The sequence below is a fragment of the Candidatus Methanoperedens nitratireducens genome (assembly GCF_000685155.1).
Taxonomy (GTDB): Archaea; Halobacteriota; Methanosarcinia; order Methanosarcinales; family Methanoperedenaceae; genus Methanoperedens; species Methanoperedens nitratireducens.
In genome coordinates, this window is sequence record NZ_JMIY01000007.1 from 443,381 (window position 1) to 498,206 (window position 54,826).

72 protein-coding genes and 3 riboswitches (1 of these 75 only partly in view) are annotated in these 54,826 nt (G+C 42.9%); of the genes, 45 read left to right on the plus strand and 27 right to left on the minus strand.

Features of this window, described 5'->3' with window-relative positions:
* Positions 1–284: 284 nt before the first annotated feature.
* Positions 285–755 (plus strand): HAD family hydrolase, encoded by a 471-nt coding sequence (locus ANME2D_RS14155; protein ID WP_048092963.1) that lies wholly within the window; start codon positions 285–287, stop codon positions 753–755.
* On the opposite strand, the gene ANME2D_RS18920 is transcribed toward ANME2D_RS14155, so the two are convergent.
* Entirely contained in the window at positions 733–831 is a 99-nt protein-coding gene (locus ANME2D_RS18920) for a hypothetical protein (protein WP_157834138.1), read from the minus strand. The genes ANME2D_RS14155 and ANME2D_RS18920 overlap by 23 nt on opposite strands.
* A gap of 233 nt (positions 832–1,064) precedes the next feature.
* Between ANME2D_RS18920 and ANME2D_RS14160 the strand changes: the two genes are divergently transcribed.
* Complete coding sequence (locus tag ANME2D_RS14160; RefSeq protein ID WP_048092966.1) at positions 1,065–1,613, plus strand: rubrerythrin family protein; 549 nt, start codon at positions 1,065–1,067, stop codon at positions 1,611–1,613.
* 138 nt (positions 1,614–1,751) lie between these two features.
* On the opposite strand, the gene ANME2D_RS14165 is transcribed toward ANME2D_RS14160, so the two are convergent.
* The 5 genes from ANME2D_RS14165 to ANME2D_RS14185 form a co-directional block, all read right to left on the minus strand.
* Complete coding sequence (locus ANME2D_RS14165; protein WP_048092969.1) at positions 1,752–2,084, minus strand: hypothetical protein; 333 nt, start codon at positions 2,082–2,084, stop codon at positions 1,752–1,754.
* A gap of 154 nt (positions 2,085–2,238) precedes the next feature.
* Positions 2,239–2,649, minus strand: coding sequence for a hypothetical protein (locus ANME2D_RS14170; protein ID WP_157834139.1), 411 nt, complete (start codon positions 2,647–2,649; stop codon positions 2,239–2,241).
* 276 nt (positions 2,650–2,925) lie between these two features.
* Positions 2,926–3,001: riboswitch (Fluoride riboswitch) on the minus strand.
* Between the two features lie 127 nt (positions 3,002–3,128).
* Positions 3,129–3,467, minus strand: coding sequence for a HEAT repeat domain-containing protein (locus ANME2D_RS14175; protein WP_048092973.1), 339 nt, complete (start codon positions 3,465–3,467; stop codon positions 3,129–3,131).
* Positions 3,468–3,527: 60 nt separating this feature from the next.
* Entirely contained in the window at positions 3,528–3,944 is a 417-nt protein-coding gene (locus ANME2D_RS14180) for a universal stress protein (protein ID WP_048092976.1), read from the minus strand.
* A 33-nt stretch (positions 3,945–3,977) separates the two neighbouring features.
* A complete protein-coding gene (locus ANME2D_RS14185; RefSeq protein WP_048092978.1) occupies positions 3,978–5,096 on the minus strand; it encodes a cation:proton antiporter in 1,119 nt (372 codons plus the stop codon).
* Positions 5,097–5,253: 157 nt separating this feature from the next.
* Positions 5,254–5,329: riboswitch (Fluoride riboswitch) on the minus strand.
* A gap of 110 nt (positions 5,330–5,439) precedes the next feature.
* Positions 5,440–5,500: riboswitch (Fluoride riboswitch) on the plus strand.
* A gap of 25 nt (positions 5,501–5,525) precedes the next feature.
* Between ANME2D_RS14185 and ANME2D_RS14190 the strand changes: the two genes are divergently transcribed.
* The 8 genes from ANME2D_RS14190 (at position 5,526) to ANME2D_RS14220 (ending at position 9,731) form a co-directional block, all read left to right on the plus strand.
* On the plus strand, positions 5,526–6,353 hold the full coding sequence (locus ANME2D_RS14190) for a prenyltransferase/squalene oxidase repeat-containing protein (protein WP_048092980.1): 828 nt from the start codon (positions 5,526–5,528) through the stop codon (positions 6,351–6,353).
* Positions 6,354–6,364: 11 nt separating this feature from the next.
* On the plus strand, positions 6,365–7,549 hold the full coding sequence (locus ANME2D_RS14195) for an MFS transporter (protein ID WP_048092985.1): 1,185 nt from the start codon (positions 6,365–6,367) through the stop codon (positions 7,547–7,549).
* A gap of 109 nt (positions 7,550–7,658) precedes the next feature.
* Positions 7,659–8,012: a NifB/NifX family molybdenum-iron cluster-binding protein gene (locus tag ANME2D_RS14200; protein ID WP_048092986.1), complete on the plus strand. Its 354-nt coding sequence runs from the start codon at positions 7,659–7,661 to the stop codon at positions 8,010–8,012.
* A gap of 235 nt (positions 8,013–8,247) precedes the next feature.
* Positions 8,248–8,394, plus strand: a complete 147-nt coding sequence (locus tag ANME2D_RS18195; protein WP_157834140.1) for a hypothetical protein — start codon at positions 8,248–8,250, stop codon at positions 8,392–8,394.
* A gap of 2 nt (positions 8,395–8,396) precedes the next feature.
* The gene (locus ANME2D_RS14205) at positions 8,397–8,726 is read left to right on the plus strand and encodes a DsrH/TusB family sulfur metabolism protein (protein ID WP_048092988.1); all 330 of its coding nucleotides are present in this window, start codon (positions 8,397–8,399) and stop codon (positions 8,724–8,726) included.
* A 10-nt stretch (positions 8,727–8,736) separates the two neighbouring features.
* A complete protein-coding gene (locus ANME2D_RS14210; protein WP_048092990.1) occupies positions 8,737–9,117 on the plus strand; it encodes a DsrE/DsrF/TusD sulfur relay family protein in 381 nt (126 codons plus the stop codon).
* 4 nt (positions 9,118–9,121) lie between these two features.
* A complete protein-coding gene (locus ANME2D_RS14215) occupies positions 9,122–9,496 on the plus strand; it encodes a DsrE family protein (RefSeq protein WP_048092992.1) in 375 nt (124 codons plus the stop codon).
* A gap of 1 nt (position 9,497) precedes the next feature.
* Positions 9,498–9,731 carry a sulfurtransferase TusA family protein gene (locus ANME2D_RS14220; RefSeq protein ID WP_048092994.1) on the plus strand — a complete coding sequence of 78 codons (234 nt, stop codon included), beginning with the start codon at positions 9,498–9,500 and terminating at the stop codon, positions 9,729–9,731.
* On the opposite strand, the gene ANME2D_RS14225 is transcribed toward ANME2D_RS14220, so the two are convergent.
* On the minus strand, positions 9,728–9,949 hold the full coding sequence (locus ANME2D_RS14225; RefSeq protein ID WP_048092996.1) for a sulfurtransferase TusA family protein: 222 nt from the start codon (positions 9,947–9,949) through the stop codon (positions 9,728–9,730). The genes ANME2D_RS14220 and ANME2D_RS14225 overlap by 4 nt on opposite strands.
* Positions 9,950–10,063: 114 nt before the next feature.
* Here ANME2D_RS14225 and ANME2D_RS14230 point away from each other — a divergent pair, with 114 nt between their 5' ends.
* The 4 genes from ANME2D_RS14230 (at position 10,064) to ANME2D_RS17525 (ending at position 13,269) form a co-directional block, all read left to right on the plus strand.
* Positions 10,064–10,282: a sulfurtransferase TusA family protein gene (locus tag ANME2D_RS14230; protein WP_048092998.1), complete on the plus strand. Its 219-nt coding sequence runs from the start codon at positions 10,064–10,066 to the stop codon at positions 10,280–10,282.
* A gap of 205 nt (positions 10,283–10,487) precedes the next feature.
* Positions 10,488–10,982: a radical SAM protein gene (locus tag ANME2D_RS14235; protein ID WP_320408824.1), complete on the plus strand. Its 495-nt coding sequence runs from the start codon at positions 10,488–10,490 to the stop codon at positions 10,980–10,982.
* 359 nt (positions 10,983–11,341) lie between these two features.
* Positions 11,342–13,090 (plus strand): transposase, encoded by a 1,749-nt coding sequence (locus tag ANME2D_RS14240; protein ID WP_052368949.1) that lies wholly within the window; start codon positions 11,342–11,344, stop codon positions 13,088–13,090.
* Between the two features lie 41 nt (positions 13,091–13,131).
* Positions 13,132–13,269 (plus strand): nucleotidyltransferase family protein, encoded by a 138-nt coding sequence (locus ANME2D_RS17525; protein ID WP_081810303.1) that lies wholly within the window; start codon positions 13,132–13,134, stop codon positions 13,267–13,269.
* Positions 13,270–13,520: 251 nt separating this feature from the next.
* Here the strand turns inward: ANME2D_RS17525 and ANME2D_RS14245 are convergent, their stop codons facing one another.
* Positions 13,521–13,709, minus strand: a complete 189-nt coding sequence (locus ANME2D_RS14245) for a hypothetical protein (protein WP_048093002.1) — start codon at positions 13,707–13,709, stop codon at positions 13,521–13,523.
* Positions 13,710–13,808: 99 nt separating this feature from the next.
* Here ANME2D_RS14245 and ANME2D_RS18200 point away from each other — a divergent pair, with 99 nt between their 5' ends.
* A complete protein-coding gene (locus ANME2D_RS18200) occupies positions 13,809–13,955 on the plus strand; it encodes an AbrB/MazE/SpoVT family DNA-binding domain-containing protein (RefSeq protein WP_157834141.1) in 147 nt (48 codons plus the stop codon).
* Positions 13,956–14,654: 699 nt separating this feature from the next.
* Here the strand turns inward: ANME2D_RS18200 and mutS are convergent.
* Both mutS and ANME2D_RS14260 read right to left on the minus strand, forming a co-directional pair.
* Complete coding sequence (mutS, locus tag ANME2D_RS14255; RefSeq protein WP_048093005.1) at positions 14,655–17,300, minus strand: DNA mismatch repair protein MutS; 2,646 nt, start codon at positions 17,298–17,300, stop codon at positions 14,655–14,657.
* A 36-nt stretch (positions 17,301–17,336) separates the two neighbouring features.
* Positions 17,337–18,563 carry a patatin-like phospholipase family protein gene (locus tag ANME2D_RS14260; protein ID WP_081810304.1) on the minus strand — a complete coding sequence of 409 codons (1,227 nt, stop codon included), beginning with the start codon at positions 18,561–18,563 and terminating at the stop codon, positions 17,337–17,339.
* Positions 18,564–18,727: 164 nt separating this feature from the next.
* Between ANME2D_RS14260 and ANME2D_RS14265 the strand changes: the two genes are divergently transcribed.
* The 4 genes from ANME2D_RS14265 (at position 18,728) to metG (ending at position 24,467) form a co-directional block, all read left to right on the plus strand.
* Positions 18,728–21,046 carry an oligosaccharyl transferase, archaeosortase A system-associated gene (locus tag ANME2D_RS14265; protein WP_048093014.1) on the plus strand — a complete coding sequence of 773 codons (2,319 nt, stop codon included), beginning with the start codon at positions 18,728–18,730 and terminating at the stop codon, positions 21,044–21,046.
* A gap of 45 nt (positions 21,047–21,091) precedes the next feature.
* Positions 21,092–21,301 carry a DUF5350 domain-containing protein gene (locus ANME2D_RS18205; RefSeq protein ID WP_320408821.1) on the plus strand — a complete coding sequence of 70 codons (210 nt, stop codon included), beginning with the start codon at positions 21,092–21,094 and terminating at the stop codon, positions 21,299–21,301.
* Positions 21,302–21,446: 145 nt separating this feature from the next.
* A complete protein-coding gene (locus tag ANME2D_RS14270; protein WP_048093016.1) occupies positions 21,447–22,445 on the plus strand; it encodes a PH domain-containing protein in 999 nt (332 codons plus the stop codon).
* A 6-nt stretch (positions 22,446–22,451) separates the two neighbouring features.
* Positions 22,452–24,467 carry a methionine--tRNA ligase gene (gene metG, locus ANME2D_RS14275; protein ID WP_048093018.1) on the plus strand — a complete coding sequence of 672 codons (2,016 nt, stop codon included), beginning with the start codon at positions 22,452–22,454 and terminating at the stop codon, positions 24,465–24,467.
* A gap of 471 nt (positions 24,468–24,938) precedes the next feature.
* Here the strand turns inward: metG and ANME2D_RS14280 are convergent, their stop codons facing one another.
* From ANME2D_RS14280 to ANME2D_RS14305, 6 genes are all read right to left on the minus strand, one after another.
* The gene (locus ANME2D_RS14280) at positions 24,939–25,202 is read right to left on the minus strand and encodes a type II toxin-antitoxin system RelE family toxin (protein ID WP_048093021.1); all 264 of its coding nucleotides are present in this window, start codon (positions 25,200–25,202) and stop codon (positions 24,939–24,941) included.
* A gap of 2 nt (positions 25,203–25,204) precedes the next feature.
* Positions 25,205–25,429, minus strand: a complete 225-nt coding sequence (locus tag ANME2D_RS14285; RefSeq protein ID WP_048093023.1) for a hypothetical protein — start codon at positions 25,427–25,429, stop codon at positions 25,205–25,207.
* Positions 25,426–25,764 (minus strand): type II toxin-antitoxin system VapC family toxin, encoded by a 339-nt coding sequence (locus ANME2D_RS14290; RefSeq protein WP_157834142.1) that lies wholly within the window; start codon positions 25,762–25,764, stop codon positions 25,426–25,428. The genes ANME2D_RS14285 and ANME2D_RS14290 overlap by 4 nt, the downstream gene beginning before the upstream one ends.
* A 6-nt stretch (positions 25,765–25,770) precedes the next feature.
* Positions 25,771–25,995 carry a hypothetical protein gene (locus ANME2D_RS14295; RefSeq protein WP_048093027.1) on the minus strand — a complete coding sequence of 75 codons (225 nt, stop codon included), beginning with the start codon at positions 25,993–25,995 and terminating at the stop codon, positions 25,771–25,773.
* Positions 25,996–26,320: 325 nt separating this feature from the next.
* Entirely contained in the window at positions 26,321–26,719 is a 399-nt protein-coding gene (locus tag ANME2D_RS14300) for a type II toxin-antitoxin system VapC family toxin (RefSeq protein WP_048093029.1), read from the minus strand.
* Positions 26,712–26,966 (minus strand): hypothetical protein, encoded by a 255-nt coding sequence (locus tag ANME2D_RS14305; protein ID WP_048093031.1) that lies wholly within the window; start codon positions 26,964–26,966, stop codon positions 26,712–26,714. The genes ANME2D_RS14300 and ANME2D_RS14305 overlap by 8 nt, the downstream gene beginning before the upstream one ends.
* Before the next feature lie 322 nt (positions 26,967–27,288).
* Here ANME2D_RS14305 and ANME2D_RS14310 point away from each other — a divergent pair, with 322 nt between their 5' ends.
* Both ANME2D_RS14310 and ANME2D_RS14315 read left to right on the plus strand, forming a co-directional pair.
* Positions 27,289–27,510: a DUF433 domain-containing protein gene (locus ANME2D_RS14310; RefSeq protein ID WP_048093035.1), complete on the plus strand. Its 222-nt coding sequence runs from the start codon at positions 27,289–27,291 to the stop codon at positions 27,508–27,510.
* Positions 27,507–27,905, plus strand: a complete 399-nt coding sequence (locus ANME2D_RS14315) for a DUF5615 family PIN-like protein (protein ID WP_157834143.1) — start codon at positions 27,507–27,509, stop codon at positions 27,903–27,905. Before ANME2D_RS14310 ends, ANME2D_RS14315 begins: the two co-directional genes overlap by 4 nt.
* Positions 27,906–28,063: 158 nt before the next feature.
* Here ANME2D_RS14315 and ANME2D_RS14320 read toward each other — a convergent pair whose 3' ends face one another.
* Both ANME2D_RS14320 and ANME2D_RS14325 read right to left on the minus strand, forming a co-directional pair.
* Positions 28,064–28,816 (minus strand): nucleotidyl transferase AbiEii/AbiGii toxin family protein, encoded by a 753-nt coding sequence (locus ANME2D_RS14320; RefSeq protein WP_048093038.1) that lies wholly within the window; start codon positions 28,814–28,816, stop codon positions 28,064–28,066.
* On the minus strand, positions 28,806–29,537 hold the full coding sequence (locus ANME2D_RS14325) for a type IV toxin-antitoxin system AbiEi family antitoxin domain-containing protein (RefSeq protein WP_048093039.1): 732 nt from the start codon (positions 29,535–29,537) through the stop codon (positions 28,806–28,808). Before ANME2D_RS14325 ends, ANME2D_RS14320 begins: the two co-directional genes overlap by 11 nt.
* 312 nt (positions 29,538–29,849) lie before the next feature.
* Between ANME2D_RS14325 and ANME2D_RS14330 the strand changes: the two genes are divergently transcribed.
* From ANME2D_RS14330 to ANME2D_RS14380, 12 genes are all read left to right on the plus strand, one after another.
* Entirely contained in the window at positions 29,850–30,059 is a 210-nt protein-coding gene (locus ANME2D_RS14330) for a hypothetical protein (protein WP_048093040.1), read from the plus strand.
* Entirely contained in the window at positions 30,056–30,208 is a 153-nt protein-coding gene (locus ANME2D_RS18210) for a hypothetical protein (RefSeq protein WP_157834144.1), read from the plus strand. The genes ANME2D_RS14330 and ANME2D_RS18210 overlap by 4 nt, the downstream gene beginning before the upstream one ends.
* A gap of 332 nt (positions 30,209–30,540) precedes the next feature.
* A complete protein-coding gene (locus ANME2D_RS14335) occupies positions 30,541–30,831 on the plus strand; it encodes a nucleotidyltransferase family protein (protein ID WP_048093042.1) in 291 nt (96 codons plus the stop codon).
* Positions 30,824–31,168: a HepT-like ribonuclease domain-containing protein gene (locus ANME2D_RS14340; RefSeq protein WP_048093044.1), complete on the plus strand. Its 345-nt coding sequence runs from the start codon at positions 30,824–30,826 to the stop codon at positions 31,166–31,168. The genes ANME2D_RS14335 and ANME2D_RS14340 overlap by 8 nt, the downstream gene beginning before the upstream one ends.
* Positions 31,169–31,485: 317 nt before the next feature.
* The gene (locus tag ANME2D_RS14345) at positions 31,486–31,923 is read left to right on the plus strand and encodes a type IV pilin (RefSeq protein WP_048093047.1); all 438 of its coding nucleotides are present in this window, start codon (positions 31,486–31,488) and stop codon (positions 31,921–31,923) included.
* 150 nt (positions 31,924–32,073) lie between these two features.
* Positions 32,074–33,813: a COG1361 family protein gene (locus ANME2D_RS14350; RefSeq protein ID WP_157834145.1), complete on the plus strand. Its 1,740-nt coding sequence runs from the start codon at positions 32,074–32,076 to the stop codon at positions 33,811–33,813.
* A gap of 111 nt (positions 33,814–33,924) precedes the next feature.
* Positions 33,925–34,185: an antitoxin family protein gene (locus ANME2D_RS14355; protein ID WP_198527440.1), complete on the plus strand. Its 261-nt coding sequence runs from the start codon at positions 33,925–33,927 to the stop codon at positions 34,183–34,185.
* Positions 34,173–34,613, plus strand: coding sequence for a PIN domain-containing protein (locus tag ANME2D_RS17530; protein WP_081810307.1), 441 nt, complete (start codon positions 34,173–34,175; stop codon positions 34,611–34,613). The genes ANME2D_RS14355 and ANME2D_RS17530 overlap by 13 nt, the downstream gene beginning before the upstream one ends.
* A 37-nt stretch (positions 34,614–34,650) precedes the next feature.
* Complete coding sequence (locus ANME2D_RS14365; RefSeq protein WP_048093051.1) at positions 34,651–34,872, plus strand: DUF2283 domain-containing protein; 222 nt, start codon at positions 34,651–34,653, stop codon at positions 34,870–34,872.
* A gap of 128 nt (positions 34,873–35,000) precedes the next feature.
* Positions 35,001–35,282, plus strand: coding sequence for a UPF0175 family protein (locus tag ANME2D_RS14370; RefSeq protein ID WP_048093055.1), 282 nt, complete (start codon positions 35,001–35,003; stop codon positions 35,280–35,282).
* Positions 35,273–35,740, plus strand: a complete 468-nt coding sequence (locus tag ANME2D_RS14375; protein WP_048093056.1) for a DUF3368 domain-containing protein — start codon at positions 35,273–35,275, stop codon at positions 35,738–35,740. The genes ANME2D_RS14370 and ANME2D_RS14375 overlap by 10 nt, the downstream gene beginning before the upstream one ends.
* A gap of 136 nt (positions 35,741–35,876) precedes the next feature.
* Entirely contained in the window at positions 35,877–36,296 is a 420-nt protein-coding gene (locus ANME2D_RS14380) for a hypothetical protein (protein ID WP_048093059.1), read from the plus strand.
* A gap of 212 nt (positions 36,297–36,508) precedes the next feature.
* On the opposite strand, the gene ANME2D_RS14385 is transcribed toward ANME2D_RS14380, so the two are convergent.
* Both ANME2D_RS14385 and ANME2D_RS14390 read right to left on the minus strand, forming a co-directional pair.
* Positions 36,509–37,336 (minus strand): hypothetical protein, encoded by an 828-nt coding sequence (locus ANME2D_RS14385; protein ID WP_048093061.1) that lies wholly within the window; start codon positions 37,334–37,336, stop codon positions 36,509–36,511.
* Positions 37,333–38,283, minus strand: a complete 951-nt coding sequence (locus ANME2D_RS14390) for a radical SAM protein (protein WP_048093063.1) — start codon at positions 38,281–38,283, stop codon at positions 37,333–37,335. The genes ANME2D_RS14385 and ANME2D_RS14390 overlap by 4 nt, the downstream gene beginning before the upstream one ends.
* A 64-nt stretch (positions 38,284–38,347) precedes the next feature.
* Between ANME2D_RS14390 and ANME2D_RS14395 the strand changes: the two genes are divergently transcribed.
* From ANME2D_RS14395 to ANME2D_RS14420, 6 genes are all read left to right on the plus strand, one after another.
* Complete coding sequence (locus tag ANME2D_RS14395; protein WP_048093065.1) at positions 38,348–39,790, plus strand: nitrite/sulfite reductase; 1,443 nt, start codon at positions 38,348–38,350, stop codon at positions 39,788–39,790.
* The gene (locus tag ANME2D_RS14400; RefSeq protein ID WP_048093067.1) at positions 39,774–40,016 is read left to right on the plus strand and encodes a sulfurtransferase TusA family protein; all 243 of its coding nucleotides are present in this window, start codon (positions 39,774–39,776) and stop codon (positions 40,014–40,016) included. The genes ANME2D_RS14395 and ANME2D_RS14400 overlap by 17 nt, the downstream gene beginning before the upstream one ends.
* Before the next feature lie 5 nt (positions 40,017–40,021).
* Positions 40,022–41,011 (plus strand): alanine dehydrogenase, encoded by a 990-nt coding sequence (gene ala, locus ANME2D_RS14405; protein ID WP_048093069.1) that lies wholly within the window; start codon positions 40,022–40,024, stop codon positions 41,009–41,011.
* 67 nt (positions 41,012–41,078) lie between these two features.
* A complete protein-coding gene (locus tag ANME2D_RS14410) occupies positions 41,079–41,288 on the plus strand; it encodes a 4Fe-4S dicluster domain-containing protein (protein ID WP_048093071.1) in 210 nt (69 codons plus the stop codon).
* Positions 41,289–41,348: 60 nt separating this feature from the next.
* Complete coding sequence (locus ANME2D_RS14415) at positions 41,349–42,326, plus strand: radical SAM protein (protein ID WP_081810308.1); 978 nt, start codon at positions 41,349–41,351, stop codon at positions 42,324–42,326.
* An 86-nt stretch (positions 42,327–42,412) separates the two neighbouring features.
* The gene (locus ANME2D_RS14420) at positions 42,413–42,748 is read left to right on the plus strand and encodes a DUF3147 family protein (RefSeq protein ID WP_048093074.1); all 336 of its coding nucleotides are present in this window, start codon (positions 42,413–42,415) and stop codon (positions 42,746–42,748) included.
* A 1,032-nt stretch (positions 42,749–43,780) separates the two neighbouring features.
* Here ANME2D_RS14420 and ANME2D_RS14425 read toward each other — a convergent pair.
* On the minus strand, positions 43,781–45,991 hold the full coding sequence (locus tag ANME2D_RS14425; protein WP_048093076.1) for a beta-propeller domain-containing protein: 2,211 nt from the start codon (positions 45,989–45,991) through the stop codon (positions 43,781–43,783).
* Positions 45,992–46,175: 184 nt separating this feature from the next.
* On the opposite strand from ANME2D_RS14425, the gene ANME2D_RS17535 reads away from it, so the two are divergent.
* The 3 genes from ANME2D_RS17535 (at position 46,176) to ANME2D_RS17100 (ending at position 47,843) form a co-directional block, all read left to right on the plus strand.
* On the plus strand, positions 46,176–46,340 hold the full coding sequence (locus ANME2D_RS17535) for a DUF1059 domain-containing protein (protein ID WP_081810309.1): 165 nt from the start codon (positions 46,176–46,178) through the stop codon (positions 46,338–46,340).
* A 145-nt stretch (positions 46,341–46,485) separates the two neighbouring features.
* The gene (locus ANME2D_RS14430; RefSeq protein ID WP_048093077.1) at positions 46,486–47,112 is read left to right on the plus strand and encodes an endonuclease III domain-containing protein; all 627 of its coding nucleotides are present in this window, start codon (positions 46,486–46,488) and stop codon (positions 47,110–47,112) included.
* A gap of 50 nt (positions 47,113–47,162) precedes the next feature.
* Complete coding sequence (locus ANME2D_RS17100) at positions 47,163–47,843, plus strand: DUF2071 domain-containing protein (protein ID WP_052368950.1); 681 nt, start codon at positions 47,163–47,165, stop codon at positions 47,841–47,843.
* A 53-nt stretch (positions 47,844–47,896) separates the two neighbouring features.
* Here ANME2D_RS17100 and ANME2D_RS14440 read toward each other — a convergent pair whose 3' ends face one another.
* Positions 47,897–48,874, minus strand: a complete 978-nt coding sequence (locus ANME2D_RS14440; RefSeq protein ID WP_048093079.1) for a methanogenesis marker 2 protein — start codon at positions 48,872–48,874, stop codon at positions 47,897–47,899.
* A 104-nt stretch (positions 48,875–48,978) separates the two neighbouring features.
* On the opposite strand from ANME2D_RS14440, the gene ANME2D_RS14445 reads away from it, so the two are divergent.
* Genes ANME2D_RS14445 through ANME2D_RS14455 form a run of 3 tightly spaced genes read left to right on the plus strand, consistent with a single transcriptional unit; the run spans position 48,979 to position 51,000 of the window.
* Complete coding sequence (locus ANME2D_RS14445) at positions 48,979–49,338, plus strand: MarR family winged helix-turn-helix transcriptional regulator (protein ID WP_081810310.1); 360 nt, start codon at positions 48,979–48,981, stop codon at positions 49,336–49,338.
* Complete coding sequence (locus ANME2D_RS14450) at positions 49,335–50,015, plus strand: M48 family metalloprotease (RefSeq protein WP_048093082.1); 681 nt, start codon at positions 49,335–49,337, stop codon at positions 50,013–50,015. The genes ANME2D_RS14445 and ANME2D_RS14450 overlap by 4 nt, the downstream gene beginning before the upstream one ends.
* A 22-nt stretch (positions 50,016–50,037) precedes the next feature.
* Complete coding sequence (locus tag ANME2D_RS14455) at positions 50,038–51,000, plus strand: zinc metalloprotease HtpX (protein WP_048093084.1); 963 nt, start codon at positions 50,038–50,040, stop codon at positions 50,998–51,000.
* A gap of 137 nt (positions 51,001–51,137) precedes the next feature.
* Here ANME2D_RS14455 and ANME2D_RS14460 read toward each other — a convergent pair whose 3' ends face one another.
* The 5 genes from ANME2D_RS14460 to ANME2D_RS17105 all read right to left on the minus strand — a co-directional run.
* Positions 51,138–51,413 carry a hypothetical protein gene (locus ANME2D_RS14460; protein WP_048093087.1) on the minus strand — a complete coding sequence of 92 codons (276 nt, stop codon included), beginning with the start codon at positions 51,411–51,413 and terminating at the stop codon, positions 51,138–51,140.
* Positions 51,414–51,670: 257 nt separating this feature from the next.
* A complete protein-coding gene (locus ANME2D_RS14465; RefSeq protein ID WP_048093090.1) occupies positions 51,671–52,063 on the minus strand; it encodes a MarR family transcriptional regulator in 393 nt (130 codons plus the stop codon).
* Positions 52,064–52,303: 240 nt separating this feature from the next.
* Complete coding sequence (gene groL / locus ANME2D_RS14470) at positions 52,304–53,926, minus strand: chaperonin GroEL (protein ID WP_048093092.1); 1,623 nt, start codon at positions 53,924–53,926, stop codon at positions 52,304–52,306.
* 1 nt (position 53,927) lies between these two features.
* Positions 53,928–54,200 carry a co-chaperone GroES gene (gene groES, locus ANME2D_RS14475; RefSeq protein WP_048093094.1) on the minus strand — a complete coding sequence of 91 codons (273 nt, stop codon included), beginning with the start codon at positions 54,198–54,200 and terminating at the stop codon, positions 53,928–53,930.
* A 168-nt stretch (positions 54,201–54,368) separates the two neighbouring features.
* Positions 54,369–54,826 carry the 3' portion of an ArsR/SmtB family transcription factor gene (locus ANME2D_RS17105; RefSeq protein WP_157834146.1) on the minus strand. Its footprint extends 391 nt past the window's final position, so the window shows 458 of its 849 coding nt (coding positions 392–849); its start codon lies beyond the right edge, outside the window — the gene reads right to left on this strand; it ends in the stop codon at positions 54,369–54,371.

Genomic DNA, 54,826 nt, shown 5'->3' on the forward strand with positions numbered 1-54,826 from the left:
ATGAAATAGTGAAAATCGAGGAATCAGGTAGCGATCTTACAGTGATTATAAGAAAACACTGATTAGATACCGGGCAGTTGAAGACGCGGCTGGAGACCTTCATCGAGATACTGAAATCATCGAAAGCAAAATCAAGGGCTACAGGTTGGTGCACCGAGGTCGTCCGTTAAATTGCCGTTGAGCACGGAAGTTGCCTGTATATTGAAAGAGGAGATTAAATGAACAACGATTGCTTATTTTGCAATACTGCAATAGCATACTGAATTATAGGAGGCTTAATTTTTATGCTTGAAATATATATCCCCGATTTTGGTTCAGTAAAATTAGAGTACCTTGTTTCAGATTTTACTGGAACTCTATCGGTCGATGGCACGCTTCTGCCTAAAGTAAGGGAGAAATTAAACGAAATAGCTCAGTTCCTGAAAATACATATACTGACTGCTGATATCTTTGAAAAAGCATGTACAGAGCTTGAAGGCATTAACTGCAAGATACACATTATTAAAGGCGAAAATCTGGATATTCAGAAAGAGGATTATGTAAAAAATCTGGGTGCTGAAAGAGTTGTTGCCCTGGGCAATGGGATAAACGATAGAAGAATGCTTAAAACCGCAAGGCTTGGAATCGCTGTTACAGAAGGCGAGGGTTGTGCGGTTGATGCGCTGATTGCAGCGGATGTACATGTCAGAAGTGCCAAAGAGGGACTTGATCTTCTGCTTAATCCAAAGAGGTTCAAAGCAACACTGCGATTATAGCGCCAAGGATATGATATGTCTCAGCACCCATACGCAGGGCTTCAGAGTATGTCTTAGCGCCTCTTGGCTGAATCATAAATAGAGCTAAATGTCACATGAGCTATTGTAGCCTAATTCCACACAACTGTTTGATTCAATCGGATTTGTCTATTTTTGAGAGTATGCTTTTTCACAATCACGGGCTTAAATTCGCCGTCGATTTCTCTTGAAATATCGAGAGTTATTTCCCCGAATTGGCTTTTATTATCTTTTTGGTGTGACCGTTATTTATAATATAAATAATTGAGGTTATTGAAGGGAGGTTTTTAAATGAAGAAAATGACAGAACAGCATCTTATCAATGCATTTGGAGGAGAAAGCCAGGCGCATATGAGGTATTTGCATTTTGCAAACCAAGCTGAAAAAGAAAAATTCAATAATGTGGCCCGCTTATTTCGAGCAATTGCTCATGCTGAATATATACATGCAGGAGACCATTACCGGGAGTTAAAACACTTGGATGGGGGATTTGTTGCAAATAGCATGGCAGCTTTTGGTCCGGGTGATTCCAGGAAAAACCTTAAATTAGCCATTGCGGGTGAAACATTTGAAATTGAAGAAATGTATCCTGCATACATGGATGTAGCAAAATTCCAGGGAGAAAAAGGCGCACAGAGAAGTTTTGAATGGTCATACGGCACTGAAAAAATGCATAAGCAGCTTTATGAAAAAGCATTAGATTCAGTTAATTCGGGGAAGGACGTTAAACTCGGTCCTATCCAGGTTTGCGAAGTTTGCGGATATACCTTAGAAGGAGAAGCGCCCGATAAGTGTCCCTTATGCAATGCGTCCAAAGACAAATTTACTGCTTTTAAATAGGTGCTTATATGTGAGTCGATATTATTTAAATAGCAACACACCTGTTATTTTACCTGATAAAGCTCAATAAAACCAGAATCTTTAAGACATAAAAATGCCAAAAGGTATCCTTTGATAGTAGTAAGCTTTTGTCTATTTCTATTTTACTTTACTCTCGCACTCTTTCTTCAGTTCCTGTATTCTCGTATCAAGGTTAAGAAGAAACCGTTCAATTGCCTTTTCTTCGCTTTCTGATTCAAGCTTTCCATAGCCTTTCTGGAAACGTTTCGGTTCCATCTCAATGAGATAAGTCTCAAAAAATATGCATGTTGTGTAAATCTCGTTGTAAATATCTTTCTTCTTTATCGATATACCTAGGTATTTCAGAAAGTTATTTACCTCTTGTCTCAAGTCCCTCACTATCTTCAAGATATCTTCAGACTCACCTTCCAGCTTAAGCCTAGTCTCAAACTGCTCCAGAGCGGCATCCATAGATCCCAGGCGCGATCCGAAGTAATTAACATGTTGAAGTTGAATTTATATCACCTCATTCTTGGGATAGCAAATAAAACAATTCTTTTAAGATAATTTTGCTGATCTTCTCCTTAATTTCTGTTAGTAATAGACAGAAGAACTCATTAGGCTTTTACCTGAGAGCCGAAAGCATATCATTGACCATCCTCAGTAATCCCTGAATCTGAGGCCTCAGGAGTTCCTTATCTTTCTCAGTCAGTGGACCATACGCAGTGAGCCTCTCAGGTCTCAAATCTTCAAGAAGAGTCCATATCTCTATTAATAAGCTATAGACTTCCTTCTCGATAGATTCCTTTCTAGTCCCCAACTCAGCCTCTTCTTTGACTCGCTTGATTTCTTGAAGCATAGATTGCACACCGCTCAATATCCTTGTTGCTTTCATTTGATCGATGTCGTTCACCTTGGAGTAAAAGATGGTATCTCTGGTTCCTCCAGCCCGCTGCAATTCACCGGCTATGTTGCGCAAATCTTTCTCAATTATGAGAAGGCTAGTGCTCAAAGCTCTCTTATGGTTATCGTCCAATGTGGTCACCTATAATCATAATTCGGAAATGAATTATTTTACAACCTCCCCAGAAGGCTGTATTTCAAAGTTCCATGGACTTCCTCCTATAATTTAATCCCCTACTCTAAGCATATGATTTGGTGCCCGGCATGTATATTATTATCCTTGGAAACAACTGCCATTGACGAATAATATGGACTAGTAAATATACCACTTAACTCAATAACCCCTGATAAAAAATTCAAGATTCTCTCGATTGCTATATTCTTGGTTCATTACGGTTCACCTTCTTACTTGAAAATAGAAGTTATCAGTCTCGATCGAGACAATTTAGGCTAATACCAAGGCGAACCTCATCGCCCACATATAATTTTAATGTGCATTCGTGTATATATCTTTAATGCCTGGTTGAGAATATCAAGTAACCCTGTATCACAGTCATACGTAGTCGTAGACGTTTGAAAAAATAACATACTGAGCGAGTAATTCCTTGCTCTTCAATCAGCAGTCATTCTTTCCCTATCGTTACTTCGGTTGCCTTTACCAGTGTCATTACTTATCCTTTCTAATGCCTCCAATGCGCTTTTCCTGACAGGAACCATGTCAAAAACGCTGGCTTGTTCTAATATTGGTATTGCCTTTTTACTACCTATCTTCCCAAGGGCTTCTGCAGCCGCAGCTCTGACATAAATATCTGGATCAGACCTGAGGCTTTCAATTATTTCACCCAGCAGCCAGGCAACTTCTTTTCGCTTTTGAGGCCGAGGATGGGTCTTAAGGGAATTAATTAGTTTTGGTAAATAGACGTTATTGTTTTCCACTCTATCAGCGCCCATATAATAATGAGGTTAAAAGTAAGACCAATATTAGCCTTGCAAACAGGTTTCTTTTGTTCACTACCTTACGATCAATATCGGGCAGGGAGAAAAGTGGCTTATTTTATCTGATACGCTGCCGAGAAAGAAGCGCTTTGTGGTGCTGAGCCCGCGGCTTCCTACGACAATCAAATCGAAATTCTGAGATTTGGCATAATCTACAATTCTATCAGTCGGATGCCCATAAATTATAACAGATTTAATTCCTACTTCGCCTTTTCTCGATTCGATAGCCTTGTTCTGTAACTCCTGGTAGAACTTGCCTTCTTCTTCCTGTACCTCAGCGACCTCGTTTTTGAGGACAGCATAATCAGGTAGCGTTATCACACTTACAAGATGTATTACTGAACCGAATTTTTTTGCGAGTTCAATCGCCGCATCTAATGCCTTTTCAGAGGGTTTGGAACCGTCAAATGCAACCAAGATTTTTTCAAACATTTCATTACACCTCATTTTATTTATTATTTCCATTTACTTGTTTATGATGTTGGTTGGAACGAATCGCTTGGCAATCAGAGTGGGTACAACAGCACTGAGTATCACAGCGGCGATGATTATTGAAAACTGTATATCTGAAAGGTATCCCAACTGACGTCCAAGTGTTGCTGTAATCGATCCAACAGTCAGGCCTGTGCTGAATAGCATAGTGGAAAACATTGGGGCTTCAGGGATACACTTCTTGCAAAGCCAATACACCCCAATGAATTTCGATAAAAGTTTCGCTCCCAGCAATCCAAATACCAGGATGATATTCGCGATAATTGCAGGCAGAGCGATCAACATGCCTGCCCGTATGAAGAAAGCTGGAGCGAGGAGAGAGAATGTCACAGTTCTCATCTTCGAAAGGATTTCTTGATGCTGCTGAATGGTATTCGCAAAAATCAGGCCCAAGACGAAGGCTCCAAACACCGAATGGAGACTAGCCTGATCTGCGAAGAACGAAATTGCGAACAGTATGGCAAGCACGAATCTTAATTCAATCTCAACCGCTTTCCTTCCAAAGTCCCGGACCACCTTCCTTAGCAGGATTGGGACCGTCGGGATAAGCGCGATCATGATTACAACGAAAGCAACGGTGACGAGGTCAAACGAAGTCTGGATAAAGTTAATCCCTAACAGGGTCAGAATATCGTTCACGAACGTTACCGCAATGATGGTTTTCGCAGTCGGAGTCTTGATCAATTCGTATTCCGTGAGAACAGCATAGACCACTGCAACCGACGTAGTAGTCAGGGCAAGGCCTCCGGCCAATTTTGCCTGCCAGCTCCAGTCGGTGAAAACTGTCAGAACGGTGACGATGCCTACAAGAGGAGCCGCGAATGCCATCGTGCCGATTCCAAAGCTTTGTTTTGCCTGTCTTTTAAGAAGAGCGATCTCCACTTCTGCTCCTGCAAGAAATGTCAGAATCAGACCGCCAAACGTACCCAGAAAATCGAGCCAGGGTATGATTCCTATGCCGAGAGCGTTCGCAAGTACCATGCCAGCACCCACCTCAAAGATTGAGGAAGATATCTTCGTTTTTAGTCCTATGATGCCAGCTGCTGTTATCGCTACTGCAATTAATGCTGTTGGATATAGATCTACTGCCATCTAGCATCAACCCATACCAATTTCTTGTGGCGCTTCGTAGAAGTTATTATTTAAATAATAAGGACTGGCAAATATGCCACTCAATCCAATAACCTCCTGGCAAAAATTCAAAAACGTCTGTACTGCTATATTTTGGTTCACTTTGGTTCGCCTCCTTCTTAAAATAGAAGTTATCAGTCTCGAATGAGACAGTTTAGGTAAATACCAAGGCGAACCTCATCGCCAGATTTCCTATTGATGTGCATTCGTGTATATAATTTTAACTTTAATACCTAGTATTGCCTGTTGAGAAAAGCTTAATTTCTTGTAATGCAACTTGAGGCTGTGGTTTCCGTATTCTTGTATAGAAACAGGTGATGGAGTTCACCTTCAACCGCTTGATAGCTGATAACTCCTACCGATCAATGTTATTGGAAGGAAATATCGGCTATGGATGGATGCAAAGAACGGGCTGTCAATTATGTAATGGAACGTAAATGCAAAAAAGGTGGATTTTGCTTTTACAGATTAGAAGAGCCAAATGCTTCAGATACTTATTATGCTTTATCGATCCTATACTTATTAAGTACCAATTTTAAAGACGAGAACACGCTGGCTTATTTAAGAAGTTTACAGAATAATCATGGCTCATATCAAAGTGTTTATTCGGCATTCTACTCGATTAAGAGTTTGTTATTGTTAAATGAAGAACTAAAGTGCGACCCAACACCGTACATAACAAGAAATCTAAGAATTTACAGCGTCGATAATCTGCCAGAGGAAAATACATCGATTTTTGAACCGATGTATTATTTAATCGATTTATGCTTTGCTTTGAAAATTGGGCAATATGACAACTTCAAGAATGATATAACCGATTTCGTTTTAAATTTTCAAAAGGATGATAGAGGTTTTGGCTATACCCGCTCCACACTTATTGAAACTTCTCAGGCATTGGTGATCTTAAACTTGTTGAACTATCCAATAAATATTCTAAAGACAGAACACTTCATTAAAAAATGCGAAAATCCAATTTATGGTTTTGTGAATGTCCCTGACACATCTCCCTCGTTTATTGAACATATTTATGCTGGTGCTATAGCCTCTAATATAATCTCTTACAAACCATGTTATATTAATCAATGCATTGAAATAATAAGAAAGTGTCAGAATAATAATGGAGGCTTTTCAAGAGCAGCAGATGGTGGAATATCTACGCTGGAAAACACATATTATGCTATTCGTTCTTTAAAATTATTATCTGCATTAAAAATATGAGGAGGATATAGATGGAGGCACCTGGAGAAGGTAACAGGTATAATGCAAAAGGAGCTGCACTGAAGTTTGTCATTTTACTTGGTGCGGTGAGCCTCTTTGCGGACACGACATACGAAGGGGCGCGCAGCATCACAGGTCCTTATCTTGCTATTCTTGGGGCAAGTGGAGCCGTCGTGGGAATTGTTGCAGGATTCGGTGAGTTGATCGGGTATGGTCTGCGCCTGGTCTCTGGCTACATAAGTGATAGAACAGGGAAATACTGGACAATAACTCTTTTTGGATACGGGATTAATCTCCTTGCAGTTCCTCTCCTGGCACTGGCAGGGCGGTGGGAAATTGCTTCCCTTCTCATGATTGCAGAGCGAATGGGAAAAGCGGTTCGCACTCCTGCCAGAGACGCTATGCTTTCACATGCTACTGTGAAAATGGGGCGAGGCTGGGGATTCGGCTTGCATGAGGCACTGGATCAGATAGGTGCGATGCTTGGCCCGCTCATTGTAGCTGGGGTTCTTTATTTCAGGGGAGGTTATCAGATGAGCTTTGGTGTCCTGCTTGTACCAGCCCTGCTGGCGCTAAGCGTTCTAGCCGCAGCGCGTCTGCTCTATCCACATCCCCGTGCTTTCGAAGTTGGCTCGGTCAAACTGGAGAGCAAAGTTTTCCCAAAAGTATTCTGGATATATCTTGGTGCAGTCGCTTTCATTGCAGCAGGGTATGTTGATTTTCCGCTAATTGCCTATCATTTCAAGAGGGTATCTATCGTTTCAGATGATTGGATTCCTGTGTTCTATGCTATTGCCATGGGAGTTGATGCACTCGCAGCGCTTATATTTGGGCGTTTATTTGACAGGATCGGTATTTCTGTCCTGATAGCTGCTGCCCTCATTTCTTCGATTTTTGCCCCGTTAGTCTTCTTGGGAGGATTTTATTTTGCTCTTCTGGGAATGGCTTTATGGGGTGTAGGCATGGGAGCTCAGGAATCCATTATGAGAGCCGCTATTGCAGGGATGGTTTCGATGGATAGACGTGGATCAGCGTATGGAATTTTTAATACAGGTTACGGGATATTCTGGTTCTTAGGCAGCGCATTAATGGGGATTCTCTATGATATATCGATTCCATATCTAATTATATTCTCAGTAGCGGCGCAGCTTGCCTCTGTCCCCCCTCTTCTTCTGGTCAGAAAAGAGCCCGTATAAACTCAATGAAGAGGCAATATTTGCCTTGTTTTTAATCACTTTGCCGAGAAGCAAGCCATTAAAAGCATGCAGAGACTACTATTATTAATTGTATTTGGAGGCAATATGAATGAAGAAAAGCTTAAAGATGGCAATCGCTTCAAGCGACGGCAAGGTTATTAACCAGCATTTCGGCAAAGCAATGAGATTTATTATAATAGAATCAGACGGTGAGGAAATCAAAGTCCTCGAAGTAAGAGAGAACAGTCCAGCCTGCGGTACTCTGGAATACGGCGGTCATGAAGATGAAGCATTGAATAATAGTGTTTCCCTCATCCATGATTGTGATGCTGTGCTCTGCAGCAGGATCGGTGGGGGTGCTGCCGAAGAACTGCTCAGCAGGGGAATAGAGCCGGTTGAAGCTCCCGGATTCATTGAGGAGAACGTCCTTGCCTATGCCAGATACAGATTGAAAGATTCGTAGATAGCACGGCAATTATTGTTGTGATTTTTCTATCAATCTTTGCCGTATTCATTCTGTTCTTGTAATTTTCGTTACAACAATCGCCTGTTTCTCTGCATTTATATATATGCCTGATTATTTTGTATTTGCTTATTTAGCATAAACAGGAGGATCGAAATGAATCACATCAAAAGAAGGAATCGTCTTTGTCTCTAATAAAGATAAAGTACAGAAAACAACACCTGTTCTCGAGAAATTGAGGGAATGGCGTGAGTTTGAGTACTCACGAACGCAGAGGAGAACGCCGATACTTGAAACACTCGATGCTATGATTGCAAGAGTTGAGCAGGAACTGGTGGCTGGATCGAATAAGGAACAAATAATTTCTTTCAGAGGTAGATAAACATGACAAATCTATTACTGGTATTATCCAAAGACCCGTATACAACCGAGATACCGAATCTCGTGCTTGATATAGGGTTGAATGCCAGGGCAAAAAAAGGCAGCAATGTATCCCTGTATCTTGTGGAGGATGGGGTTACTGCTGCAAGGAAAAGCGAATTCGGGAATAAACTACTGGATGCTAAAAAGAAAGGCATCAGAATTCTCGCAGATGATAAAGCTGTTCAGTCCCGGGGACTTGATGGCAACCTGATTCCGGGTGTGGATATCAAGGAAATAGGCACCCTCCTCGACCACATAGTTGAGGACAACACGATAGTAGCCTGGTTCTGAGGTGATAAATATGGCAAACAACGGCAATAGCAAAACCTTAACAATAGTATCCATAAACGGACCCTACCGCGACGAGGCAGCATACACGCTCATCAGGCTCGCCCACGCTGCAAAGGAGAAAGGGATTAACATCAACTTCTTCAACTACCTTGACGGAACAATAATCGGTCATCGCGACCAGGGACCAAAAGAGTTCCCCATCGTGGAGCAGCTTTTCGGCACTGTACTCAGGAAGGGGCTCAAAAACCCCAAAATCGATGCCATCGCATGCATCAAATGCACCGATGCCCGCGGTGTGACAAAGCAGCAGACCGAAGGTGTGGTCATCGGCGGACTATATGACCTTGCAGAATGGACAGCAGAATCAGACAAGACCATATTATTGGGGTGAGAACATGAGCAAGAAAGTAAACATAATCGTGACCCAGCCTCCTTACGGCAAGGAAGACTCATACAGTGCAATACCTCTTGCTGAGACGCAGGCTGCGGCAGGAAACTCTCCTTCAATCACTTTCGTGAGCGGAGGCGTGCATTCTGTGGTGAAGGGACAGAAGACCGGGTACGGTGATGCTGCTGTATGGCAGAAAGATGTACCTAGCGTAGAAGATACCATCATTAAGGCAATCGAGAGCGTTAAGTTCTATGCACTGGACGCCGATCTGAAGAAGAGGGGTGTAGCTGACAGCGAAATTATCGAAGGAATCGGAAAGCTTAGTATCGACGATCTCACAAACAGAATACTGGATAGCGAAGTAACACTTGTATTCTGAGATGGTAATAGTATACGACTTCGAGCTTGATGTAAGGGGCGAAGCATGCCCCTATCCTTTAATCAGAACAAAACAGCAGGTGGACAGGCTTCAAAAAGGTGAAGTACTCAAAGTCCTCGCCAGCGACCCTGTGGCACCTCAGAATATCGATGGGTGGGCAAAAAAATCAGGGAATGAATTGCTTGGGGTAGAAATAAACAACGGGACCTACAATATTTTTGTCCGCAAAGGTTAGCGCTTTTTTATTCTTACCTTCCAAAGGTGCTTCTCAACTTCTTCCACGCCCAGTATAGTATGCCCCTCATTTTTCAGGCTGCGTGGCACGTTCTCGATTGCTGGCGCATGGTCGTATATTGCGATAAGTTCTTCTCCGCTTTCAAGTTCCTCAAGTTTCAGCTTTGTTTTCACAAACGTATAGAGGCAGACTTCGCCCCTCAAATCCAGTTCATCCATAAATAATTATTTACAAGCAAGCATTTTGTCTTTAAGGTGATAGAAAGCCAAAGATTAAGAGCAATTTTTGCCTGAACACCAAATTACAATAAACCAGAATTCAATGGATTATTCATGTACAAGTTAGATGCCAGAGGCAGGGTATGCCCGTTGCCGCTATTCTATACCAAGAAAAAGATAGATGAGTTAAAGACAGGGGAAGAGCTTGAAGTATTAACTGATGATGCCACCGCAAAAAATACGATTCCTCAATGGAGCAGAGAACATGGGCATGAAATAGTGAAAATCGAGGAATCAGGTAGCGATCTTACAGTGATTATAAGAAAACACTGAGTTATAAAAGGGCTGATTTTGCTTCTAACCTTTGCAATGTGAAATCAACGAGGAATAATTTGCCTGATTTATTCGGTTTTTGGAAGGATTTAGACAATAATTGGCGGTTTGTATACTGTTTTAAGCAATTATTTCCTTCTATAAGCAATCAGGAGGATTTTATACGGTTGAGAATTATCGATTAAATGGAAAAGAGATTGATTCAATTGAACTCAAGGCAGAACTGCTGGTCAACGGCGTGACACTGGATGACTCTGCACTCAAAGGAGTCGGTAAGAAATATAAGGAACAGATACACTGGTTGTTTGAATGGGATTTTGAACGGCACGATACAGGAAAAATACCTGATGATTTTGAGCTTCCAGATGGAACTATTGTGCAGCTTCGAAAATACAGCAAATCGCCTTTCGCTATAAAGGTAAACAATGGCTCACTTGCACTTGAGCACGAAGGAAAGTTCATTACAGAGGTAAAATGGCTTCCCAGACCCGAGTACTATTCAAATAAAACAGATGACGGTACCTCTATGTCCAGGGTCGCCCAGATACGGGGCGCAGATTGCCTGAGCATCTGCTACATGAACTACTGCGGTTACTTTAAAACTGATGATCAATGCAGGTTCTGCAATATAATAGTACCCACAAAAATGGAGAAAAAGGGTGACGTAGTGAGTCATAAATACGTGGAACAGATTGGATAGACCGCAGCGGCTGCGTTCAAAGATGTGGCAAAGCATGCGGTTCTAACTGGCGGATGGCTTCCTGATGGAAAGGAGATAAAACAGTGCACACCGATTTTCGTCAGCCGTTTATATTCCACAAAAAATTAACCACTTTTTCACCAAATCATCTCGAAGGATAACGTTTTTCAATAAATACCTTTACAGAATATGTTCTATTCATGGAACATAAAAATCTTGTGTTCCAACTATAGATTAACATATCATGGCAATTATGGTCTAGAAATCCACCTAATACAGCCATTTTACCCTAAAATATGCAATGAATAATACATTTTAACAATAAATACTTAATATTATAAGTTCCATAATCAATACATATGACTGACGATGATGAATTCAATCCTATCGAGTATTTTCAAAACCCAAAAGAACCTGCACAGAAACGATATGAAGCTCTAAGAGCATATTTCCTAGAATCATTAACTCAAAAAGAAGCTGCAAAAAGAGCAGGATATTCCATATCCACTTTTCAATCTCTCGTCAGCAATTTCCAAAACGGAAAAGTCGAATTCTTTTTAAAGCCACAATATGGACCCAATAGAAGACAAGCTTCGGATTTCATACATGAGAGAATCGTTTCACTCAGAAAATCTGGCTATTCAGTATACGAAATCAAAGACATCCTATCAAAAGAGGGATTTAACACAAGCATTCAGACAATAAACCGAATAATCAAGGATGAAGGATTTGCAAAATTACCACGTAGAACCAGGGAAGAACTTGGCATCACAAAAAAGAACATGATTTTACCACCAATCTCAACAGCAATAGATTTCGATCAATTTGAAAGCTACAGATTCGAATGTCAGGTCGGTGGAATATACTACTTCATACCGTATATTCTTCAAACCGGATTGTATGAACTGATATCATCAGCACCATTCCCGGAAACTTCGAAACTATCAAAGATCAATTCTATCTTTTCCATACTGGCTCTGAAGTTGATAGGGCATGAAAGATTATCCAAAATATCAAGCTACAATCATGATACAGGCTTTGGTTTCTTTGCCGGATTGAACGTTCCACCAAAAACAACTACCACATCAACATACTCTTACATGGTGGACAAAGAAACGATCCAGTCTTTCATGAAAGAGTTCATATCACAAATGAGAACAACATATTCACAATACTATCAAGGGGACACCATCAACCTGGATTTCCACTCCATACCGCACTACGGAGAAAAGTCAGAAATGAACGATAACTGGGTGGGTGCAAAGCATCAACGTTTGAAAAGTGCATTGACACTCTTTGCTCAGGATGGTGAATCCAGACATCTTTTGTATGCAAATACGGACATCGATAGGGTAGATGAATCAAATGAGATCATGAACTTTGTGAACTACTGGACAAATGTGAAAGGGATTATCGAACAGACGTTGGTTTTTGATTCCAAACTAACGACGTATGATATCTTGGAAGATCTTGATACCAGGGATATCAAGTTCATCACATTGAGGAGACGGGGTAAGAAGTTGATCGAGGATGCAAATAACATCCCGGAGAAAGATTGGATCAAAGTGGACCTGAAAAAAGAGAAACGTAAATTCAACAAGTTCAAGATGTATGAGAGTGAGATCACACTGCCACGGACAAATTTCAAGGTTCGCCAGGTGATCTTCAAAGACCATGGTCGACAAGTACCTACGTTTTTGGTTACAAATAATCGGGACGTTGAATTGGAAACTCTGGCTTTGCATTATGCAAATCGTTGGTTGATAGAAAACAAATTCTCTGAGCTTGTTGATTTTTTCAATCTCAATGCATTGAGTTCTCCGTTTATGATAAGAATCTATTTTGATGTGGTTTTGACTGTTATTGCGGATACACTATACAGGTTGCTTGCAAAGGATTTGAAGAGATTTGAGGATTGTACACCAAAAACTATCTTTGCTGATGTTATCAACTGCAGATGTATTGGAGAAGTGGTCGGCGACGAGATTATAATCAAAATGAAGAAGAAGGCAACAACACCTATTTTCAAGTCCAATGATGTTTTTCAGAAATCGTATCATATACCATGGTTAGGCAACAAGAGAATTCGCTTTGATTGGATATCCTGAATAGGGTTCAATTATGAGACATAAACACTTGACGAAAATCGGTGGTAAAGAATAAATATAGAGATAAAACGAGGGAAATCATCCTCTTCGGCAGTTATGCAAGGGGAGAAGCCGCAGAAGAAAGCGATATCGACATTCTTGTTATCACCAGCGGGTATATATTTGAAATAGCTGGATGAAGCTGAGCTGCTTATAGAAGAGACAGAATCCAGATTAGAATCTGCAAAAATCCTTTATTAAAAGAGAGGGGTTTATCGAAGAATACCATCTCAAAGCGATGAGCACCGCAAAGTCGATTATAAACTGTAGTTCTTAGATTATAATGAAAAAGATACCAATAGAGTGGAAAACGGATTGCATGGATGACACGGATGCGCACAGATTTTCACGGATACTGTTAGTCCGTGCGTATCCGTGTTTCGCTCCATTCTCAGATTTCGTACGCCAGTATTATTTTGTTTTCTAAGAACGTGAAATGTAATGTCTTACCTTCCTGCTTTTCCTTCTGAACGAAATGGGGTGTACCGTATCGGGCTACCAGTGCCTCCAATATCTTCCTCTCAACTATGATTGCATTTTTTTCTATGTTCGGGGCGTTGATTACCAGGTATGCTGGCATGTTTTCACCTTTCTATGTTGGTTCTAATGGTTCTCTTAGTTCTTTTTATTCTTTATAGGACAAAATATTATTTATATTTATGGGAACATTTAGAACTTTATGGCTATTTTGGGCACTACAAAGCTGACTAAAGGTGGGAAAATCACTCTGATCAAAGATGTACAAGAACGCTTGAACCTGAAGGAAGGTGATATAATCGTTTTTGAGACTGATGATAAAGGGCATGTTATGATCAGAAAAGGGTAAAACCTGGTCTGATGGTTCTATGTTAGTCACTCCGGCATTGTACGGAAAGCGCAAGAGGACAAAAGCTAAAGGTATTATGCGCGCCAGGACAACAAATAAAAAGAAGTTAGTGGACTGAGGCTCATAAATGCGTTATAGCGCATTTTCTTTATGGTCGGTAATACCTGAAATACCCCATATTTTCGACATATTTAACACTCTTAGCCTTATGGTGCTGGGGTTGCGACCCCAGACCTCTGGGGATGCGCCGCTCTGAGCGGGGTTTAACATAATATCACCTGTTTTAAAATGTAAATTTTCCAATAGGAAGAGCGGATTCACAGCCTTCCGCGGCGCCCTCATCCCGACAAGCTCAAGGAATCTATTTGAACCGCGTACACACTTATAATATATATACTACTACATACATATCTTACAGCACTTAAAGCAGCGCATTTTTGCTGGTGCGCATGAGGTATCTATGGACCGACTTGTGATTGACGGCTGGGGAAAATATATCGGCACAGACCATGAGCAGATCGTTGTAAAGTTTCATAGCAAATCCTTATAAAATGAGGATTGAAAGTTGTATGTTTGAGAAGTTCTTTCTGCTTTGTCCTTTATCTTCCGGGATCGAAGGGTAAAGAAGATCCATTCGTGAGCGGGAAGGGATGAATTTACCCCCTGGAATAATAACTATACTCATCCCCGGGGTAGTTTTCACCCTCCTGCCGTCTTTCTTTTAAGCGCAGAGAGCGTATTGAGGGCATCCAGCGGCGTCATTTCATCCAGATTGAGGTTTTTCAATTCCTCGATTACAGGTGATTCCTTTGCATTTGTATTTGCATCCCCCGGATCAAAAAGCATAAGTTGCGTATATTTTGCTTCTTTTCCTTTGCTGATTGCGCTTCCGTTCTCAACCTCTTTTAATATCTCTTTTGCCCTCTGTATCACCTTTGGCGGTACCCCTGCAAGTTTTGCAACATGTATTCCATAACTCCGATCTGTTGCGCCAGGAACTATTTTCCGAAGGAATACAAGATCGCCTCCTTCTTCTTTTACCGCGATATGGTAGTTCTTCACACGCCGCAGAACCCCTTCAGTTGCCGTGAGCTGATGATAGTGTGTGGCAAAAAGGGACCGTACACCAGCATTGTCCTTATTATGGATGAATTCAACGACTGCTCTGGCTATGCTGTATCCATCGTATGTGCTTGTGCCCCTGCCTATTTCATCAAGAAGGATGAGGCTCCTCGGGGTTGCGTTGTTCAGGATATTAGCAAGCTCAACCATCTCGATCATGAACGTGCTCTGCCCGCTGGCAAGATCATCAAAAGCCCCCACGCGTGTGAATATCCTGTCAACGACTCCAACAGAGGCATACGAGGCAGGCACAAAACTTCCCATCTGCGCCAGGATTATTATCAGGGCAGTCTGCCTCATATAGGTTGATTTTCCTGCCATGTTAGGGCCTGTTATGAGCAAGAACTGGTGCTCCTGGCAGTCCATTCTGATATCGTTCGGAACAAAACCCGGAGGGACTGATCTCTCAACTACGGGATGCCTCCCATCGCGGATGAGTATATTGCAATTATCGTTCACCTCAGGCCTGGTATACCTGTTGTTTACAGCAACCTCTGCAAGGTTTGCTATCACATCAAGTTCACCTATTGCCTGGGCCGTGGTCTGCAATTCCTTTGATCGGGATGCGATAGATGAGTTGATCTCATTGAAAAGCTCTAACTCAAGTGCCTTTCCTCGCTCATCTGCAGAGAGGATCATCACCTCTTTCTCTTTGAGCGCTGGTGTATAGAAGCGCTCACCATTTGCAGTGGTCTGCTTTCTTATATAATCCTGGGGAACCTGTGAGAGATTTGGCTTTGTGACTTCTATATAGTACCCGAACACGGAATTATAGCCGATCTTGAGGGATTTTATACCTGTACGCTCCCGCTCATGCTGCTGCATCTCTGCTATCCAGCCCTTGCCGTGGCTTGATAGTTTTTTAAGTTCATCCAGTTTCTCATTGTATCCCTCTTTAATAATCCCGCCATCACGCAGGCTCACAGGTGGATCATCCACTATTGCACGCTCAAGCAGGGCGACTATATCAGTAAAATCTCCGAGCCTCTGGATAATATCCAGCAAGAGACCTGATTTGATATCGTTCTCTCCTGTGGCTTTTATGATCCGGGGTAATGCAGCCAGGGACAGACTCAGGGCTATAAGATCACGGGCATTTGAGTTACCGTAGACAACCCGCCCGATAAGGCGCTCAATGTCGCGGATCTGGGAGAGGTGTGATCTTAGATCATACCGAAGCAGTGTTTTCTTAACAATCTCATCCACCGCATCAAGCCTCTCTGTTAATAAAATAACAGAGATGAGGGGTTTAAGGAGCATTTTATGCAGCAGTCGTCCTCCCATGGGTGTCTTTGTGTGATCGATCACCTCTAAAAGAGATGAGCCGTGTGATCTGTCCCGCAAACTGTCTCGCAGATTATTCCGCAGACCCTGTATAATCTCAAGGTTTCGAAGTGTTATCGAATCCAGTACCATGAACTCGTTCTCAAAATACGTTCTTATTGACTGTATATGGGCAAGGTCTCTCATCTGGGTTGTTCTGGCATACTCAAGAGCAGCGCCCGATGATGAGATGGCAAGGGGAAGTTTTTCGCAGCCCATGCCCTCAAGCGTCATAACCCCGAAGTGTGCAATAAGGTCCTGATACGCAGTCTTCGGGTCAAAAGCATCGGTATCGAATATATTGAGCGTGGCGCCAAGATCTTTTAAGCGGTCATGGAGTTTTTTATTCTCAAAAAGAGAAGATGGCAGAATGCACTCGGCCGGGCGCATCCTTGCAGCCTCGCTTATAATCCTGTCATAATCCTGGTTATCTGTGAACTGGGTTGTCAGGAACTCACCCGTGCTCACATCCAGAAACGACAGCCCAAATTCAAGTTCATTCCCGGAGATCGACATGAGGTAGTTGTTCGCTTCCCCGGCAATAAGGGATGAATCGATAACAGTCCCCGGCGTGATTACCCTTACCACTCCTCTTTTGACTATGCCTTTTGCGTTTTTCGGATCTTCCAGTTGTTCACAGATAGCGACTTTATAGCCTTTTCTGATAAGGCGGGGAAGATATGAGTCCACTGCATGGTATGGGATTCCTGCAAGAGGCATATCCACACCCTCCCTGTCCCTGCCTCTTCTTGTGAGTGTTATATCAAGTTCCTTTGCTATGATCCTGGCATCATCGCCGAAGGATTCATAGAAATCGCCCATCCTGAAGAATATCAGGGCATCTTTATGTTTTTCTTTAGCTTCATAATACTGGCGCATGGCAGGGGTCATCTTGTCCATGCCGGGTTTCTCTGCATTTGAACGTGATATACATTTCTATGGCAAAAGCTCCTTATCGATCCACCATGTCTCAACATCGGGCGGAGTGGCAGTAGCACCTCCCAGTTGCTGGCGCTCATTGACCAGCGCCTTAAGATCCCGCTTCAGTTTGCGGACATCGCGCGGGTAACCAGGATCTGGCCAGGATGCCTTCTCACCGGGTTTTTGTTTGCCCCTGGTCGGGTGCTCTATATCCCATATCTTCAGCCGCAGCCGGATAATCTCATCAGAGATCCTTTTCAGATTCTCTACCTTCTTAGGATCGCTCCCCCCCTCTACAATGTCGAAAGCCCGCATATAACCGTACGCCATACTTATCGATATCAGACCCGGATCGACGGTAAGGATACCGTGGACATCAAGAGCAGGCTGGATCAACTTCATATCTATCCCCCACCCGCGGGGCGGATTCGCTTCTTTTTGCTGGAGTTCATCGAACATGATATCTCTAATGGCACGGGATGTAATATCCATCATGTTGCTACCATCGAATGATGGTGCAGGTTCACCCCCTGGCTTTGAGCAGGCGATGGCATAGACCTGTGTAGCTCCAAGATCAACGGCAGCCTGAACAGGGAGCATCTCTCTTGTGCCCGCATCGACATAGTTTTCAGTATGCAGTTTAACCGGGGGGAATATAGAAGGGATTGCGGATGAGGCGAGAGCAGCATCGATCAGATCGACCGGTTGATCAGAGTTCCCGGAGAAGTACCCGGATTCGGTGATATATCGTAGCTTGCCGGTCTCAAGGCTCACCACTGCTATGCGCAGCCTGATATCCGACCTGTGCACCTTTTCAGGATCAAGCATGGCACGCAGTTTTGCTGCAATGGGTGAGGGGTTGAAGAAGGATTTTACCTGCCGGGATTTATAGACCATATCGTTTAGCCTTGCTAGCTCAATCCCAAAATTAAGTGTATCGCGGATAAGCATGGGGGGAAACAGTGTATACATTAATACAGGGGGGAACAGCATATGTTTTACAATCTTAAGCCAGGGCTCTTCCAGGTACACATCATCGTTATTTTTAAAACTCTGCCATAAGTTCACCAGTTTTTCTATACTGCCTTCACCTTCAGCAAGCAGTAATCCATTGATCCCTCCAATAGAGCTACCGCAGATAATGTTCGGGCGAACTCCACTGCTGTACAGGTATTGTAGAGCCCCAGCCTGGAAATCACCCCGTGTCCCACCGGCACCAAGTACGATCGCTATAATAATAATACCCCCTTACTTCAACTCTATGATTATTCATTACCTCCAATCTTATTTAAGAATTATGCCATTGAGGAGACCATCCAATAATTAGATGGGATATTGGATGGGTTCGCCATTGAGGATACTTTTTTATATCCATCTGGTCTTTAAATACATCAGAGATGCAGTACATGAGTATACAACTGTTTACAGAGAAAAATAAAATCAAATTATTGCTACCGATACTGCTTCTGGCTCTGGTTGTTAGAGTATCTGTTTTTCCTGATGTGTTTTCTAACGGGAGTATAACATTTCTTGGTGCTGATACGTACTACCATGCACGGCGTATCTTATTCACAGTTTCACATTTCCCGGATGCTCTTGCTTTTGATTCATACATTGATTTCCCGTATGGGGCAAAGATTGGCTGGATGCCACTGTATGACCAGTTTATTGCATTGATCGCGCTCATAGCAGGGCTTGGTAAGCCCTCGCTATACACAATAGAAGCAACAACAGCAGCAGTTCCGCCCGTGCTTGGAGTACTGACGGTGCTGCTTGTGTTTTTTACTGCAGAGAAGCTCTTTGATTGGCGTGTGGGGATTGTGAGCGCAGGGATTTTTGCAATAACCCCTGCCCATGTATATGTCTCACTTCTTGGATATGCGGATCACCATGTTGCTGAGACCCTTCTCTCTACTGCTGCTTATCTTTTCTTCATTATTGCAATGAAGCGATTGCAGAAAGAAAATGCATCCCCTGGTATGGTGAATTTTAAAAATACGCTATTCCCTGTACTTACAGGTATTGCTCTGGCGCTTTCAATATTCACATGGAACGGTGCACCTATCTTTGTTGGACTTATCGGGGTGTTCATCATTGTTCAATTTATAATCGACCGCTGGTCAGGTCGTAATTCCGATTACCTTGTTATGGCAGGAGGTATGGCATTTCTTGTCTCGTTATTGATTATCGCGCCTGTTGCCGTAACCGGGGGTATGGGGTTTGAGACCAATTCTTATTTACCCTCCCTGTTCCATGCCGGGTTTCTGGCAGCGTTTTTTTTCCTGTGCGTGATACTTGCATTAATGCAGAAGATACGATTTAAACAATGGTGGTATCACCCATTGGTATTGATTGTTATATTTACAGCAGCATTATACTCACTTGAGTCTCTTTTCCCACAGCTCTATCAGTCTGCAACCGATGGGATAATGTATCTCTTTGGCGGCGGGATACTTGCTACAATACAGGAGGCGGTTCCATTATTTATCGATCCTGGCACCGGATTCACTCTGATTAATGTATGGAATGCATTTACACTCAGCTTTTTCATAGCGTTATTATCTTTTATAATCTTCATTAATAAAGAGGTGAGGAAAAAGTATGCTTCTGAAGCCGTATTTTTAGTCACATGGACTCTGATCGTACTGGTGCTTACGGTTCTTCAGAGGCGTTTTATTTACCTGCTCGCTGTAAATATTGCAATATTCTCAGGATATTTTATCATCACTGTACTAAAATCATTCTCACCAGAGCCTGAAAAAACAGTAGTTAACAAAAAAAAGCGAAAGCGCCAGAGAACATCTGATTCTACATCCAGTACATGGGTAAGTACCGGTCTATTCCTGTTCCTGATTGCTCTTCTTTCAATCCCGAACATCATTATCATAAAATCGATGGCAACTGAGAACATCCCTGCACCCGACCCTGATCTGCAGGAATCGTTTAAATGGTTGAGGGATAACACCCCCCCTACCAGTTATTATGAAGACCCTGATAGACCTGCAGGGTATGGCATTATGAGCTGGTGGGATTACGGCAACTGGATACTATATTTCTCACAGCGTCCTGTTGTGGCTAATAATTTTCAGACCGGGGTTGAGGATTCAGCACGCTTTTTGATAGAACATGATGAAAAAAAAGCAAATGAGATACTCAATATGAGGAAGGTTCGTTTTGTTGTTACCGATGCCCAGATGCTTAAACTCAAATTCAGATCTATTGCGGCTATGGCTGGCAGGAATCCGAATGATTATTATGGAGCAAGGGAGCCTTCTGAAGCCGTCCTGCGCAGTGTTAATGATGAAAATAATTATTTCTTCTCTACGATGCTGTCAAGGCTTCATGTTTTTGACGGTGATGGGTTAAGCAATTATCGCCTGGTCTATGAATCCAGGACTACTGCTATCAGAAGTCCGGATATCAAGTACGTTAAAATTTTTGAGTATGTCCAGGGAGCTACCATATCAGGAAAAACCTCTACTGATGGGGATATTAAAATTACCCTGAATATCTTAACTGATCAGGGCAGAACATTCACATATACCCGGCAGGTAGCCGCAAAGGATGGAGAGTATGAGATTAAAGTTCCCTATTCTACTGTAGGAAACAAATATGGAACCAGGCCCATGAATAATTATACTATTCAAAATGCCAATGTATCTAAGATCATCTCAGTAAGTGAAGAGGATGTAATTGAGGGAAGAGAACTTCAGGTGGATCTCTGAAAGGGGAAAGGTAAGGGGAAAGGTTTATGAGCAAATGGGCTCATTGTGGAGCAGACAAACTCACTGGAGGATAATTACATGGGAAAGACAGGCACAACGAAATGGGGCCGAATAAAACACAGAAAAGGACAGATAATAATGGTCCCGCAATCTGAGCTTGATTACAAACGCTCCGGCCCGGCACAGCGATATACATCTTCAGGTGCAAAGCGCAGGAAGATAGCGCGCTCACCTAAAGCTGTTGTCAAGGCATAAATTTTTCATATTGGATAGACTGCCTCTGGCATCTATCTATTTTCAGCTTCTTTTTGAGTGGTTATGTTGTATCTCAGTTAATTATATGACTGATAAAAACAGAGTTGGGGGCAAGCGGTTCTAGAAAACTGCTATATAAAACGATATGGTTAAATTAGAACTTATAGATCAGGAAATAATACTCAGGCAGACACGACCCCATCCACTGGCCTTCTATCATCTGTATGCCATCTGGCTATATTTAATAGCTGTAGGTCTTTTATTTATTCTATATTTTGATAATTTCATGAATAGTTTTATTTCCATCCCCATCTTCGAAGGATCTAACCTGATAGTTAATGAGAATCCAAATTTTTACCAGGCCCTCTGGCTTTTCATCTTACTTATACCCTCAGTAAAGTCCAGATCTATTTTAGCATACGGGGGATACTTACTGGGTATGTACCTTGTTTCATTGCCCCTTCTTGGCAAAATAGTAGGCGAAACAGTAGAAAGCACGGTCACTCAATCATTATTCCAGGGTATCATAGTAGAGTATGAGCCAGGCCAGAAGCTTTATTTATTTGTGTGGCTGCTGTTGATAATTATACCCGGGATTATTATAGCCCTGACAAGGATAAGCTTAAGATGGCTTTCTCTCTTCATAGCAATCGGATCAACCATAATATTACTGAGATATGCATACTCCCTGAGTACTTACCAGATTAATCTTCTATTGATCGCAACAGGTTTCATTGGAGTAACAGGGACTGAGATCTGGCGCAGATCCCACAGGTACCATATAACCAATTTCAGGATAGTAACAGAGGTAATGGGCAAGAAAAGGGTAGTATTCTATAGCAAGATATCTGATCTGATTATGGAGACAAACCTGCTTGGAAGAATCTTCAGGTTCGGATCTATAACACCACTCACAGGCTCTGGAATGGGTGTAGGAATGGATATAGCCCTGGCAGGAGCAGGGATGAGCAAGAACGCAGGAGGCAAATCTGTAGGGATAGGTTTTGGAGGGGGTAAAACAATCTCGACACCAAGGTCGCGCTCATCATATATCCTGTTCGGAATCCCTGATCAGAAGAAGGAATATACAAGGATAATAGAACTGATCCACAGAAACATATTTTATAAAGAAGGTTCATGTTAGAAACCCATGTCCAATTTTCCATCAAAAGAACCAGTACTTGTAACCTGCGGCCTTCCATATGCCAACGGCAGGTGTCATATAGGGCACTTGCGTACCTATATACCTGCTGATATCTTTGTCAGGGCTCTCAGGAAACAGTGCCAGGAGGCTGTATTTATCTGTGGATCTGATGCCCATGGAACCCCCATCGTTGTGAACGCGGAGGAACTTGGTATCACTCCCGGGGAACTTATCAGTACTTACCATAAGCATTTTGACAATATCTTCAAGATGATGGAAGTGGAATTCAATTTCTTTGGTAACACGGATTCACCCACAAACCATGCAAGAACTACCAGCATCGTTGAATCCTTGATCGATGCCGGGTATGTGTATCCCCAGGTCATCAAACTGGCCTACTGTCCATATGATAAGCGGTTCCTTCCTGATAGGTACGTGGAAGGCATCTGCCCTTATTGCGGTGCACTTGCGCGCGGTGATGAATGCGACCTTGGATGCGGGAGGCATCTTGAACCTGGCGAGATCAGGAATGCAAGATGTAAGATCTGCGGGAACCCTGCCGAGTACAGGGAGCAGGAACATTTCTTTTTCAGGCTTTCTGCTTTTAGCGGATTTCTCTCAAAGTACCTTGAGACGCTCAGGGGAACGCCCAATGCCATAAACTATGCAAAGGAATGGGTCCGTGAACTGAAGGACTGGTGCATCACAAGGAACCTTGAATGGGGCGTGCGGTTCCCGGATCATGAGGACCTGGTTGTGTATGTCTGGGTGGATGCGCCCATAGGTTACATCTCATTCACAGAGGAATGGGCAAATACTACTGGCAATGACTGGGAGAGGTACTGGAAGGGGGATTCACGCATTATTCATTTCATTGGCGAGGACATTACATACCATCACTGCATCTTCTGGCCTGCGATGCTAAAAGGCGCAGGCTACACCCTGCCCTGGGCGGTTGTTGCATCCGGCATGCTGAAGATAGAGGATAAGAAGTTCTCAAAGAGCAGGGGCTATGTGGTATGGGTGGATGAGGATTACCTTAATCATGGTTTCCATCCTGATCTTTTGAGGTATTATATTGCAAGTTATACCTCCCACACAAAGGAGCTGAACTTCTCATGGAAGATCTTTCAGGATAAGGTAAATAACGAGCTTGTGGCTGCATTCGGAAATTTCCTGCACAGGACGCTGCATTTTGCCTACAAGAACTTTGGAGGGATTCCTGAGGGTGAGGTTGATAAAGAGATATTTGATAAGATCAGGTCGACCACAGACAGCGTAGTATCGGCACTGGATGAATATGAGTTCAAGAAGGCTGCTGATGATATTATGGAGCTTGCCCAGTACGGAAATGCGTATTTCCAGTCACATGAGCCATGGCAGTTGATTAAAAAAGATAAAGAAGCATGCGGGCATGTTTTGAAGAACAGCCTTCAGATTGCAAAAGCGCTTGTACTGCTGTTTGAGCCTGTACTTCCAGGGAAGATGGAGAAGGCATGGAAGCAGCTATCTCTTCCAGGGGATATCCATGCCCTGAGGTTCGATGAGGCGCTGGTTGAGATCCCCTCTCAAAAGCTTGAGGCTCCAGAAATACTGTTCTCAAAAATAGAGGATAAGAAGATCAAGGAGATGGAATCTATCCTTGATAGGAGGATAAAGGTGGCAATATCAAAAGAGAAAAAACAAGAGATTGAGGCTGAGAAGCCGGCTATAACATTTGAAGAGTTCCAGAAACTGGATATCAGGATCGGCACCGTGCTTGCGGCTGAGAATATCCCCGGTTCTGATAAATTATTGAAGCTTGAGGTCGATATCGGGGAGAAGCGCCAGGTTGTTGCAGGGATTGCGAAATCCCATAAGCCGGATCAACTTGTGGGATGCCAGGTTGTGGTGCTTGCAAATATGAAACCTGCCAGGCTTTTCGGTGTTGAGTCAAGAGGAATGATACTTGCCGCAGATGGCGATGGCACAGTGCTCTTATTGCCAGAGAAAAAGATTAAGGAAGGTACGAAGGTGAGATAGGCAAGCGCAAGCTGATTCCAATAAAAGCAGGGGCAATACGGAAACATCGGAGGGGATGGATGCGATGCCGAACTGCCCCCAGAGGCTATATAATTCTCTATACTTATAAATATTTCCTACTATTTGAGCCCGTCCATCAATTCCCAATAAATAAAAGCTCTTAATATAGAGCCTACAGAATACATCAGAAAGATCAGAGTAAAAGGTGAATTCTATTGAAACTAATTCTCGACTCCGATGTTCTGGTTCATGCTCTTCGCTTCCCGAAGGAAGAAACATTGCCTGAGCAAATATCTGATATCTCAAATGGTTTAAGTCCAAAATGATGCTACGCATAGAGAATATGATATTAACCGGTTTTAAGATTTATAGTTATACGCCGAACTGGAATGAACTCAAAACGAACTTTTTCAGGAGTTCGTATCAGTTGCCTTAGTATCCTGTGACAATACTATACATTTTGAGATGTTATTATCGGTATGCCTTATCGTGATGTTCAAACTCAAGGAAAGTTACAATCTCGTTTTCCTTATCAATCGAATAAAAAAGAACAAATGAACCAACATGAATTCTCCGTTTACCTTTTAATACATTTCTGAGAGGTTTGCCCAACTCGGGATTTTTGCTGATCTCGATTATTTTGTGGATTACCCTCTGATAAAGAGAATTATCCTTCTTTTTAAGTTTATCCAGCTTTGTCTCCAGGGCAGTATCAAGTTGGATCGTATAAGGCATGATCAAAGAAACTTTTTTTCAAACTCTTCTGTGGTGTATCTTGAAAATTTACCCTCTTTCACCCTTCGCTCAGCTTCTTCAACCTTTTTTATGAATTCCTTACGAATTTTTTCTTCAGGAGGATAAAACTCGTCTCTGATTATATCAAGAACCTCTGCCAGAATCTCCTGCCTCAGTTCCCTTTTTATTTCTAATTTTAACTCATCCAGATTGGCAACAGTGTTCATGAGAGTAAATAGAATTTCATGGATTTTAAAGCTTTCATATATTCACCATATTCTCTCATAAGCTTATAAATCAGCGAAGAGAACTCCGCTTTCTTCATTTCTTTTTTCAGGTTCCATATATTGAATTTTTCAATGTGCTGAGAGGCTTCTGCAACCAGTATCTTGAACAAGACTTCATCCATGATGAGGGGAGTGATTACTCCCTTTATTCGATTTGTTTCAACCAACCTTAAGAAATCAGAACACGCTTCCGCGTAGTTTGGATCGTCTAAAGCGTTATAAATGAATATATTTGCATCAATAAATATGCGCTCTTCCCCGAAGAATTCACTCAAGAACACCTACACACCTTTCGAGGCATGGTAAAGCTCATCTAAATTTTCTACAGTGAAGCGTGTCTTTTTTACTATCCCTCGAACTCTATCCGTCATAGATTTTGGTTTGATGACAATGGTATGGTCTTTGGTCAATACATCTACTTCTTCCCCAATTCCCGCTCTCTGTAATAAGTTGCGAGAAATAATTAAGCCATCTTTTTTCATCTGGTAATCTTTTATAACTTCCATCTCAAATCACGAGAATCTAATCGGTATAAAAGTGTATAATTCTTATGGTCTGTGAAAATGTATCTGAACTTTCAGGTCTTTAAGCACTGGGTATCCGCATATGCAAACTTGCGCAGAGTTTTCATACTCCGCCTTCAGCGGCGCTTCTCCGGGGTCTTGGGCTTGCCCCAGCGCAGGTAATAAATAGAATTTGATGGACTTTAAAGATTTTTATTGGTGTTAAAATGGGGGTTATTATACCAAAAGGGGAGACTTTTCTACACAACCATAATCACCACCTGCCCGCTACCCTCCTATGTACTCAAACTATGAGACTTCCAAATTATTAAAGCCAATTCTCAATTTTTAGATTTTTTATCCTTTTAAAATGATCTATATTATTTGTAACCAGCACACTATCATTATCTAAAACAGTAGCTGCAATAAGAATATCCGCATCACTTATAAGTTCTCCATTTTTTCTGAGATCCGCATATATTTTACCAGCTCTCTTTTCTATATCCTCATCAAGCTGAAAAACCTCAACATGCTCTATAAATTCTTCCACTTCTTGCTCTCTTTGTCTTTCTCCAATGAAAGATGTGCCTTTGTATAATTCGTACACAGTAAGACCTGTGATGCAAATATAGGTCTCAAGAGGAAGATTATTCATCTTTTTTATTACCTTCTCGTTTCCCCTCAGCACCTCTATAACTATATCGGTATCCAGAGTAAAACTAGCCAAAAAAAGCCCTTCCTTTGCTGAATTTTTCGCGCTCTTTCAAAATGTTTGAAAATATTTCCAACTTATCCTGTGGCATATCTTTCCAGATTCCCGCAAGTTTAAGGACTTCTGTTACATCCCCACGCTTCTCCTTGAGAATTTCTTCTTTAAAGAAATGCACGGTCTTGATAACTTTGCGCAAGTCGCTATCCGAGAGTTCTTGAATCTCTTTTAATAAAAGCTTTTCATAATTGTTTCTTGAGATCATTCAGTTTCACCAATTTAGTATTGGTAACTGCTACATATATGTTTCTACATTTTAAACCGCTCAGAGTATGAAAACTCAGCTCATGAGCGGCGCTTCTCCGGGGTCTGGGGCTTGCCCCAGCGCAGGCAAGAGATAGAGGTACAGGACAGATTACGGGATAAATTAGGAAGGTGCGCCCTGGCTGTGGACATCAATCCCGATGCTGTAATGGTCGCGCACAACAGGTTTCTTTTATACATAGTAATATAAGTGTGAATCCACTATATCTAATAGGCTAACCCTTCACCCGGTATTTCATACCGTCCAGTTACTGAGGTGCAAAATGCAGAAAAAATTGATTGTATCCGACCCTAAAATAATGATGGGCAAACCTGTCATCGCAGGGACCCGCATCACAGTGGAGATGATCTTGGAAAAGCTTTCCGCAGGCGAAACAGTGGAACAGATCAGGCTGACGCGTGAAGCTATACTGGCAGCTCTTGCATTTGCTGCACAGGCTTTACGCGCTGATGTGATATACCCGGTCGCTGAGGCGGTCTCGTGAATTTTCTGGCGGATGAGAACATTGACAGGCAAATCGCTGATTGTCCTCGATTGATGGGACATAATGTAGAGTACGTTGCTGAAAAGGACGCCGGGATTTCTGACGATGAAGTGCTTGAGATGGCTAATGAGAAAACTGCACTGTTAGAAAAAAAAGAAATCCATGACGAACTCTATTTACCGCCTGTATTCAGCAGGGTAGCAACTGATGATTATTATGAATTCAACAAAAAATTCGATATTGGTCTAGATTATCTTGAGGGAATAAAAACTGATACCGGCGATATGAAAGATACTCTTGCCAATATAAATACAACACTTGAAGCATTTGTAATAAGGCAAGACGGTCACAACCAGCGCCTTGAGAAGATTCTTGAAAAGCTCGCTGAGCGATAGCTTGCACTATATCATCGCATTCGGATTGATAAGAGTGATATAAACCAGTGGATCGCTTATAAATCAGAGAATGAAAACTCCGCCTTGGGCGGCGCTTCTCCGGGGTCTGAGGCTTGCCCCAGCGCAGGCAAGATGATGATAGTGATCTAAGTTCTGAATCAAGAAAACGCATCCAAAATCTCCTTTGCAGTCTTTTCAAAATTGGGAATAAAACTAACCAGAGGTTTAAGTTCTTTCTCCCATATTCTATTTTTATCCATTAAACTCGCAGTAAACGCATCCAGATCAAAAACCATACCGTAATACTCCAGCTTTTTGTTTATAAGTTCAGGATTAATGGGGATTTTCTTCTTAATTAAAAACCGCGTATCATAGACATCTCTTGCTTTATTCCTTGTCATAATAGCCCTGACCTTTTCAGATAAGATCTCTTCAGGATTCATCATAGTAAGAAGGTACGGCTGGAGATCTGGGTAAACAGGAACCACCTCATGAATTTCTTCTTTCAGGATAACTCTCTCCCTCAGACTCACTTCCACCCTTTGCACAGCCATGCTTCTTGGAGTTCCATCGTAAAGGGGACCTTTTATACTGTAAACGATTACTTCGCTTACATTCTCCATCCTGTTTATTTTCAATTCATTTTCAAGTCCGAATATGGCTAAATCAGTCTTGATCCCGTGGGCTATCTCTTCAAGATCCTCTTTTTTGGATGTAAAATCCAGGTCGTCACTGAACCTGTTAAGCCCGTATGCTTTTTGTAGAGCGGTGCCGCCTTTAAAAACCAGCCAGGTGCCTGCGCGCTTTGATAGGAAGAGAAGTAAAATGTGCTGGAGGTAATCGCTCTCTACCTGGCCCAGGTTATATCCCAGAACTGACTTCATAGATTCTAGATTTTTTCTACTCAGCATCGGAGAACACCTCGTTTATAATAAGTCTCCATTTAATGTTCTTCTCTCCTTTTTTCGGAAGAAGAGGATTGAGAAGGTCGTATTTCTTGTTAAGTCTGAGTTTCAACCGCTCATAGACATCTATCCCTTTTTTTTCAAGAAGATAGCCAAGCCTCTTGATTGTCACAACCGAATCCATCCTAAGGCCATATTCCACAAGGGTATCTATATTTAGTTTTTCATCTCCCATGGCACTGTAAATCTCATCAACAGGACAATACCTGGGAAGAAATAATGAATCAACGATGAGTTTTTCTTTTTCTGCCACAAATACGAATTTGCCCTGAAATCTTTCTCTGGTGTATCCGAAAAATCGTTCCTTCTTTAATTTGATAAACTCCAGCGAGTATCCCTTCAGTGTAAGGCTCTTTTTTGACCTGGTGGAAGCTATGTAAATAATTCCGGGTATCTGGGTTGTTGCCCCGTAATAATAAAGAGCTGTTAAAAAAGACATGTATGATGGAAACACTAAATTAGTGGCTGCAACGTATGGATGAGTACCGGCAAGAACGTATTTGTTACGCTCCACTGCTTCCACAACACCCTTGGCCTTTAATCTATTAAGGTAAATGCGGGCGTATTTTTTATCAGCATCGATAACCTTTGATACTTCGTTCACTGTGAAGACAGGCTTTTCGTATGTTTCAAGGGTTCTAATAAAGTCCAAGAGCTTCACATACATTAAATGAACTTTTGATGGTTTAAAGTTATCGTTTTTGATAATTATACACAATCAAAAGTTTGAGACTTTCCACTATGGAGATGATCCACAGGCCCCGCAGTTTGGATCGTATAAGGCATGACTCCGCTCATGAGCGGCGCTTCTCCGGGGTCTTGGGCTTGCCCCAGCGCAGGCAAGATAATGATGGTGAGATCGTTTTTTTTTGAGCTTTTTTGCTTCAGTAAGCCATGCTCTTGCTATCGATTTAATCTCATATCCTCCAAAAATTATACAATAAAGCTTAGATAGTATTATCGACTATTATATTACTTGATGCAGAAACAGACATTCCAAGTAGATAAAAAAATAAAGGCTCTTGAAGAGCAGATCGAATTACTCAAATCTTTTATTTCTAAAAAGGAGCCGTTGGTTACTATAGAAGATTACAGGAAATATCTTGCTAAAACCAAAAAGGCAGTTGTAGAATATATAGAGCCTACAGAATACATCAGAAAGACCAGAGTAAAAGGTGAATTTTATTGAGACTAATTCTCGACTCCGATGTTCTGGTTCATGCTCTTCGCTTCCCGAAGGAAGAAACATTGCTCTCTCTTCATAAAAAGGCATCTCAAATGGTACACAGCATGGAAAACAGGTATTTCATCGTATTGGTTATCTGGTCTAACCACTGAGCAAATATCTGATATCTCAAATGGTTTAAGTCCAAAATGATGCTGCGCAATAGAGAATATGATATTAACCAGATTTAAGATTTATAGTTATACGCCGAACTGGAATGAACTCAAAACGAACTTTTGCAGGTCTCCAGGGCAGTATCAAGCTGGATCGTATAAGGCATGATTTCGCTCATGAGCAGCGCTTCTCTTGGGTCTGGGGCTTGCCCCAGCGCAGGCAAGATGATAGGCTGAGCCGTAACTTTTTCGAAATAAACTCTCAGAGAAAACGTTAAGTTAATATAATTCCAAAAGTTTAATCTATAAGCGTAAAATCTGATGGTAAAATTATGCGAACAATTGAAGATGTAAAAAGCATTTTATCAAGGCATAAAGAAAAGTTAAGACAAAATTATAAAGTTAAAGAAATAGGGATTTTCGGTTCATATGCGAGAGGAGAACAGAAAGAAATAAGCGATGTTGATATCATGGTAGAATTTGAAGAACCTGTTGGGTTTGGATTTATTCACTTAGCAGATTTCTTAGAAAATCTCCTGGGAGTTAAAGTTGATCTTACTACCAGGGATGCAATTAAACCGAATAGATGGAAATATATAAAAGATGATTTGATTTATGTCTAAAAGAGATTGGAAACTTTTTGTTGAAGATATCCTGGAGAGTATTGGATGGATTGAACAATACGTTAATAATATGGACCTTAAGGGTTTTAAAACCGATAGAAAAACTATAGATGCTGTTGTAAGAAATTTTGAAATAATTGGTGAAGCCTCCAAGTTTATACCAGAAGATATAAAGAAGAAATATCAAAATGTGGATTGGAAAGGAATAGTCGGCCTTCGAAACAGGATAGCCCATGAGTATTTTGGAATAAGTACTGTAATTATATGGCATATTATAAAAGAGGAGCTTCCGCTACTGAAAAGCCAAATGGAACAGATTTTAACGAGCAAGAAGTGACAATCAGTTTTAAAACGCTCAGAGTATGAAAACTCCGCTCATGAGCGGCGCTTCTCCGGGGTCTGGGGCTTGCCCCAGCGCAGGCAAGAAATAGAATTGACTTAATCTATTTTTAATAAATGTAGACTCCGGGTATATAGTTAAAACATATGCTCCAGCTACAGAGTATTCCTACTAATTATTTCTACTGAGCATTACTTCTTCATGATTTATAATGTATAGAGTTATTTTGAAAGTATCCACTAGGCATCCGGTACATGTATGTTGTATATGTGGCTCGGATATGTGTAACTAGGGAGTATAAGGAGGTTAGATATATGAAAAACTTTAAAAATGAGGAAGCAGTATCACCGGTCATCGGTGTTATCCTGATGGTAGTGATCACTGTTATAATCGCAGCTATCATGGCTGTATTCGCATTTGGAATAGGAGCGCCGGATAAGACGCCACAGGCGAATTTAAAATTCACTGCTACAGCTACGGATTTCAAAATCAGTCATTCAGGCGGGGAACCATTAATATTGGCAAATGAGAAAATAATCATAGAGGATGCTGTTACTAGTGGTACCTATTATGATACTACAGCAGCTGGAGCATTACTTAGCACTTTCACCGGCGTAACGACACTAGCACCTGGGGCAAGTGCAACACATACTTGGATAAGCGGACCGTCATCAGGCGATATTATAATAGTACAAGTTGTAGACATTCCTACTGGTCAGCTTATTTCAGATACCAAAGTTACAGTCCAGTAAATCCTGCCCCTTTTCTTTTTTTCTTGGGGCACTTTACCTTTCTTTTTTATGAATCTCGCTGTTAACAGAAGTCTTGCTGAATACCGCTTAAAATTGATAATCATTATAATGATAAAAAGCTTTAAATACTTTTAAACATATTAAATATAATTGAAGAATCCAATTACGGATTCTAAAAACAGTGTGGTTACTGAAAAATATTATATCGGGAAGGGATTAGAAATGAGAATATACATAGCAGTAATTGTTATTCTCTGGTCTGTAAACCTTGCATCAGCAGCAGGTTTCAATACAGAGGAGATACAGTGGGGCGCTGGAGTTACAGGTACGCTCTACAGAGACGGGACATTGACTAATGGGGAATACACGATCAAGGTAATGGAGTTCACCTCCCATGTGCAGGGAGTTAAATCCATACAGGATAAAACTATAAAGATCGTCCCCGAAAACCCGGTTGAACCCATGGTCTATCTTGAGGTCTATAAGAACGGTACCTTCATCAGGGACGTTGTCCTGAACATGGTAAATGATATTTATACAGATCCTGATTATGAATTCAGGGTATCGGCTGTCGAATTTCCATCAAAGAGTGCTACAGAATGGGTGATGGAGTACTACAACCCGTGGGCAAAGATATCACTTCAAAAAAGAGGAAAGCCAGATTTTGAAGTAACGTTTAAATTTACGCCTGATAGAACGACTTTCTTTAACGGTGAGACGGTTATCGCAAGTATTACCTTGAAGAACAAGGGCGAGGCATTCGCTAAAAACGTGGATGTGAACCTTGATGCAGTACCGCTAAAACCCTGGGCTGGCGAGATAAGCAAGCTTCACAAGTATTACAGCAAAATAGAAAAAGATGAAAGCCAGAGCTTTGAGGTTGCACTTATCGTTCCTGAACTGCTCGGGGAGCAGGAATTCAATTTCAGCACGAACAAGAAATTCTACGATGCTAAAGGCATAGAATACAGAGTAACGAACTCAACTCCAATTACGGTCTCACCCAGGCTGATCAATATAAGCAAGGCAATAAAAGATCGCGTATATCTGAAGGATACCTCCACAGTACTTCTTACCGTATCAAACAGGGGGACGTTCGATATATACAATATTCATCTCAACGACACCATGCATGAGAACTTCGAGCTGAGATCGAACACATCCCTTGAGTGGAACATACCCGTGCTCAGGGTCGGGGAGGAGTGGAGCACGATCTACTCAGTCAGGCCCCTTGAGGCAAGCCTGAGCGGATATACAGTACCGGCTGCTACTGCTCAGTTCACGGTCAATAATAGACAGTATAACGCATCTTCCCAGACCACCACAGTCGTGGTCAACGGCCCGAAGATCATCCTGAACAAGACAGTGAGCAAATCCGTCGCGAATATAAGCGAATTTGTAAACGTTACAGTGAAGATCAGCAACATAGGGAACATAGGCACGCGGTTTGAGGTAAAAGACTCGCTGCCCGACAGCGTCAGCGTTGCGCGCGGCTCGATCTCACTGACAGGCTGGTCTGATCATGATTCGGTACAGGAGTTCAACTATACTATCCGCATGAACAGAGAGGGAGAAGCTCTCCTGCCTGCTGCGGTCTTAAATTATACCAATGTCGAGTACAGGGGGACAGCGCGGTCTGTGCTGAGCTCTGATAATCCTGTCATAACCGTTGTCGATCCGAGCAAGCCCGGCAGCATCTCGTTTGCCCCGCCTGTGGTCTCATCGAACGAGAGCGCCGCTCTACCGGTGCAGGAGGTTACAGCAGCGCCGACAGATGCTCCGGCAGATGCCCTCAATCCTGAGCCTACCGCTTATGTCCCTGGCTTTGGTGGCATATCCACGCTCATCATGCTGCTGTTCGCGTTCGCGGTGGCATTCAGGCGCAGGTGAATCTGGCATCCGGCAAAAAGATGGGGTCTGCAAAGGCGGCGCTGAGTTAAAGATAGCGCTGGGGCTTGCGCCCCGGACCCCAAGAGGCGCCGCTCATGAGCGGAGGTCTTGTTGAAGTTCGAAGAAGTTGCGAAGTATTATATTGAGAGAAGAGTATTGAGAATTATGCCAAAAATTATAGAATGCATATATGAAAATGGCATGTTCAAACCGCTTGAGAAAGTTGAGTTAAAAGGTGGAAAAAAAGTGAAAATACTTTTGAGAGAGGATAGGGAAGATATCCTGGATAAGTACGCTGGTATTGTAAAAATTGGAAGGTTTGCGAGGATAGAGGATATTCTTGAGTCTGAAGGTGAAACTTGGCTGTATTAATCGATTCCAATGTTATTATCTCACTCTTAATTCAATCAGAAAAGACGCAAGACGCAAAGGAGATACTTCTTAAGGTTACTGACCAGCCTGTTACTATCTTGAATGTAATAGAAGAAGTCATATACGTTGGTCTATCATTAATTTATGACTGTAGGGGGTTTAAGCTGAGAGATGAGATTAGAAAGGGCTTGAATGATCAATCAACATTCTTTTTGAATAATTTAAGATACTTTATAGAAGAATTTGAAATTAAACTGATATATCCGCCTGATGATTTAAACTTGCTTTTTGATACCATTACGACATACCGCTTGCTTCCTAATGATGCCCTAATAGCTGCAACTTGCAAACATTATGGGATAAAAAAGATAGCTACCTTTGATGATGATTTTAAGAGGGTTGACTTTCTTGAGGTTATAGAGGTATGAAAACGATGAACAAGAAAATGATGAACAAGAATCGAAAATGAGAATAAAAGTCGATCTAGAAAGTAATGCGCTCTACTTCAGAATAAGCGATGACCCAATAGAAGAGAGCGAGGAAGTAAGTAAAGGTCTTATTGTAGACTACGATGCCAGCGGCAGGGTTGTAGGAATAGAAATACTTAATGTAAAGGAAAAATTCAAAATGGAAGATCTGACCGGTTTTAAATTGGAAATGCCTGCTTCTCTAAGGGCGGAAGCATAAGCGCTGGGGCAAGCCCCAGACCCCAAGAGGCGCCGCTCATGAGCGGAGGATCAGAAAAGACTAAAGACGCAAGATAGCTTTAATAAACTGTAAGGTAATTTAGAATTTAGAAAATTGAGTGAGAACAGATGGCATGGGTAATTGAGGAACTGCAGAAACTCAGTGAGATTAAACCTGAGGCAATAGAGAGGATACTGGAAGATGTTAAAAACAGAAGTCCAGACATTTTTAAATCCTTAGTTATAAGTGCCTATTTAGATGAAAAGATAAGCATGGGCAAGGCTGCCGAGATGCTTGGGATAACAAGAATTGAACTTCAAAAGGAATTTAATGAAAAAGGGATACCGGTAAGAGTAATCTCTAAAGAAGATGTGATCGCAGAAGTAGAAGCAATGAGAGCATGGAAATAGCTGATACAACTGTTATATCGAACTTTACATTGATTAACAGGCTAGATATTCTTGCAAACACAATCAAGCTGTGCACCACAGAAGAGGTAATTGAAGAACTAAAAGCTTGTGCCGAAAAAGGAATTTTGATGTTTGAATTTGATGTTGATATCAAGATTATTAGTATGGATGATGAGGAGAGATTGGCTTTCCTCAAATTAACTGAAAAATTTGGAAGAGGAGAGGCTTCCTGCCTTGCTATTGGGATGCACAGGAAAGTCAGTATACTTACGGATGATTTCGATGCAAGAAGATTTGCGCAAAGAACAGGGATACCGGTCTCTGGAACAATAGGTGTTCTTGTGAATGCTGTTGATAGAGGGATTATATCAAAAGAAGAGGGGAATGAACTGCTCAATAGAATGATCGAGAAAGGGTTCTATTCGCCATTCGAAACGCTTGATCAGCTTTTATTGTAAGCACTGAAATCACACCTTCCTCACACTTCTGTTTATATACATGAGCTCTCAGATACAATATGGATCTCCTCATGATATCCACTTCACCAAGAATAGCTGAGGGATAACAATTTCGATAGGATTTATTGATACACTCATGTCGACAGAATTTATTGATACATTCGTAGAGATCTATAATGTGGAGGCTGCTATAGCCATGATCTTCTTCTGTGGACTTATCATTGTGCGGGTGCGTAAAATAGATATTGGTCTACTAAAAGCCAGGCTATTTCTTAATAATGCCATTATACAGCAGGCCTGGATGTATATTTCGATTGGTGTAGTATTCCTTGCCCTTAATACTCTTATGAAGTTTATGAATAGGGTCACAGCAATAGAGAATATATTAAATCGCTACTATATTGTTGAGTTGACCCAGGTCATTTTCCTGATGGCCTTCACCCTTTCAATCTATAATTTACATTTATTCATAAACAGTAGTGTTAAAAATAAGAGTAATAGTACTCAATACAGCAGAACTGAGGTAGCTAATATAGAAAGAGAGAAGAGCGTGTGAATAACAGGAAAGTCTTGCATGGACGAGAGATTCCTGATCCTTATATTTCATCATTATGAGTATTAAGCTAATTATTATTTATATGCATAAATATATATACTTAGGGATTGTACATGTGTAGTGTACACATAGATTGTACATATACCTGACAGATCGGCAGGTTGGGAAGTGGTCATCGGGGGGTGGGGGGGTTACCCACATACTCATAGATATTACACACCAAGCCTGATGCTAACCCTGTCACCAGATGAGAGCGGTATATCGCCGTATTTTTCAGGAATAACCTTGATCCTGGGCTCATTGAACGATAGACAAAAAGCAACACCAGAGCATTTTACTTCTGAATCCCCTGCTGTGATCTCAAGCATTGATATTCCCGGATGGGAATATCCCTGCGGTTTGATAATACCAGAAAATCCACCTTCCGGGTCTTGAGTGATGTATCCATCAAGAAACCCGCCATCCATCGCAAATCCCCTGACATCGCCGCATGTATCGTAATTCGTGCGAAGGAGGGAGTATCTCTTATTTATTTCTTCAACACGGCATTCAAGTTCTATAGTTCTACATGAGGAATATGAGGAAAGCCTGCTCCATTTAATATTGGGCGTAAGGCTAAGATTGTTAGAGGCGCGCAGGTAATCACCGGGCCGCCTGACCTCGACATGCATCGGAGGATCGTTCCAGAATGTAAAATATCCATTATGTATGAATGTCCCGATCCTGTCCCCTTTTGAAATATTCTCGCCGATTGAGACATCGGGTTTTATGTGCAGTATCTTAATGACATGCTCGCCCTGGCGTATGGCCGTGATGTATTCTGTAAAATCACGATCCTTGAAAGGAGTGGGTGTACTAAAACATCGAGTATCGATTATTTCCCCATCAGCAGGTGAGTATGCCTCGCCTGCAAAATCTCCATAGTAAATATCCACGGCGCTGTGGGTGAGATGCGCTGCGTAAGGGCTTTTAAGAAAGGAGAATCTTGAATTATCAGGAGCAAAGATATCGACATCCTCATGGCTTGCTATCTTCTTCATATTGATGCACCGTATGAGCAGCACATTTGTGGTACCTCTGTAATATTCAGTCCAAGTTCCCTGCTTATCGTATAGGCTTTTCTTGAAGGCACGGCGATCCTGTCAATTCCGCAGAGAATAGCATACATATCAAGCTCTGAGCGGTACCTTCCCCCGGGACGCACGCAGCTCAGCGACAGCGGGCAATCGAACATCTGCCGTGCCTCTGTTATGACCCTGGCAACATCCTGGATATCGGGCGGGCGTATCCCCTCAAGTACTGTTCCTTTTGTGGGGATGAACACCACTATCACGACAACATCAGGCTTGAACCTCTCAACGATCCTGAGTGCCCTGAACTCCCCTTTGAGCCTGCCGTTATGCAGCCCGACAATGATATGCGGGGCAAGGGGTATGCCAGAAGATGAGAGATATTCCAGCGACCTCTCATAGTCCCTGGCATGGGCATCAAGGCCGAGTATATCATGTATTGTCTCATCATCGCCTATTATGTCCACAAGCGCCATATCCAGATAATCGGAGAGCTTCTGCGCCTGTACCTCGTTCACTAAGCCCGTATGCGCGCTGATTTTTAGTTTTTTATCCTGTTTGATATTTTTAATATCATCGGCCAGCGCATATGTCGGGACACTCCCATCTTCAGCACTTCCTCCGCTCAGCAGTATCCCTTTTGCGCCCCTGTCTTCTAAAAAAGAGACCTGTGAATATAACCTGCCACCAGAGCCATCGAGCATGTGGCGCAGGTAATGCGAATCGCAGTGCCTGCATTTAAGAGAGCATCCTGTACCCGTAATTGATATCGGGGTAAAGGGCTCGTTGAAAAAAGAGATATCAATACCGAAGAGCTCAACCCTGCGCATGAATGCTTTTAGCATTAAGGCTTTTATATCCTGGTCGGCATCAAGGGCAGCGATAATGTGTTTTGCGCCAGATAGGTCATAATGCATAATGTCAGGAGAGTTAACCTTTTATAATTAAGTTACTATGAGATAACAAGTTAAGGTGAGCAATTTGGATATAACCCTTGATCTTGGAGATATTAGTAAGTTCGTTGGAAGATACTCGCTGGGCAAAGACAACGGCATGGGCTCGCTCCACTTCCTGAGGATCAAGATCCCTGCAGGCAGGATAAGCGCTGGCAATCTTTTTGAGATCGCCAACATATCAAGAGAGTACGGTAGAGGCTATGCTGAGATCACTGATAGACAGGATATCCATCTCCACTGGATAGACGGTGATAAGGCTTTAGAAGTATTCGAGAGGCTTTATAAGCTTGGCTACACCACTGACATGTGCGGCCAGGGATTCCCCGGGGCCTGCTATGGGGATGTAAGGAACATAGTCTCATGCCCGCTTGGCGGAAAGGTAAATGATTTTGATGCATCAGAGTATGCAGTTAAACTCACCAGTTTCTTCTCTGGAAACCCGGAGTATAATGATTTACCCAAGAAGTTCAAGATAGGCATTACAGCCTGCGGCAGTGACTGCGTCAGGCTTGGAGTAAATGACCTGGCCCTGATCGGTATTGAAAAGGAAGGTGAGAGAGGCTTTGTCCCTCTCATAGGCGGCGGTGTGGGGTTGACCAGGCCTGGACCAATGCTTGCCAGGAATATGGCGGTCTTCGTACCTGCTAGCAGGTTGTTCGATTTTGTAAAAGCTGTTGTTGGGATCCACCGCGATCATACCAGCAGGGAGAGCAAAGCAATGGCCAGGTTCAAGAACCTCGTAGCAGCATGGGGTGTTGATAAGGTAAGGAAGGTTGTTGAGGATAAAATCGGGGAACTTGAGGACTTCACAGAGCCACTCAACCTCGGAGGAGATGTACATAACGGCTCTGGCAGGCAGAGGGATGGACGTCATTATTTCACCCTTCCACTGGTTGGAGGAGTGCTTGATGCTGATAAACTGGACAGGATCGCAGAGCTCTCAGAGATGCACGGGGGCGGAGAGATAAGGCTCACACCGACCCAGAACGTGACATTTGTAGATGTAGAAGATGTAAATGCCCTGAGATCCGGGCTTGAGAAGCACTTTGGGCTCTATGATAGTGAGGCTTTCTATAACTCTATAGGCTGCACATCCAGATTCTGCGGCAGGACTAATGATACTCATGCCAAGGACATGCTTGGAGAGTTCCTTGGTGTACTGGATAAGCACGGGATAAAGGAAGATGTGAGAATCCATATCTCTGGCTGCATTAATGCATGCGGCTGCCATCAGGTGGCTCACTTCGGCCTGGTCGGGAAGCAGATAAGACGGAGCAATGAGATTGTTCAGGTATATGATCTCTACACTGGAGGCGACTCAAGGAAGCTCAAAATGGCAGAACTCTACAGAGACTCCCTGATGCCAGAGGAGGCCACAGGGCTCTTTGATGAGATAATGAGCAGGTATAGATCATCAGGCAAATCTCTTGATGAATTTCTGGAGGTATTAAATGGAGTTAAAGCTTAAGGAGTTAGAAAAGGAGAGATACGAGCTCGATGTCAGGGGCAATACATGCCCATTCCCGCAGGTGTTTACAGACCTTGCTTTAAAAAAGATAGGCAGTGCGGTTCTTGAGGTAATAACTGACAATCCCCCATCTGTACGGGATGTTCCAGCAATGCTGGAGACAAAGGGCTATAAAGTAGAAACTAAAAAAGAGAATGGCCACTGGAGACTTATTATAAGAGCATAGTTAATATGGTGGATAACCAGGTTCTCTGGCTCAATAAAAAAGAAGTTGAATCGCTTCTTGATATGAGAGGGACGCTTGCAGCCGTGGAGGAGGCATTCAGGCAGCACGGTCTTAAGAGGGTCCAGATGCCTTCCAAACTGTATCTTTATTTCAAGAAGCATAATGGTGATCTAAGGACAATGCCTGCGTATCTTGAAGAACAGGATATTACAGGAGTGAAGATAGTAAACGTCCATCCTGATAATCCAAAGAGGGGACTTCCCACTGTTATGGCGCTTGTTGTTCTGAATTCTGCCAGGACAGGTGCACCTGTTGCAGTTATGGATGGTACTTATTTAACCGATATGAGAACAGGGGCTTCAGGCGGGGTTGCTGTGAAATACCTTGCACGCAGGAACTCCAGAACCGTTGGTTTTGTAGGTGCGGGAAATCAGGCAAAAACCCAGCTTCTGGCAATAAATGAGGTTATCGGTATTGACGAGGTCAAAGCCACAAGTGTTTCAGAAAAAAGTACCCTTGCTTTTAAAGAGGAGATGGAAAAAAGAATCAACTGCGATATATCTCCTAAGAAAAGTATCAAAGAGGTATGCGACTGCGATATCCTGGTTACAACCACGCCCTCAAGAGAGCCGATAGTGATGAACGACTGGATAGCTGAGGGGACCCATATCAATGCAATAGGAGCAGATGCGCCTGGAAAAGAGGAGCTTGACCCACAGATATTGAAGCGCTCCAGGATAGTAGTGGATGATATCCCCCAGGCTTCGCATTCAGGTGAGATAAACGTGCCTCTATCAAAGGGATTGATCACAGAAAAGGATATTGTCTGCGAACTGGGCGAGGTAATTACAGGTAATAAAAAAGCCAGAACAGGTGATTCGGATATCACTGTGTTTGATTCAACCGGCCTTGCAATCCAGGATATTGCAGTGGCAGATCTGGTTTATCAACTGGCAGTTAAAGAAAAAATAGGTATAAGGTTACAGCAATTCTGAACCAAAACATTTAAACAGGAATAAAAACACTAAGCAGTTACAGGAGTAAAAAGAGGAGCAAAGAACTATGGCAGTAAAGAAATATGAAGCCGTCGTGACCATTGAGATAGATGAAGACAAGTGTATTGGGGCCGGGGAATGTGTTAACGTCTGCCCTACCAATGTTTTTGATCTCGTTGAAGGTAAATCGCATGCAACACGTGTGGAAGATTGCATCGAATGCTGTGCATGTGTGGATGCATGTCCCACAAAGGCTATTAAGCACAGCACATGTTAGTAGCGTTAGTAGCCGATTCTTAACCTGAGAGCGAGTAAATAGTTATAACAGTTGTTCTTGATGAGACAAGTCAGGGCCTCTATGGGAACGCTGGGTGTGCTGGGGCTTGAGCTTGTACAGATGGATACACCCCCCACCACTGCGTATCTCCAGATCTATACTGATAAGCGCTGCAGGGCAAATTGTCTTTTCTGTGCGCAGGCATCTGGCTCAAGCGCAGGGCTTACCCATATAGCCAGGGGCATGTATATACCCGCCGACCTTGATGCTGTAGTATCACGTCTTAAGGTGGCATATGAGAGGGGCTACCTTGGGCGTGCCTGCATCCAGACAGCGCTCTATGATGCATGGTGGGATGATACGGTATATCTGATCGAACGGATACGTGAGGTAAGTGGTATTCCTCTGTCGCTTTCTGTTTTCCCGCTTGGCGATGAGCGATACAGGGAATTGAGTAAGTCAGGAGTGAACGAACTTGTAATACCGCTTGATGCCTGCACACAGGAGCTGTTTGATAAAATAAAAGGGAAAAGCGCAGGCGGACCGTACTCATGGGAAGGGCATCTTGATGGTATAAAAAGAGGCGCCCGCATATTCAGGAACGCAGGTACACACCTTATTATCGGTCTTGGAGAGACTGATGAGGATGCTGTAAAGATTATTGATGAATTACATGGGTATAAGGTAAATACTGCTCTTTTTGCATATACCTACATTCCCGGTGCTCAACTTGAACCTGAGAACAATAAGGATAGTATAAGGCATTACCGCACTGTGCAACTGGCAAGATATCTGATTGAAGAGGGAGTCGCATCTTATTTAGATATGCAGTTCCTGGATGGCACTCTTTGCGACTTCGGGATAAGCAGGGATGCGATCCTCAGGATAATCGAAGAAGGAAGGGCTTTTCAGACATCCGGGTGTCATGGGTGCAACCGTCCGATGGCAAATGAAACGTTCTCTAAGATCTATAATTTTCCAAGAAAACCGAATGATGAAGAGATAGCATCTATTAAGAGAGATCTGGGATTAGATTAGTGCAAGTCAGTTCAAATTTGATTATAAAACAATAAATGTTTTGAAAACTCATCACTTTTATTACCCTCTACTCTAATACCCCATATATGGAGAATCTACTGATCAGATTCTTGATAGGCGGAGCGGTGGTATCAGGAATAACATGGATTGCAGAATATTTTGACCCAAAACTTGGGGGGATAATTGCAAGCATACCCTTTGCAACGGTCTTAAGCCTGCTGATTGTAAACGAGGTCCTGGGTAAAAAAGGAGTAATCGCTTTTGCAGAGGGGATTGTGATAGGGAACATACCATGGTATGGCTATATTCTCGCTGTTATCCTTCTCACCCAGCGAATAGGCCTTGTAAAAAGTCTTGCAGTTGGAATAACAATCTGGCTTTTACTCGTGCCGATCACCTGGCGGTTATCCCAACCGGTTTAAACGCCGATGACAGATAAATATAATCTCCAACATAACATCTGACAATAGTATATAAACCAAAGAGTCGGCTATGAATGCGGTTCATAGATAACAATGAAAAAGACGATTAACAACGAACTCAAAACGAACTTAAACGAACTCATCAGCCCGAGTTCGTATCGAGTTTGTACCAGTTCGTTGTTTATATTATCTGAACCACATCGGAACCTAAGATGCGATATAGTTGAACTTTTTCATACCAGGCAATTATCAGGAAAACATGCGCGGAAATGGATATCAAAATCATAGATATTGCCGTTCAAGCAGGATATTGAAACCGGAATTTCCACATCTCAGAGATTGGTGTGAAGATCGTCTCCGGGCTCCTGGTTGCTATCATGGCTCGGTTGGGCAGGGCTGGGAAGTGGTTGAAAATACATTTCCACCCAGAACTGTACTAGCGGCGAAAAAGCTTAATAGGCAAAAAACGCTAACAAGCCCTGTACCATTCAAGTACGGGGTATAGTGACTTTCAACTTATGGGTTCATACTTTCAACTTATGAGTTCTTGCTTTCAACTTATGGTTCCAATTCACAGCTTTTTCATATTCATTTATTAACCGCGTTCATAGCCAACTCTGTGGTTGATTATCTTGTCTTGGCTCATTTTAATAAAGCTGCCAATATTTTTTAATACTATTTATATTAAGTTTTGTGGATAACTATAGCATAATCCTTAGATTCTCGTAATACGTTAACCACAGATGAACGCCCCGAGTTGCGCATCAGGAGGGCGCATCCACGTCGACTGTCACGCCAGTCGATTGCGTATCCACGTCGACTGTCACGCCAGTCGATTGCGTATCCACGTCGACTGTCACGCCAGTCGATTACGTATCCACGTATTGCTTCGCAATACGTGTGTGCGTCCTCAAGGGGCGCAACCCTTGATACGTGTCTGCGTCCTCAAGGGGCACGACCCTTGATATGTGTCTATGAATAGCGGCGGGCATGACGCCTATAAACGCCGATGAGCGCAGCGTTCATCGGCGTTTATCTCCATCCATACTCATAGTATTGATTTCTCTCAAACGGGAGATCGATGCTGTTTATCTCGGTAGTATTGGTAAGACTGTTCATCAGAATCTTCCGTGCTGAAACAGTATAGAGCACATCATCCATGTACAGTGATCTGCGCACAGCACCGGGTGAATCCCAGTAATACATCTCTTCCTCATAGCCATCAAGATGGGATATCTTGCCTCTGAGTTTAAAACCATCCTCAGGGGTAATTCCAAAGACATAGGCGCCCTGCCATACTCGTGGCATGTAGCCGTATACTCTATCTAATCGCTCAGTTTCTCTAATTTCCCTGATCGGGATCACGAGTAGGTCCTTCTCTTTATCAAATAAGAACGCCCTGTGGTCCCGCAGCGCCTCGGAATCTGTGCCTGCACTGCCTATCTCATATGTATCGATCTGCTTTGGCTTCTCTACATCAGAGACATCAAACAGCGAGAGCTTAACACCTTTAATCGATACTCCACCCCATTCGTTACCTCCTGTTTCCTTGCCAACACCGATTATGTGGTTCTCATCATACGGGTGCAAATAATCAGAAAAGCCGGGTATCTTGAGTTCGCCCAGTACTTTTGGATCTTTCGGATCTGACAGATCTATAACGAACAGGGGATCGATCTGCTTGAACGTTACCATGTAGAGCCTGTTCCCGATGAATCTTGTTGAATATATTCTTTCATCCTGAGCAATCTCTTCTAACTTCCCAACAATGCTGAGGTCTTTATCCATCACATACACATTGTTGTACTGCCCGGAACTACCTCTTGTCCAGAACTGGGTTGTAGTGGCAACCCTGAAGTAATCATTGAATTCATCCATAGAGAACTGGTTCAGCAGACTGCCCGGTACCTCGCCTTTTGTCTCATATTCAATATTCCCCTTATCAATCCTGATCTTCTGGATTACGGTCTTCTCTAATTCCTGCGCTATTTTTATCTCATATTCCTCAACTGCTTTCTCAACATTTTTGATATAATCCTGTTTTTGTTTTTCACTCATGCTGTTGTAGGTCTCTTCCAGGATAGATGAGATCTTATCCCACTTCTCGTAAGAGCTGAGGTTGCTATCCCTGATTGCGTTTATCCTGTCCTGAGCATCCTTCGGAAGCTGCGGCATAATAACTTTATAGAACCGCTCCTCACGCTGCACCTCATAGTACCTTACAGGCAGGTTCTTTCGGTATGTTATGTATATATTGTTACCTGATACATACACATTATCAGAGTAGCCCATCATGAATGATTTTGCATCGATGTCTTTATCAGATTTTATGTTGATTGACGCAATTATATGGAATACATAATTCTGCTCCGGGTTATCAAAATAATACACATCAGGTGACATTATCTTCACTGAACCCTGTTTTATCACTGGTACATCGATCACGTCATCGCGATAATAGGCGCTATCCTTTACAATGAGATATACATAGTCTCCTATCATCCTTGATCTGAAATAGTTTCCATTGATACTGTAATTCGCCACTTGCTCTGGCTTTTTCCTGTCAGTGATATCATAGATAAATGCGCTCGTTTTTGCGGTGTACCTCGGCATCGGCCTGTAGCCGTATTCAGGATAAATATAGACCTCATCGTTCTCTTCTGTGAAGACTATGAGCCTGTCATCGTTCACAAACATCTCTTTTGGCCTGCCGTTTATCGTTATCGTAGAAAGCGTCCCTGCATCGACTGCAGGGTATGCATCAACAATGACCAGTTTGTTCTGCGCCAGGACATAGATGTACTTGCCGTCGTTCTTTACAAAATCTGCTTCATCTACGCCCTCTACCTGGATGTTTGTTTTCGAGTAATCCGATGTACCCTGGCTCCCTGCATACGCTGGAGCAGGCACAGGTACGCCTTCAGATACTGCCGCTGGCACTATTTTTGGAGCTGCACCTGATGAATCTACCATGCCAAAATCTCCACTACCCCTAAGATCATACCAGCCGAACCTGTTATAATTTGAATTATAGGCACTGGCCTTGAGGAATTCGCGAATTTCCTGGACTGATAAGAATTTCTTCAATTCCTGCGTTGATTCAAATTGAGATATCGCTATATCAGAGGTATTGCCTGTGATCTTATCTATGCCAACTGTACTGCTGGATTGAATACATCCGCTAAAGATCGTTATTCCAATAACCGAGAATAAAACCATCAGAATGGCAGTTTTCTTTATCATATTCCGTCACCTTGTTTGATAGATAAATAGCATGCTTAATAAAATTATGCTTAACTTCGAATTAAATTGAAGTTATAATAGGTTATTTGTTTTTCTTAGCGAGTATAAAAGTGTTAGCTACTGAGTAACCAATGCATAAATTTATTAGTTGCCATGCTAAAACATTAATTGGGGGGTGAATATAATGGCGTGGGAATTGGATTGCGAATCTGCTGGTATAGCATGCCCATTCATGATTAGGGTTGAAGATAAGAATGAACTGGCATCTATTGTTCAGCAGCATCTTAAGTATACACACCAAAAGAGTATGTCAAAAGAAGAAATACTCAGTAGTGCAAAAGAGGTGTAGGCTTAATAGCCTATATCCTTAGTAGCTAACACTTTTTCACATTTCGGCAGTAACCATGAGAGTCTAAAGTAATCATCTACTTGATACAAAAGTGTTAGCTACTGGAATACCCTATCTTTATTACTCATCGTGCCGAATTACCCGCATGACCGTTGATATGATTATGGAGCGCCTGAAAAAACGGTATCCTCCAGGCAAATTCGAATCAAACGATCCTTTCCGGGTACTTATATCCACTGTTCTATCCCAGCGTACCCGTGATGAGGTCACTGACAGGGCAGCAGAGAAACTATTTGCCAGATATGGCACACCTGGTGCACTTGCGGATGCAGATGTTGATGATATAGAGGAATTGATACGCGAGGTGGGGTTCTATCGTGTGAAGGCACCGCGCCTGAAGGAAATAGCCCGGATAATCGATAATGATTTTCAGGGCAGGGTCCCTGCTGATATGGATACTCTTCTCTTGCTTCCGGGTGTTGGCAGGAAGACTGCCAATTGCGTGCTTGTTTATGGCTTTGGTCTTGATGCTATAGCCGTAGATACCCATGTTCACAGGATCTCAAACAGGCTGGGACTTGTAAGCACAAAAACACCAGAAGAAACCGAGATAAAACTTCGCTCTGCCCTTCCAAAAGAACACTGGCGACATATCAATGAGCTGCTGGTGAGATTCGGACGGGATATATGCAGGCCGATATCTCCGAAGTGCGGCCTGTGCCCGATCATTGATCTATGTCAGGGCAGGAGGGATACTAAGACTTTTGTTTAGATAAGTTTTATAATCAATACTTACTATAAAGCTTAGCATAGGGGGACGACATGAACTACGGGCAAATGCACTGGTCAAACATCTTTTTTGTGCACTGGCGCGTGTCTTCATCACAGCTCCTGCCACATATCCCGCCCGGCCTTCAGATTGATCTGTTCAAAGGTGATGCTTATGTCAGTCTTGTGGCGCTGCATGTAACCGGGCCAGCACCATGGCCGCTTATGCCATTGAGCAGAACCCTGCTTGACTACAACCAGCTTAATGTGCGCACCTATGCCACTGGCGGTCCGGGGCCCGGGATAGTGCTGCTTGATACCCTTGTTGACCGCTATCTTCCATCTCTTGGCGCACGTCTGCTCGGCATGCCGTACCGATTCGCCCGCGATCTTGACCTGAAGGTGCATGATGGCCATGTGCTTCTGCACGCATTCGGTCAGGATATTGAGGGTGAGGTTGATGATGTTGTCACTGCAACTGTACCAGCCGGCAGCCTTGATAGCTTCCTGGTCGATCGTTTCTGGGTCTATGCATGCATGCCGGGCGGCATGACCTATGGCGTACGCATTGAACATGCGCCCTGGCGCCTGCGCTCTGTACGCCTGGCGAGGCAACTTTCGCCGTCTGCGGCCGGCATAGATGGTATAGTAGAACCTGTGAGGGTGCATCTGGCCGAGAAACTGGATATATCAATCGTAGAGACGGCTTCAGTGCGGTGGCCGCTAGGCGTCTAAGAGCCTGTCTTAAATGCCTGAATTGTTAAACGGATGGCAGTATCCGTTAATAGTTATTGATTAATCCCTGTCACAATATCAATATCGAAATCAAAAACCGCCGTACTCTCGCCATCGCAGCATATATCAAGCCTGGATGTATCTTCTATACTGCCAATACCTGCTGCCCTGTATCCTGCATTTTCAAAAAGACTGATCACTTCAGATTCATCCTCAGGCAGGGATGTTACTACAAAACCAATCGCAGGATGGATCTTTAACCACTGTATAAAATCAATGCCTGCTGGAGCCGGTATCTCTGTAAGATCAACGCGTGCCCCCACATGACTTGTCTCAATAAGCATCCCCAGCGTTCCGATCAGGCCAGGATTGCTGATATCCTTTCCAGATGTAACAAGACCGCGCTCTCCGAGTATCTGCATCACCCTGTACCTCCTGCGTACTTCCTCTGCTTCTTTCATGGTCGTGGAGTCAAAACTGTATGGCGAATTCGGCCCCACTCTTCCATCCATATCATAGGCTGCAATTATTGTGTCACCCACCCGCGCAGTACTGCTTCTGATCTCACATCCCTTCTTCACTGTACCGATAATAGCCACTGAAAGCGATGTATACGGTGTATCGGGATGCATATGACCTCCAACCATTGGAACGCCAAACTTGGCTATCCCGTCCCTGATACCTCCAAGAAGCTCTTTGCACGCCTCTTTATTAGCCGAAGAGAGCACATTCACCATGGCAACGGGTTTACCGCCCATGGCTGCTATGTCGTTGACATTAACAAGCACAGAGCTATATCCAGCCCACCACATGCTCGCATTGATGAGCCGGGCCCAGATGCCGTCTGCGGCAAACAGTATGTAATCATCTCCCCCTATATCAACAACCGCGGCATCATCACCAAAATCCACAACAGAATTTGAATACTCACATCGCACGCTCTCGAATACATTAATGATTTCAGCAATAGGCTTCTTACGGGTTACGCCCTCGAATTCCCTGATCTCTCTTGCTATTCTCTGTAAGTCCATGGTACACAGAACATGCGGGTTATTAATTATAGTTTTTGGAAAACATATGTTTAAATTTTTCACGTTCCCATAGATTTAATACCCTTTACGCCAATTGTAAACCCATGGTTAAGCTGGATCAAATAAATATCTCTAACACGGGTCTAACTAAGTTCTTCAGTCCTATAGAAGCCAAAATCCTGAGGACTTTATGGGCTGAAGGGGAGATGATGACATCAGAGCTGACCGAAAGGACAAATATTCCGCTAACAAGCATAGCAGGTACTCTTGATCGTCTGGTCAAGGCAGGGTACGCAACCAGACGGATCGACAACATAAACGGCAGAGTGCGCTATGTGTATGCTCCCGCTTTTTCTGAGGAGGAAGTTGCCAGTGAGATCACCAGGAAAATCCTGGACAGCCTTGTGGATACATTCGGTCCTCTTGCACTTGAGAATTTCTCAAAGTACAGTGATAAGAAATGAACATTCTCGGTGAAATAAGCTGCTTTGGTCTGTGCCTTGAATCATCCCATCTTGCTCCTTTTGTAGTGTCTCTTGTGGTTATTTCAATATCTTTACTGGCAGCAAGCCTCATGGTCAGGGGACCAAAACACAGGCTTTTGATATTTGTATCTGCCCAGATTACGGTACTTCTGGCTATCATTGCTACCTTCTATCTGATGAAGTGCGATGGAATGCTGACGACCTATCTTTACCTGATCTATGCAGCCATGTCCAGTATCCTGGTGTTCGGAGTACATCGGTTCTATGACAGGGTAATGATCAGGCGACTCAATGCAAAACCAGCAGGTAACATAGTGGAATGGGTACAGGGATTTGTGAGCCAGCTGACAGCTGCCACTGTGTACTACTACGATTCAGCAGCACCAAGGGCTTTTGCTGCAGGCAGGTCTATCTTTATATCAATCGGGCTTCTTGAGATATTGAATGATGATGAATTGAGAGCTGTACTGGCGCATGAGGCGTGGCATATCCGTAACAACTCAAGGATGCCGTATCTGAGACAGCTTGCTCTTATGACTTTTTCTTCGCATAAAAAATCTGAGCTTGAGTATATGGCAGATTGTTTTGCAGCAGAGATCGCAGGCAGTGAAGCGCTCTCTTCTGCCCATGATAAGTTGGATAAAGTATTTATTTAAGTATAAATAAAGGAGATAGAATATGTGGCTTAAATTGAGATTGTATCTAGTAATGGCAGCAATGTTTGCCATAGTCTATGGACTTGTAGTATTTGCAGCTAATCGTATCGGAATAAGTGATCTTTGGATCTTCTACGGTATTCTGGCATCTTTTATGATGTTCATCCAGTACATGCTGGGCCCAAAGATGGTAGAGTGGTCTATGGGCGTGAAATATGTTAACGAACAGGAGTATCCTGCTCTTCACAGGATGGTAGCTGAACTTGCCAGAGATGCAAGGATACCAAAACCGAAGATAGGCATTGCAAGAATACCGATACCCAATGCTTTCGCATTCGGGCGATGGGCAAAGGACGGACGTGTATGCGTCACTGAAGGGATAATGAACCTTCTTAATGAGAGGGAGCTCAGGGCAGTACTGGCTCATGAGGTATCGCACCTGAAGCACAGAGATGTGGCAGTTATAACGATGATAAGCGTTATCCCTATGATAGCCTGGTATCTGGCATGGAACTCGCTGTTCTCAGGCGGGAGAGACCGCGGAAACAATATACTCATCGGCATAGCGGCTTTTGCTGTATATTTCCTGACAAACCTTCTTGTGCTGTATGTGTCAAGGATCAGGGAATACTCTGCGGATGAGGGTGCGGTAAAGCTTGGGAACAGTCCGCACCAGCTTGCATCAGCACTGTATAAACTCGTCTACGGCAGCGCCAGAATACCAAAGGAGTCATTAAAGCAGGTCGAAGGTATGAAGGCATTTTTCGCCAGTGACCCGTCCCGCGCAAGCCGTGAGATAAGGGAGCTATCCCAGATTGACCTTGACGGGAGCGGCACCATCGATGCAACTGAACTGGCCGCGCTCAGGACAAGACCAATTAAAGTAAACACTGCGGATAAGCTCATGGAGATGCTGAGCACACATCCCAATATGCTAAAACGCATCCAGCGGTTATCCTCACTTCAAGGGGTATCCGCTTATTAATTTTTTAGAATATATTATTAGAATATTTTAATTTTGGGCACGCCAAACTCAGGGTTTGAAGCGTGTGGTAATTTTAGTTATGAGTTTAAAGAAATAGAATTGAATGCCAGGTCTTGGCATTCAATATTTTCAACACCTTATGGACACTGCGTTGCATCGACACCGTCAACTGTAGCTAAGAAGGAGCCTAAATCGCTGACATGATCGAACCCGAACAGTCTGGCGATGTTGCCCAGCCCAGCGCGGGGCTCTTCCTGGTTCGAAGCATGCTCACCGACGCCACCCTCTTTTGCCAGTTGCGACGTCACAACACCCCAGCACTGGGGATTTGCAGGTGCATCTGCCAGAGCCTGCTGAGCGCTGATAGCCGCAAATAATGCTACGAGGATAGAGATAAGCACTATCTTTCTCATACCGTTCTCACCTCCCGTTTGCTTAATTGATTCACTTCGTTATGTTTAAACTTTTCCCTGATACGATCGCCTCTCTAACCGTCGACGGTTACCACTAATGCCTCGCTACAATAGGTGAACTCAAGCAAAGTAAATTCAAGGAATGGTATGAGGTGGGGAATAAGTGAGGGGTGTTGCTGTAGTTATTTTAACCCCTCAGTCAAAAAGTCCATAACCCAACTCTAATGAGTTGAGACTATGGTAGTTCACAAATATTATTATGAGCTAATGGGTGCAATATTTCCCAACTCCTTTAATCGTTCGATCTTTAGCAGCGCTTCATCAACAGCTTTTTTCTTCTGTCTTTCAAGCTGGGCCACTATCTCACTGAAGCCGATTTTAAGTGAGTGTATCTTATATGGTCTTCCCTTACCTGGCTTTTTCTCTTCCCTCTCGTTTACCCAGTCATGTTCCTTTAACTCTCTCATAGCAATGCTAACTTCAGGCTGGCGCAATCCCGTGCCTCTCTCAAGTTCCGTAGATGTAGCCTCATCCACATGTTTAAGATAGCTCAGGATCCTGGCAATAGGTCTTCTCATTCCCAAATACATAAGCATATCTGCAATTTCTTCGTTCTTTTCGTTGAATTGTTTGATAGTGATAGTCTTCATGGTGACTCCCAAGCGATATTGTGCCTTGTTATTATTTTAATCTTTCGATAACAATCAAGGAGACAGGAAGACAGGAATGGAAGAAAGCGATTTCATCAATAATTCTTTTTTGATTTCGATAAAGGTAGCAACTGGCTGCAAAATATAGTGGATAAAGGCTCTCATAAAAACAGGTAAAAAATCCTGAATGCTCCAATTCATACAGCATTCAGGATCTTGTATAGCTACTACTTTTTGAAACTACATCATGTAGCTTTCAGGTCCTGGTACTGGCATTTCGCTCTTCTTCTCAGGGATATCTGCCACAAGGGCTTCTGTGGTAAGCATCAGACTGGCTATGCTGGCCGCATTCTGCAGCGCGCTTCGTACTACCTTTACAGGATCGATGATACCTGCCTCGATCATATCCCTGTAGGCATCTGTCTTTGCATCGTAGCCGATACTGGGATTTTTCTCTCCCTTCAGCCTCTCAACCACCACAGAACCTTCTTTGCCTGCATTGGTCGCGATCTGCTTCAGGGGCTCCTCTACGGCTCTCTTTATGATATCCACTCCTATCATCTGATCGCCATCCAGGGAAAGGCTGCCAAGTTCATCGGCTGCCCTGAGTAAAGCCACACCTCCTCCAGCCACCACGCCCTCTTCTATGGCAGCTTTGGTGGCATTCAGGGCATCATCTATGCGCATCTTTTTCTCCTTCAGTTCTGTCTCTGTGGCAGCACCCACGTTTATCACAGCAACGCCACCTGAGAGCTTGCCCATTCTCTTCTTGAGTTCATTCTTCTTATAATCCGATTCCTCAAGCTTGATGCGTCCATCAAGGATGGATATCCTCCTCTGGAGATCTTCTCCCTTACCCTGTCCTTCTATTATTATGGTCTTATCCTTGTTCACTCTGATCTTCTTGGCGCTGCCCAGATCTGATAATTTGGTGTTCTCAAGTTTCATGCCAAGATCCTCACTTATGACCTTACCGCCCGTAAGTGCAGCGATATCCTCAAGGATTTCCTTGCGCTCATCACCAAATCCAGGTGCTTTTACCGCACAAACCCTGAGTGTACCACGGATGATGTTAAGCACAATAGTGGCCAGAGCCTCGCCCTCCACATCTTCGGTTATGATTAGCAAGGGCTTATTTTCTCTCACTATAGCCTCCAGTACAGGGAGGAATTCTTTCATGGAGCTTATCTTCTTATCATACAGGAGGATCAGAGGGTTCTCAAGTACGGTCTCCATTCCCTCTTTATCTGTGGCCATGTACGGTGAGATATAGCCTTTATCAAGCTGCATCCCTTCCACAACCTCCAGTGATGTCTCCATGGATTTTGCCTCCTCAACTGTTATGACTCCATTAGCCCCTACTCTATCCATGGCATCTGAGATCAGGTTACCTATCACTTCATCATTGTTCGCCGAAATGGTGGCTACCTGTGTGATCTTCTCTTTGCTCCTGACCTCTTCACTCATGCCTTTTATAGCTTTTACCACTGTTTCTGTCGCCCTGTCGATGCCACGCTTGATCTCAATAGGATTGGCTCCCACTGTGATGTTCTTCATACCATTGTGAAGTATGGCCTGGGCCAGCAGTGTAGCTGTCGTTGTTCCGTCACCTGCCACATCCTGGGTCTTTGTTGCCACTTCTTTTACCAGTTTAGCTCCCATATCCTCATAAGCGTCATTCAGGTCGATCTCTTTGGCAATGGTAACACCGTCGTTGGTGATCAGGGGGCTTCCAAAACTCTTTGATAGAACCACGTTCCTGCCTTTTGGTCCCAGCGTGATCTTTACCGTATTTGCCAGTTGATCTACCCCTCTCATGAGAGCATGCCTTGCCTTATCATTAAATATCAGTTGTTTTGCCATATTATTCCTCAATCTTTGCAATTATGTCCTTTGAATCCAAGATAAGATATTTTTCCCCATCTACTTCCAGTTCTTCAGAGCTGTAACCTGTGTATAATATTACATCACCCTTACTTATGGGGAATTCTTTTTCTTCGATGGTACCCAGTTCTACTACAATTCCCTGTTTTCTCTTTTCCTTTGCAGTCTCGGGAATATATATACCACCTTTAGTCCTCTCTTTCTCTTTGACGGGTTTAATTAAAACTCTCTTACCTATTGGTTTTATGTTCATAAATAGCCTCCTTTACATATTAATTATTTAACAGTACGGGTTTTTCATTGTTTGCACTTCTATATATACTTTTCTTATCATAATTATAATAAAATTTTATTAAAAATCTGATTTATAGTCAGGCTATTAAATAATCACAACTCTAAAAAAGCTGCAAATATGGACTTATTAGCGGCTCTTTCTCTTCCTGTGGTAATCCATTATAATAAGCAGGGTAACTACAAACAGACATCCAATAAAGAACATAATGCCAGGATGAGTTACAATCGTATCAGCTATCCTCGTAAGAATATCAGGCGTAACTCTTTCTGCCGCATCGTATGCAGTTGCTGGCGTTACCGTAGTGTCGTTCAGGATATCTGTCGTTGGTGGCGCATAAACGATTGGTTCGGGTATCTCAGATGGAGTTATAGATTCTGTTATATCTGCAGGCACAGGAGTAACCGTGGGCATAGCATCGATTGTATCGTAACTTCCTGCATCTTTTATGGTCTCGCTCAGAATCCCTTCAGGCATGGATGTAGCGTTTGCCGATAGATCGGATGCTGGATATTGCACTCTCAATGTGCCGTCTGTATTTTGCGCAAATTTTGCATTCCTGTCCTTTCTCATGAAGAACTCGATCA

Coding starts and splice junctions, on each gene's coding strand:
- ANME2D_RS14270 (WP_048093016.1), top strand. CDS start 21,447: ATGGTTAAATTAGAACTTATAGATCAGGAAATAATACTCAGGCAGACA.
- ANME2D_RS14320 (WP_048093038.1), bottom strand. CDS start 28,816: ATGCTGAGTAGAAAAAATCTAGAATCTATGAAGTCAGTTCTGGGATAT.
- ANME2D_RS14215 (WP_048092992.1), top strand. CDS start 9,122: ATGAGCAAGAAAGTAAACATAATCGTGACCCAGCCTCCTTACGGCAAG.
- ANME2D_RS14280 (WP_048093021.1), bottom strand. CDS start 25,202: ATGCCTTATACGATCCAACTTGATACTGCCCTGGAGACAAAGCTGGAT.
- ANME2D_RS17100 (WP_052368950.1), top strand. CDS start 47,163: ATGAACTACGGGCAAATGCACTGGTCAAACATCTTTTTTGTGCACTGG.
- ANME2D_RS14185 (WP_048092978.1), bottom strand. CDS start 5,096: ATGGCAGTAGATCTATATCCAACAGCATTAATTGCAGTAGCGATAACA.
- ANME2D_RS14175 (WP_048092973.1), bottom strand. CDS start 3,467: ATGGGCGCTGATAGAGTGGAAAACAATAACGTCTATTTACCAAAACTA.
- ANME2D_RS14465 (WP_048093090.1), bottom strand. CDS start 52,063: ATGAAGACTATCACTATCAAACAATTCAACGAAAAGAACGAAGAAATT.
- ANME2D_RS14420 (WP_048093074.1), top strand. CDS start 42,413: ATGGAGAATCTACTGATCAGATTCTTGATAGGCGGAGCGGTGGTATCA.
- ANME2D_RS14390 (WP_048093063.1), bottom strand. CDS start 38,283: ATGCATTATGACCTATCTGGCGCAAAACACATTATCGCTGCCCTTGAT.
- ANME2D_RS14305 (WP_048093031.1), bottom strand. CDS start 26,966: ATGATCTCAAGAAACAATTATGAAAAGCTTTTATTAAAAGAGATTCAA.
- ANME2D_RS14220 (WP_048092994.1), top strand. CDS start 9,498: ATGGTAATAGTATACGACTTCGAGCTTGATGTAAGGGGCGAAGCATGC.
- ANME2D_RS14205 (WP_048092988.1), top strand. CDS start 8,397: ATGACAAATCTATTACTGGTATTATCCAAAGACCCGTATACAACCGAG.
- ANME2D_RS14445 (WP_081810310.1), top strand. CDS start 48,979: ATGGTTAAGCTGGATCAAATAAATATCTCTAACACGGGTCTAACTAAG.
- ANME2D_RS14385 (WP_048093061.1), bottom strand. CDS start 37,336: ATGAAGAAGATAGCAAGCCATGAGGATGTCGATATCTTTGCTCCTGAT.
- ANME2D_RS14225 (WP_048092996.1), bottom strand. CDS start 9,949: ATGGATGAACTGGATTTGAGGGGCGAAGTCTGCCTCTATACGTTTGTG.
- ANME2D_RS14330 (WP_048093040.1), top strand. CDS start 29,850: ATGCAGAAACAGACATTCCAAGTAGATAAAAAAATAAAGGCTCTTGAA.
- groES (WP_048093094.1), bottom strand. CDS start 54,200: ATGAACATAAAACCAATAGGTAAGAGAGTTTTAATTAAACCCGTCAAA.
- ANME2D_RS14425 (WP_048093076.1), bottom strand. CDS start 45,991: ATGATAAAGAAAACTGCCATTCTGATGGTTTTATTCTCGGTTATTGGA.
- ANME2D_RS14345 (WP_048093047.1), top strand. CDS start 31,486: ATGAAAAACTTTAAAAATGAGGAAGCAGTATCACCGGTCATCGGTGTT.
- groL (WP_048093092.1), bottom strand. CDS start 53,926: ATGGCAAAACAACTGATATTTAATGATAAGGCAAGGCATGCTCTCATG.
- ANME2D_RS14325 (WP_048093039.1), bottom strand. CDS start 29,537: ATGTATGTGAAGCTCTTGGACTTTATTAGAACCCTTGAAACATACGAA.
- ANME2D_RS14210 (WP_048092990.1), top strand. CDS start 8,737: ATGGCAAACAACGGCAATAGCAAAACCTTAACAATAGTATCCATAAAC.
- ANME2D_RS14200 (WP_048092986.1), top strand. CDS start 7,659: ATGAAGAAAAGCTTAAAGATGGCAATCGCTTCAAGCGACGGCAAGGTT.
- ANME2D_RS14230 (WP_048092998.1), top strand. CDS start 10,064: ATGTACAAGTTAGATGCCAGAGGCAGGGTATGCCCGTTGCCGCTATTC.
- ANME2D_RS14165 (WP_048092969.1), bottom strand. CDS start 2,084: ATGGATGCCGCTCTGGAGCAGTTTGAGACTAGGCTTAAGCTGGAAGGT.
- ANME2D_RS14240 (WP_052368949.1), top strand. CDS start 11,342: ATGACTGACGATGATGAATTCAATCCTATCGAGTATTTTCAAAACCCA.
- ANME2D_RS14375 (WP_048093056.1), top strand. CDS start 35,273: ATGGAAATAGCTGATACAACTGTTATATCGAACTTTACATTGATTAAC.
- ANME2D_RS14310 (WP_048093035.1), top strand. CDS start 27,289: ATGCAGAAAAAATTGATTGTATCCGACCCTAAAATAATGATGGGCAAA.
- ANME2D_RS14365 (WP_048093051.1), top strand. CDS start 34,651: ATGAGAATAAAAGTCGATCTAGAAAGTAATGCGCTCTACTTCAGAATA.
- ANME2D_RS14340 (WP_048093044.1), top strand. CDS start 30,824: ATGTCTAAAAGAGATTGGAAACTTTTTGTTGAAGATATCCTGGAGAGT.
- ANME2D_RS14155 (WP_048092963.1), top strand. CDS start 285: ATGCTTGAAATATATATCCCCGATTTTGGTTCAGTAAAATTAGAGTAC.
- ANME2D_RS14415 (WP_081810308.1), top strand. CDS start 41,349: ATGAGACAAGTCAGGGCCTCTATGGGAACGCTGGGTGTGCTGGGGCTT.
- ANME2D_RS14400 (WP_048093067.1), top strand. CDS start 39,774: ATGGAGTTAAAGCTTAAGGAGTTAGAAAAGGAGAGATACGAGCTCGAT.
- ala (WP_048093069.1), top strand. CDS start 40,022: ATGGTGGATAACCAGGTTCTCTGGCTCAATAAAAAAGAAGTTGAATCG.
- ANME2D_RS17535 (WP_081810309.1), top strand. CDS start 46,176: ATGGCGTGGGAATTGGATTGCGAATCTGCTGGTATAGCATGCCCATTC.
- ANME2D_RS14180 (WP_048092976.1), bottom strand. CDS start 3,944: ATGTTTGAAAAAATCTTGGTTGCATTTGACGGTTCCAAACCCTCTGAA.
- ANME2D_RS14195 (WP_048092985.1), top strand. CDS start 6,365: ATGGAGGCACCTGGAGAAGGTAACAGGTATAATGCAAAAGGAGCTGCA.
- mutS (WP_048093005.1), bottom strand. CDS start 17,300: ATGGACAAGATGACCCCTGCCATGCGCCAGTATTATGAAGCTAAAGAA.
- ANME2D_RS14455 (WP_048093084.1), top strand. CDS start 50,038: ATGTGGCTTAAATTGAGATTGTATCTAGTAATGGCAGCAATGTTTGCC.
- ANME2D_RS14410 (WP_048093071.1), top strand. CDS start 41,079: ATGGCAGTAAAGAAATATGAAGCCGTCGTGACCATTGAGATAGATGAA.
- ANME2D_RS18920 (WP_157834138.1), bottom strand. CDS start 831: ATGATTCAGCCAAGAGGCGCTAAGACATACTCTGAAGCCCTGCGTATG.
- ANME2D_RS14265 (WP_048093014.1), top strand. CDS start 18,728: ATGAGTATACAACTGTTTACAGAGAAAAATAAAATCAAATTATTGCTA.
- ANME2D_RS14160 (WP_048092966.1), top strand. CDS start 1,065: ATGAAGAAAATGACAGAACAGCATCTTATCAATGCATTTGGAGGAGAA.
- ANME2D_RS18200 (WP_157834141.1), top strand. CDS start 13,809: ATGGCTATTTTGGGCACTACAAAGCTGACTAAAGGTGGGAAAATCACT.
- metG (WP_048093018.1), top strand. CDS start 22,452: ATGTCCAATTTTCCATCAAAAGAACCAGTACTTGTAACCTGCGGCCTT.
- ANME2D_RS14450 (WP_048093082.1), top strand. CDS start 49,335: ATGAACATTCTCGGTGAAATAAGCTGCTTTGGTCTGTGCCTTGAATCA.
- ANME2D_RS14370 (WP_048093055.1), top strand. CDS start 35,001: ATGGCATGGGTAATTGAGGAACTGCAGAAACTCAGTGAGATTAAACCT.
- ANME2D_RS14190 (WP_048092980.1), top strand. CDS start 5,526: ATGGATGGATGCAAAGAACGGGCTGTCAATTATGTAATGGAACGTAAA.
- ANME2D_RS14285 (WP_048093023.1), bottom strand. CDS start 25,429: ATGAACACTGTTGCCAATCTGGATGAGTTAAAATTAGAAATAAAAAGG.
- ANME2D_RS14335 (WP_048093042.1), top strand. CDS start 30,541: ATGCGAACAATTGAAGATGTAAAAAGCATTTTATCAAGGCATAAAGAA.
- ANME2D_RS14440 (WP_048093079.1), bottom strand. CDS start 48,874: ATGGACTTACAGAGAATAGCAAGAGAGATCAGGGAATTCGAGGGCGTA.
- ANME2D_RS14380 (WP_048093059.1), top strand. CDS start 35,877: ATGTCGACAGAATTTATTGATACATTCGTAGAGATCTATAATGTGGAG.
- ANME2D_RS14245 (WP_048093002.1), bottom strand. CDS start 13,709: ATGCCAGCATACCTGGTAATCAACGCCCCGAACATAGAAAAAAATGCA.
- ANME2D_RS14460 (WP_048093087.1), bottom strand. CDS start 51,413: ATGAGAAAGATAGTGCTTATCTCTATCCTCGTAGCATTATTTGCGGCT.
- ANME2D_RS14430 (WP_048093077.1), top strand. CDS start 46,486: ATGACCGTTGATATGATTATGGAGCGCCTGAAAAAACGGTATCCTCCA.
- ANME2D_RS14295 (WP_048093027.1), bottom strand. CDS start 25,995: ATGGAAGTTATAAAAGATTACCAGATGAAAAAAGATGGCTTAATTATT.